Annotated in this window: 63 protein-coding genes, 1 tRNA gene and 2 rRNA genes (1 of these 66 running past the window's edge); 23 read left to right on the top strand and 43 right to left on the bottom strand. The window is 44.8% G+C overall.

Annotated elements, in window-relative coordinates; genetic code table 11:
* The 8 genes from OAG1_RS02335 to OAG1_RS02300 all read left to right on the top strand — a co-directional run bounded on the left by OAG1_RS02335 (position 1) and on the right by OAG1_RS02300 (position 9,571).
* Positions 1-177, top strand: a complete 177-nt coding sequence (locus OAG1_RS02335) for a DUF6435 family protein (RefSeq protein ID WP_016402081.1) — start codon at positions 1-3, stop codon at positions 175-177.
* A 128-nt stretch (positions 178-305) separates the two neighbouring features.
* The gene (locus OAG1_RS02330) at positions 306-2,069 is read left to right on the top strand and encodes a diguanylate cyclase (RefSeq protein ID WP_338623608.1); all 1,764 of its coding nucleotides are present in this window, start codon (positions 306-308) and stop codon (positions 2,067-2,069) included.
* 295 nt (positions 2,070-2,364) lie between these two features.
* The gene (purH, locus tag OAG1_RS02325) at positions 2,365-3,957 is read left to right on the top strand and encodes a bifunctional phosphoribosylaminoimidazolecarboxamide formyltransferase/IMP cyclohydrolase (RefSeq protein ID WP_338623606.1); all 1,593 of its coding nucleotides are present in this window, start codon (positions 2,365-2,367) and stop codon (positions 3,955-3,957) included.
* Positions 3,958-4,042: 85 nt separating this feature from the next.
* Positions 4,043-5,332, top strand: coding sequence for a phosphoribosylamine--glycine ligase (gene purD / locus OAG1_RS02320; protein ID WP_338623604.1), 1,290 nt, complete (start codon positions 4,043-4,045; stop codon positions 5,330-5,332).
* Positions 5,333-5,487: 155 nt separating this feature from the next.
* On the top strand, positions 5,488-6,084 hold the full coding sequence (locus OAG1_RS02315; RefSeq protein WP_338623602.1) for a YitT family protein: 597 nt from the start codon (positions 5,488-5,490) through the stop codon (positions 6,082-6,084).
* Between the two features lie 9 nt (positions 6,085-6,093).
* Complete coding sequence (locus OAG1_RS02310) at positions 6,094-7,290, top strand: methyltransferase (protein WP_338623600.1); 1,197 nt, start codon at positions 6,094-6,096, stop codon at positions 7,288-7,290.
* A 74-nt stretch (positions 7,291-7,364) separates the two neighbouring features.
* On the top strand, positions 7,365-8,990 hold the full coding sequence (locus OAG1_RS02305; RefSeq protein WP_338623598.1) for a succinylglutamate desuccinylase/aspartoacylase family protein: 1,626 nt from the start codon (positions 7,365-7,367) through the stop codon (positions 8,988-8,990).
* Entirely contained in the window at positions 8,990-9,571 is a 582-nt protein-coding gene (locus tag OAG1_RS02300; RefSeq protein ID WP_338623596.1) for a DNA-3-methyladenine glycosylase I, read from the top strand. The genes OAG1_RS02305 and OAG1_RS02300 overlap by 1 nt, the downstream gene beginning before the upstream one ends.
* 73 nt (positions 9,572-9,644) lie before the next feature.
* Here the strand turns inward: OAG1_RS02300 and OAG1_RS02295 are convergent, their stop codons facing one another.
* Positions 9,645-10,811 (bottom strand): acyltransferase, encoded by a 1,167-nt coding sequence (locus OAG1_RS02295; protein ID WP_338623594.1) that lies wholly within the window; start codon positions 10,809-10,811, stop codon positions 9,645-9,647.
* 11 nt (positions 10,812-10,822) lie between these two features.
* Entirely contained in the window at positions 10,823-11,263 is a 441-nt protein-coding gene (locus tag OAG1_RS02290; protein ID WP_338623591.1) for a hypothetical protein, read from the bottom strand.
* 1,025 nt (positions 11,264-12,288) lie between these two features.
* Between OAG1_RS02290 and OAG1_RS02285 the strand changes: the two genes are divergently transcribed.
* Positions 12,289-13,242, top strand: coding sequence for an NADPH:quinone reductase (locus OAG1_RS02285; RefSeq protein WP_338623589.1), 954 nt, complete (start codon positions 12,289-12,291; stop codon positions 13,240-13,242).
* A gap of 54 nt (positions 13,243-13,296) precedes the next feature.
* Here OAG1_RS02285 and OAG1_RS02280 read toward each other — a convergent pair whose 3' ends face one another.
* Positions 13,297-14,364, bottom strand: coding sequence for a TRAP transporter substrate-binding protein (locus OAG1_RS02280; protein ID WP_338623587.1), 1,068 nt, complete (start codon positions 14,362-14,364; stop codon positions 13,297-13,299).
* A gap of 200 nt (positions 14,365-14,564) precedes the next feature.
* Positions 14,565-15,263 (bottom strand): aquaporin Z, encoded by a 699-nt coding sequence (gene aqpZ / locus OAG1_RS02275; protein ID WP_016402094.1) that lies wholly within the window; start codon positions 15,261-15,263, stop codon positions 14,565-14,567.
* Positions 15,264-15,542: 279 nt separating this feature from the next.
* Between aqpZ and OAG1_RS02270 the strand changes: the two genes are divergently transcribed.
* Positions 15,543-16,082, top strand: a complete 540-nt coding sequence (locus OAG1_RS02270; RefSeq protein ID WP_016402095.1) for a YfaZ family outer membrane protein — start codon at positions 15,543-15,545, stop codon at positions 16,080-16,082.
* Between the two features lie 66 nt (positions 16,083-16,148).
* Here OAG1_RS02270 and OAG1_RS02265 read toward each other — a convergent pair whose 3' ends face one another.
* The 3 genes from OAG1_RS02265 to OAG1_RS02255 form a co-directional block, all read right to left on the bottom strand.
* The gene (locus OAG1_RS02265) at positions 16,149-17,378 is read right to left on the bottom strand and encodes an extracellular solute-binding protein (protein ID WP_016402096.1); all 1,230 of its coding nucleotides are present in this window, start codon (positions 17,376-17,378) and stop codon (positions 16,149-16,151) included.
* Positions 17,379-17,449: 71 nt separating this feature from the next.
* Positions 17,450-18,301, bottom strand: a complete 852-nt coding sequence (locus OAG1_RS02260; RefSeq protein WP_016402097.1) for a carbohydrate ABC transporter permease — start codon at positions 18,299-18,301, stop codon at positions 17,450-17,452.
* A complete protein-coding gene (locus OAG1_RS02255) occupies positions 18,301-19,233 on the bottom strand; it encodes a sugar ABC transporter permease (protein WP_016402098.1) in 933 nt (310 codons plus the stop codon). Before OAG1_RS02255 ends, OAG1_RS02260 begins: the two co-directional genes overlap by 1 nt.
* Positions 19,234-19,492: 259 nt before the next feature.
* On the opposite strand from OAG1_RS02255, the gene ugpC reads away from it, so the two are divergent.
* The gene (ugpC, locus tag OAG1_RS02250; protein WP_338623582.1) at positions 19,493-20,596 is read left to right on the top strand and encodes a sn-glycerol-3-phosphate ABC transporter ATP-binding protein UgpC; all 1,104 of its coding nucleotides are present in this window, start codon (positions 19,493-19,495) and stop codon (positions 20,594-20,596) included.
* 270 nt (positions 20,597-20,866) lie between these two features.
* Positions 20,867-22,546 (top strand): 2-isopropylmalate synthase, encoded by a 1,680-nt coding sequence (leuA, locus tag OAG1_RS02245; protein ID WP_338623580.1) that lies wholly within the window; start codon positions 20,867-20,869, stop codon positions 22,544-22,546.
* 38 nt (positions 22,547-22,584) lie between these two features.
* Here the strand turns inward: leuA and OAG1_RS02240 are convergent, their stop codons facing one another.
* On the bottom strand, positions 22,585-23,064 hold the full coding sequence (locus OAG1_RS02240; protein WP_220719202.1) for a peptidylprolyl isomerase: 480 nt from the start codon (positions 23,062-23,064) through the stop codon (positions 22,585-22,587).
* 557 nt (positions 23,065-23,621) lie between these two features.
* On the opposite strand from OAG1_RS02240, the gene OAG1_RS02235 reads away from it, so the two are divergent.
* On the top strand, positions 23,622-24,053 hold the full coding sequence (locus OAG1_RS02235; protein ID WP_016402102.1) for a hypothetical protein: 432 nt from the start codon (positions 23,622-23,624) through the stop codon (positions 24,051-24,053).
* Between the two features lie 140 nt (positions 24,054-24,193).
* Here OAG1_RS02235 and OAG1_RS02230 read toward each other — a convergent pair whose 3' ends face one another.
* The 3 genes from OAG1_RS02230 to OAG1_RS02220 form a co-directional block, all read right to left on the bottom strand.
* Positions 24,194-24,547, bottom strand: a complete 354-nt coding sequence (locus OAG1_RS02230; RefSeq protein WP_338623576.1) for a CbiX/SirB N-terminal domain-containing protein — start codon at positions 24,545-24,547, stop codon at positions 24,194-24,196.
* Between the two features lie 148 nt (positions 24,548-24,695).
* Positions 24,696-24,968, bottom strand: a complete 273-nt coding sequence (gene hupA / locus OAG1_RS02225) for a nucleoid-associated protein HU-alpha (RefSeq protein ID WP_016402104.1) — start codon at positions 24,966-24,968, stop codon at positions 24,696-24,698.
* Positions 24,969-25,133: 165 nt separating this feature from the next.
* Positions 25,134-25,721, bottom strand: coding sequence for a YjaG family protein (locus OAG1_RS02220; protein ID WP_016402105.1), 588 nt, complete (start codon positions 25,719-25,721; stop codon positions 25,134-25,136).
* Positions 25,722-25,836: 115 nt separating this feature from the next.
* Here OAG1_RS02220 and OAG1_RS02215 point away from each other — a divergent pair, with 115 nt between their 5' ends.
* Positions 25,837-26,769 carry a D-2-hydroxyacid dehydrogenase gene (locus OAG1_RS02215; RefSeq protein WP_338623573.1) on the top strand — a complete coding sequence of 311 codons (933 nt, stop codon included), beginning with the start codon at positions 25,837-25,839 and terminating at the stop codon, positions 26,767-26,769.
* 43 nt (positions 26,770-26,812) lie between these two features.
* Here OAG1_RS02215 and OAG1_RS02210 read toward each other — a convergent pair whose 3' ends face one another.
* Positions 26,813-27,049 (bottom strand): TIGR02922 family protein, encoded by a 237-nt coding sequence (locus OAG1_RS02210; protein WP_016402107.1) that lies wholly within the window; start codon positions 27,047-27,049, stop codon positions 26,813-26,815.
* A 255-nt stretch (positions 27,050-27,304) separates the two neighbouring features.
* Between OAG1_RS02210 and OAG1_RS02205 the strand changes: the two genes are divergently transcribed.
* The gene (locus tag OAG1_RS02205) at positions 27,305-27,517 is read left to right on the top strand and encodes a DUF4177 domain-containing protein (protein ID WP_016402108.1); all 213 of its coding nucleotides are present in this window, start codon (positions 27,305-27,307) and stop codon (positions 27,515-27,517) included.
* Between the two features lie 2 nt (positions 27,518-27,519).
* A complete protein-coding gene (locus tag OAG1_RS02200) occupies positions 27,520-27,903 on the top strand; it encodes a TM2 domain-containing protein (RefSeq protein ID WP_338623570.1) in 384 nt (127 codons plus the stop codon).
* Here OAG1_RS02200 and OAG1_RS02195 read toward each other — a convergent pair.
* From OAG1_RS02195 to nudC, 6 genes are all read right to left on the bottom strand, one after another.
* On the bottom strand, positions 27,900-28,067 hold the full coding sequence (locus tag OAG1_RS02195; RefSeq protein ID WP_016402110.1) for a PLDc N-terminal domain-containing protein: 168 nt from the start codon (positions 28,065-28,067) through the stop codon (positions 27,900-27,902). The genes OAG1_RS02200 and OAG1_RS02195 overlap by 4 nt on opposite strands.
* Before the next feature lie 24 nt (positions 28,068-28,091).
* Positions 28,092-28,412 carry a hypothetical protein gene (locus OAG1_RS02190; RefSeq protein WP_338623566.1) on the bottom strand — a complete coding sequence of 107 codons (321 nt, stop codon included), beginning with the start codon at positions 28,410-28,412 and terminating at the stop codon, positions 28,092-28,094.
* Between the two features lie 10 nt (positions 28,413-28,422).
* The gene (locus OAG1_RS02185; RefSeq protein WP_338623564.1) at positions 28,423-29,205 is read right to left on the bottom strand and encodes a sulfite exporter TauE/SafE family protein; all 783 of its coding nucleotides are present in this window, start codon (positions 29,203-29,205) and stop codon (positions 28,423-28,425) included.
* Positions 29,206-29,229: 24 nt separating this feature from the next.
* Complete coding sequence (locus OAG1_RS02180; protein ID WP_016402113.1) at positions 29,230-29,412, bottom strand: hypothetical protein; 183 nt, start codon at positions 29,410-29,412, stop codon at positions 29,230-29,232.
* A gap of 172 nt (positions 29,413-29,584) precedes the next feature.
* Positions 29,585-30,649, bottom strand: coding sequence for a uroporphyrinogen decarboxylase (gene hemE / locus OAG1_RS02175; protein ID WP_220719212.1), 1,065 nt, complete (start codon positions 30,647-30,649; stop codon positions 29,585-29,587).
* 104 nt (positions 30,650-30,753) lie between these two features.
* A complete protein-coding gene (gene nudC / locus OAG1_RS02170) occupies positions 30,754-31,548 on the bottom strand; it encodes an NAD(+) diphosphatase (protein ID WP_249483406.1) in 795 nt (264 codons plus the stop codon).
* Positions 31,549-31,732: 184 nt separating this feature from the next.
* Between nudC and rsd the strand changes: the two genes are divergently transcribed.
* Positions 31,733-32,212, top strand: a complete 480-nt coding sequence (rsd, locus tag OAG1_RS02165) for a sigma D regulator (protein ID WP_338623558.1) — start codon at positions 31,733-31,735, stop codon at positions 32,210-32,212.
* A gap of 97 nt (positions 32,213-32,309) precedes the next feature.
* On the opposite strand, the gene fkpA is transcribed toward rsd, so the two are convergent.
* Positions 32,310-33,077: an FKBP-type peptidyl-prolyl cis-trans isomerase gene (gene fkpA, locus OAG1_RS02160; RefSeq protein ID WP_016402117.1), complete on the bottom strand. Its 768-nt coding sequence runs from the start codon at positions 33,075-33,077 to the stop codon at positions 32,310-32,312.
* A 147-nt stretch (positions 33,078-33,224) separates the two neighbouring features.
* Here fkpA and OAG1_RS02155 point away from each other — a divergent pair, with 147 nt between their 5' ends.
* From OAG1_RS02155 to OAG1_RS02145, 3 genes are read left to right on the top strand one after another with little or no spacing between them, the layout of a single operon-like run.
* Positions 33,225-34,202, top strand: a complete 978-nt coding sequence (locus OAG1_RS02155; protein WP_016402118.1) for a hypothetical protein — start codon at positions 33,225-33,227, stop codon at positions 34,200-34,202.
* 1 nt (position 34,203) lies between these two features.
* Positions 34,204-34,425, top strand: coding sequence for a SlyX family protein (locus OAG1_RS02150; RefSeq protein WP_220719216.1), 222 nt, complete (start codon positions 34,204-34,206; stop codon positions 34,423-34,425).
* Between the two features lie 8 nt (positions 34,426-34,433).
* Positions 34,434-34,931, top strand: coding sequence for an N-acetyltransferase family protein (locus OAG1_RS02145; protein WP_338623553.1), 498 nt, complete (start codon positions 34,434-34,436; stop codon positions 34,929-34,931).
* Positions 34,932-35,049: 118 nt separating this feature from the next.
* On the opposite strand, the gene OAG1_RS02140 is transcribed toward OAG1_RS02145, so the two are convergent.
* Positions 35,050-35,247 carry a YheV family putative zinc ribbon protein gene (locus OAG1_RS02140; protein ID WP_016402121.1) on the bottom strand — a complete coding sequence of 66 codons (198 nt, stop codon included), beginning with the start codon at positions 35,245-35,247 and terminating at the stop codon, positions 35,050-35,052.
* 101 nt (positions 35,248-35,348) lie between these two features.
* Between OAG1_RS02140 and OAG1_RS02135 the strand changes: the two genes are divergently transcribed.
* Together OAG1_RS02135 and OAG1_RS02130 are read left to right on the top strand one after the other, a co-directional pair.
* Entirely contained in the window at positions 35,349-37,268 is a 1,920-nt protein-coding gene (locus OAG1_RS02135; RefSeq protein WP_338623550.1) for an ABC transporter ATP-binding protein, read from the top strand.
* Between the two features lie 73 nt (positions 37,269-37,341).
* The gene (locus tag OAG1_RS02130; RefSeq protein WP_016402123.1) at positions 37,342-37,689 is read left to right on the top strand and encodes a hypothetical protein; all 348 of its coding nucleotides are present in this window, start codon (positions 37,342-37,344) and stop codon (positions 37,687-37,689) included.
* A gap of 66 nt (positions 37,690-37,755) precedes the next feature.
* On the opposite strand, the gene mgtE is transcribed toward OAG1_RS02130, so the two are convergent.
* From mgtE to metA, 3 genes are all read right to left on the bottom strand, one after another.
* Positions 37,756-39,093 (bottom strand): magnesium transporter, encoded by a 1,338-nt coding sequence (gene mgtE / locus OAG1_RS02125; protein ID WP_016402124.1) that lies wholly within the window; start codon positions 39,091-39,093, stop codon positions 37,756-37,758.
* Between the two features lie 226 nt (positions 39,094-39,319).
* Positions 39,320-43,000, bottom strand: coding sequence for a methionine synthase (metH, locus tag OAG1_RS02120; protein WP_338623546.1), 3,681 nt, complete (start codon positions 42,998-43,000; stop codon positions 39,320-39,322).
* 89 nt (positions 43,001-43,089) lie between these two features.
* Positions 43,090-44,031, bottom strand: a complete 942-nt coding sequence (gene metA, locus OAG1_RS02115) for a homoserine O-succinyltransferase (RefSeq protein WP_016402126.1) — start codon at positions 44,029-44,031, stop codon at positions 43,090-43,092.
* A 158-nt stretch (positions 44,032-44,189) separates the two neighbouring features.
* On the opposite strand from metA, the gene OAG1_RS02110 reads away from it, so the two are divergent.
* Positions 44,190-45,452, top strand: a complete 1,263-nt coding sequence (locus OAG1_RS02110) for an HD-GYP domain-containing protein (RefSeq protein ID WP_016402127.1) — start codon at positions 44,190-44,192, stop codon at positions 45,450-45,452.
* Positions 45,453-45,540: 88 nt separating this feature from the next.
* Here OAG1_RS02110 and rplQ read toward each other — a convergent pair whose 3' ends face one another.
* From rplQ to OAG1_RS02010, 20 genes are all read right to left on the bottom strand, one after another.
* The gene (gene rplQ / locus OAG1_RS02105; protein ID WP_040307251.1) at positions 45,541-45,933 is read right to left on the bottom strand and encodes a 50S ribosomal protein L17; all 393 of its coding nucleotides are present in this window, start codon (positions 45,931-45,933) and stop codon (positions 45,541-45,543) included.
* Positions 45,934-45,971: 38 nt separating this feature from the next.
* Entirely contained in the window at positions 45,972-46,958 is a 987-nt protein-coding gene (gene rpoA, locus OAG1_RS02100) for a DNA-directed RNA polymerase subunit alpha (RefSeq protein WP_016402129.1), read from the bottom strand.
* Positions 46,959-46,981: 23 nt separating this feature from the next.
* Positions 46,982-47,602, bottom strand: coding sequence for a 30S ribosomal protein S4 (gene rpsD / locus OAG1_RS02095; RefSeq protein WP_016402130.1), 621 nt, complete (start codon positions 47,600-47,602; stop codon positions 46,982-46,984).
* Positions 47,603-47,628: 26 nt separating this feature from the next.
* Entirely contained in the window at positions 47,629-48,018 is a 390-nt protein-coding gene (gene rpsK / locus OAG1_RS02090) for a 30S ribosomal protein S11 (RefSeq protein ID WP_016402131.1), read from the bottom strand.
* 13 nt (positions 48,019-48,031) lie between these two features.
* Positions 48,032-48,388, bottom strand: a complete 357-nt coding sequence (rpsM, locus tag OAG1_RS02085) for a 30S ribosomal protein S13 (protein WP_016402132.1) — start codon at positions 48,386-48,388, stop codon at positions 48,032-48,034.
* A 107-nt stretch (positions 48,389-48,495) separates the two neighbouring features.
* On the bottom strand, positions 48,496-48,609 hold the full coding sequence (gene rpmJ / locus OAG1_RS02080) for a 50S ribosomal protein L36 (RefSeq protein ID WP_000868186.1): 114 nt from the start codon (positions 48,607-48,609) through the stop codon (positions 48,496-48,498).
* A gap of 41 nt (positions 48,610-48,650) precedes the next feature.
* Complete coding sequence (secY, locus tag OAG1_RS02075) at positions 48,651-49,976, bottom strand: preprotein translocase subunit SecY (RefSeq protein ID WP_016402133.1); 1,326 nt, start codon at positions 49,974-49,976, stop codon at positions 48,651-48,653.
* Positions 49,977-49,984: 8 nt separating this feature from the next.
* Positions 49,985-50,419, bottom strand: a complete 435-nt coding sequence (rplO, locus tag OAG1_RS02070; protein ID WP_016402134.1) for a 50S ribosomal protein L15 — start codon at positions 50,417-50,419, stop codon at positions 49,985-49,987.
* 2 nt (positions 50,420-50,421) lie between these two features.
* Positions 50,422-50,604 carry a 50S ribosomal protein L30 gene (rpmD, locus tag OAG1_RS02065; protein ID WP_016402135.1) on the bottom strand — a complete coding sequence of 61 codons (183 nt, stop codon included), beginning with the start codon at positions 50,602-50,604 and terminating at the stop codon, positions 50,422-50,424.
* Positions 50,605-50,610: 6 nt separating this feature from the next.
* Positions 50,611-51,114 carry a 30S ribosomal protein S5 gene (gene rpsE / locus OAG1_RS02060; RefSeq protein WP_016402136.1) on the bottom strand — a complete coding sequence of 168 codons (504 nt, stop codon included), beginning with the start codon at positions 51,112-51,114 and terminating at the stop codon, positions 50,611-50,613.
* Between the two features lie 10 nt (positions 51,115-51,124).
* Positions 51,125-51,475, bottom strand: a complete 351-nt coding sequence (rplR, locus tag OAG1_RS02055) for a 50S ribosomal protein L18 (RefSeq protein ID WP_016402137.1) — start codon at positions 51,473-51,475, stop codon at positions 51,125-51,127.
* Positions 51,476-51,484: 9 nt separating this feature from the next.
* On the bottom strand, positions 51,485-52,012 hold the full coding sequence (gene rplF, locus OAG1_RS02050) for a 50S ribosomal protein L6 (RefSeq protein ID WP_016402138.1): 528 nt from the start codon (positions 52,010-52,012) through the stop codon (positions 51,485-51,487).
* A gap of 15 nt (positions 52,013-52,027) precedes the next feature.
* Positions 52,028-52,420, bottom strand: coding sequence for a 30S ribosomal protein S8 (gene rpsH, locus OAG1_RS02045; protein WP_016402139.1), 393 nt, complete (start codon positions 52,418-52,420; stop codon positions 52,028-52,030).
* A 26-nt stretch (positions 52,421-52,446) separates the two neighbouring features.
* Positions 52,447-52,752, bottom strand: coding sequence for a 30S ribosomal protein S14 (gene rpsN, locus OAG1_RS02040; RefSeq protein WP_016402140.1), 306 nt, complete (start codon positions 52,750-52,752; stop codon positions 52,447-52,449).
* A 13-nt stretch (positions 52,753-52,765) separates the two neighbouring features.
* Positions 52,766-53,305, bottom strand: coding sequence for a 50S ribosomal protein L5 (gene rplE, locus OAG1_RS02035; protein WP_040307252.1), 540 nt, complete (start codon positions 53,303-53,305; stop codon positions 52,766-52,768).
* Between the two features lie 12 nt (positions 53,306-53,317).
* Positions 53,318-53,632, bottom strand: a complete 315-nt coding sequence (gene rplX, locus OAG1_RS02030; protein WP_016402142.1) for a 50S ribosomal protein L24 — start codon at positions 53,630-53,632, stop codon at positions 53,318-53,320.
* Between the two features lie 10 nt (positions 53,633-53,642).
* On the bottom strand, positions 53,643-54,011 hold the full coding sequence (rplN, locus tag OAG1_RS02025; RefSeq protein WP_016402143.1) for a 50S ribosomal protein L14: 369 nt from the start codon (positions 54,009-54,011) through the stop codon (positions 53,643-53,645).
* Between the two features lie 323 nt (positions 54,012-54,334).
* A tRNA-Thr gene (locus OAG1_RS02020) sits at positions 54,335-54,410 on the bottom strand.
* Between the two features lie 40 nt (positions 54,411-54,450).
* Positions 54,451-54,566, bottom strand: a 5S ribosomal RNA gene (gene rrf, locus OAG1_RS02015).
* A 111-nt stretch (positions 54,567-54,677) separates the two neighbouring features.
* Positions 54,678-55,142, bottom strand: a 23S ribosomal RNA gene (locus OAG1_RS02010); it runs 2,425 nt beyond the window's last position.

Below are 55,142 nucleotides of genomic sequence, written 5' to 3'. Positions count from 1 at the left end.
ATGTTTAGTTTTCTAAAACCTAACCCACTTAAGCGCAAGCGCCAAAAGTACGATGCATTGTTGGAGTCTGCAATGCTGGCTCAGCGGCGTGGCGACATTATGACTTACTCGATGTTAAGTGCCGATGCTGACGAACTATGGAAAGAAATAGAGCAACTTGAATCACAGCAAAAATAATTAACAAAAACCACAGCAACAGCTTCGCAAGTTGCTGATATAAAAGTTATTTTCTTCTATACAGTTGAGTCATTTCGCTAAGCCGTCCATACTGGTTAAAAATCAAGCAAACATAAACAACTAGTCAAATGGCCGACAGAAACACCGTTCCACCTCAGTTTAAGACAAAATACATTAAGCTCGGAACCGTTGTGGCAATGGTGTCTATATTCAGCTTGGCAATTTTGGCGATTGTCTTTACCGCGCTTGAAAACATTGAACAAGAAGTAGAACACAAGGTTAAAGAGTCGCTGCAAACGGTACTACGAGCAACTCAAGAAGCCCATCATATCTGGATTCAACATCGGCTTTTGGAATTGAGCAATGCTGCTCAGTCAGAATCTGTAGTGCGTTCTGCTAGCATAATTAGTCAGCCAGACAGCCCCTCAATCATGCGCGCCAACGCAGAAGCCAGCATTAAGCGAAGCTTTGGACTGATGATGGAGACCTATCAAGATAAAGCTTATTGGTTGAGTGACTTAAACGGGCAAGTGCTCTATTCCAATAGGTCTATTGACATCCACCAAACTCACCCCTTGTTTGAATTTAAAACCGGCAAAATGGAGCAAGTACTCACCGGCGAAACCTTGTTTATTACCGGCTTGCCACAACAAACTAAGCACAGTAACAACATGTACTTTAGTGCCCCGGTATTTAATGCAGATAAGCAGTTACAAGCGGTACTTATTGTGAGTGTTAACCAAAGTGACCATTTCAGTCGAATTACTCAATTGGGTCGAATTTGGGATTCTGGTGAAACGTACGCTTTTGATCGCAATGGCCTAATGCTTTCGGCTAGTCGCTTTAATGAACAGCTGCATCGCTTAGGCTTGCTTGAGCCAGGACAAGATGCCATCAACAATTTGCATATCAGTGACCCCAGCTCAGCCAACAACGAGAACAGTAAAACCCTCACCTTGATGGCCCAAAGCGCCATCCAAGGAATTACCAGTTACGACCTAAAGGGCTATCCCGACTATCGGGGGATACAGGTAGTGGGAGCCTGGACATGGCAACCCACTTATGATTTTGGTTTAACCACCGAGATAGACAAAGCCGAAGCTTTTCAAATTTATTATCGAACCCGCAACATCGTGCTGCTGGGTATCATCAGCTCTTTGCTAGTAGCGGTGAGCTTATTTTTATTACTCTACTTTAGCCAACGCAACGCCAAACAAGACTTGCGCCAAGCAAGAATGGTACTAGAAGATCGAGTAAAAGAGCGCACAGCAGATTTAGAAGCCTCGCAACAAGAACTACGCACCGCCTATCGCGAGCTAGAAAAACTGGCAGTTACCGACAGCCTTACCGGCATTCCTAACCGCCGCTGTGCTGATGAGTTTCTTGAACAAGAATGGCGACGCGCCCAGCGTGGTGGCTACCCCATTACTATTATGCTTATCGACATTGACCACTTTAAACAATACAACGACCACTATGGCCACCCAGCTGGCGACGTATGTTTAGAGAAAGTGGCTCAAACCTTAATTGCTACGGGTATTTGTAAACGACCAGGTGATCTTATCGCTCGCTACGGCGGTGAGGAGTTTATTGCGATTTTGAGCAATAGTGATTTCGACTATGCGGAATTCTCTGCCAAGCGACTAGTAAAGGCCATTAACAAGGCCGAAATTCCACACCAGTTTAGTTTGGTAGAAAAGCAAAATCACATCACTATTAGTGTGGGCGTATCCATTGCCGAAAGTGCTGATATAGGTTTAACAGAGATTATAGATTTGGCCGATAAAGCCCTCTACTTGAGCAAGCAAAACGGCCGCAATACCTTTCGTTTTCAACTGCCACCAGCTGACTCATCCACATTGCACATCGATTCAAGCTCAAAGGTAGATTGATAAGGCTCTAGTTGGTAAGGGTAAAAGTGAAAAACAGTCACTTAAGCTTATACTCCAGCTAAAGTCGTAGTTTTTGCTTACCAAGTGGTCAACTATCACTATTTAAGCGCTTGGCGTAACGGTCAATTTAAGCTTTTGTTTCGTTCTATTTGCCCTCCATACCAACATTTCTCAGTTAAAAACGGCGCATTCTTCACACTTTTGCTGTAAAATGCGCGCCTCAAACCTAAGTTGTTTATTTTTCGGGCAACTTGTACCGCTAGCGCATGTAACTGCTAATGAGGATAAAACCCCAATGGAAAACGCTCGACCGATTCGACGTGCACTGATTAGTGTTTCAGATAAAACAGGCATTATCGAATTCTCACGATCTTTAGCCCAACAAGGTGTAGAGATCTTATCTACTGGTGGCACCGCAAAATTACTGGCCGAAAACGGCATCGAAGTTATTGAAGTATCTAACTACACTGGCTTCCCAGAAATGATGGATGGACGTGTTAAAACTTTACATCCAAAAGTACACGGTGGCATTTTAGGTCGACGCGGTACCGATGATGAAGTGATGAACAACCACGGCATTAATGCTATCGATATGGTTGTTGTTAACCTTTATCCTTTTGCAGCAACAGTAGCCAACCCAGATTGTAGCCTTGAAGATGCAGTAGAAAACATCGACATCGGTGGCCCAACTATGGTGCGTAGTGCGGCTAAAAACCACAAAGACGTAACCATTGTGGTTAATGCATCAGACTACGATCGCGTACTCGCCGAAATGGCAGCCAACGATAAGTCGCTAACTCACGCTACTCGCTTTGATTTAGCCATTGCAGCATTTGAACATACTGCAGCTTACGACGGCATGATCGCCAACTACTTTGGCACTATGGTACCTAGCTACGGCGATAACAAAGAAGGCGACGAAGACAGCAAGTTCCCACGTACCTTCAACAGCCAGTTCATTAAAAAGCAAGACATGCGCTATGGCGAAAACAGCCACCAAGCAGCAGCTTTTTATGTTGAAAACAACATTGAAGAAGCTTCAGTATCTACTGCCACTCAACTTCAAGGTAAAGCCTTGTCGTTTAACAACATTGCCGATACTGATGCAGCACTAGAATGTGTGAAAGAATTCGACGAGCCTTGCTGTGTAATCGTAAAACACGCAAACCCTTGTGGCGTAGCGCTAGGTGGCGATATTCAAGAAGCTTACGAGCGCGCATACAAAACCGACCCAACTTCTGCCTTTGGCGGCATTATTGCCTTTAACCGCGAGTTAGATGCCGATACTGCTGAAGCCATTGTGTCTCGCCAGTTTGTAGAAGTAATCATTGCCCCTAAAATTTCTGAAGCCGCTGCACAAATTGTTGCTGCTAAGAAAAACGTACGTTTATTAGAGTGTGGCGAATGGTCAACTAAAACCACCGGTTTGCAGCTTAAGCGTGTAAACGGCGGTTTATTGGTTCAAGATCGCGACCAAGGCATGGTAACTCAAGACGAACTAAGTGTTGTGAGCAAGCGCCAGCCTAGCGAAGAAGAGTTGCGTGATGCACTATTCTGCTGGAAGGTAGCCAAGTATGTTAAGTCTAACGCCATTGTTTACGCAAAAGGCAACATGACTATTGGCGTGGGCGCGGGCCAAATGAGCCGCGTATATAGCGCTAAAATTGCTGGCATTAAAGCCGCCGACGAGAAGCTAGAAGTAGCAGGCAGCGTAATGGCATCGGATGCATTCTTCCCATTCCGCGATGGTATCGACGCAGCAGCCGAAGCTGGCATCACTTGTGTGATTCAGCCTGGTGGCTCAATGCGTGATGACGAAGTGATTGCAGCAGCCGATGAACATGGCATGGCCATGGTGTTCACTGGCATGCGCCACTTCTACCACTAAAAAACCACAGCCAGCCTCGCGCTGGCTGTTTTGTATTTCGGCTTGGTAAGCCAAGCCCCGTTTACTCAGTATTGGATAGACAAACATGAACGTACTTGTGATTGGCGGCGGTGGCCGCGAACATGCTCTAGCATGGAAGGCTGCGCAATCTCCTTTAGTTGAAAAAGTATTTGTTGCCCCAGGTAACGCCGGTTCTGCACTAGAGCCTAAGCTAGAAAACGTAGCCATTGGCGTAGAAGACATTGCTGCTTTACTTAGCTTTGCTCAGCAAAACCAGGTTGAACTCACCATTGTTGGCCCAGAAGCGCCATTGGTTATTGGTGTGGTTGATGCCTTTAGAGCCGCAGGCCTTAAAATCTTTGGCCCTACTGAAAAAGCTGCTCAACTAGAAGGCTCTAAGTCATTCACTAAAGACTTTTTAGCCCGTCACGACATTCCGACTGGTTACTACCAAACCTTTACTGAGGTTGCCCCAGCGATTGCCTACGTAAAAGAGCAAGGCGCACCTATTGTGGTTAAAGCCGATGGTTTAGCTGCAGGTAAAGGCGTAATTGTAGCCATGACCGAAGCCGAGGCAATTGCCGCTATTGAAGATATGCTTGCCGATAACGCCTTTGGCGAAGCCGGTTCTCGCGTAGTGATCGAAGAGTTCTTAGATGGCGAAGAAGCTAGCTTTATCGTAATGGTAGATGGCAGCAACGTATTGGCCATGGCCACCAGCCAAGACCACAAACGTGTTGGCGATGGCGATAGCGGCTTAAACACTGGCGGCATGGGTGCTTACTCGCCAGCTCCAGTGGTTACCCCAGAAATCCACCAGCGCATAATGGATGAAGTGATCATGCCTACGGTTAAAGGCATGGCCGCTGAAGACAATGAGTACACTGGCTTCCTATATGCTGGATTGATGATTATGGCCGACGGTTCGCCAAAAATCATCGAATACAACTGCCGCTTTGGCGACCCAGAAACCCAACCAATTATGATGCGTATGCAGTCTGACATTGTTGAACTGTGTTTAGCTGCTGTTGACCGTAAATTGGATACTAAAACTGCCGAGTTTGATCCTCGCGCAGCAATGGGCGTAGTGCTAGCTGCTGCTGGCTACCCTGGCTCTTACCCTAAAGGTGACGTAATCACATTGCCAAGCCTTAGCGAAGAAACCAATAGCGCTAAAGTGTTCCATGCAGGTACTAGCGAAAAAGACGGCAACATTGTAACTAACGGCGGCCGCGTATTGTGTGCTACCGCTCTAGGTAACAACGTTACCGAAGCCCAAGCAAATGCGTATGCGCTAGTGAAAAAAGTATCTTGGGATGGCATGTTCCACCGTAACGATATTGGTTACCGCGCAATCGCCCGCGAAAAAAGCTAAGTAAACCAAGCCGCTTGGCAACAAGCGATATATCAAGCCACTGTAAATAAAATTTGCAGTGGCTTTTTTTGTTTTATATCCCCCAGGCAGTTCTTTATCTCAATTATCAAACAGCGATGCTATTATTCACTTGTCGGTATTAACTAGAGATATTTATGGAACAGCATAATTGGCTAGAAGATATATTAGCCTTGCTTATTGGCACTACCATGGTGGCCTTAGGCGTATTCTTTTTTAAAGAAACCCAGCTTCTTACTGGCGGTACCGCCGGTTTAGCCTTACTTGCCAGCCAATTTATGAATTTGTCTTTTGGGCAAATGTTCCTGCTCATAAACCTGCCCTTTTTTGTACTAGGCTTTGCCAAAATGGGGGCAGCCTTTACTTTTAGAACCGTAGCTTGTGTACTTTTAGTGTCGGTGTTTACCGATTACATGCATCTAGTCATCGACATCGCCCAACTCAATAGGATTTATGCGGCACTGAGTGGTGGATTTTTAATCGGCACTGGCATGCTTATTCTAATTCGCCATAAAGGTAGTTTGGGCGGTGTGAACATCTTGGCCCTTTATCTACAAAAGCGTTTTGCGATTCGTGCTGGACATGTGCAAATGGGCTTAGATGTGGTGATAGTAACCGCCTCTTACTTCTTAGTGCCACTTAGTGTGTTAATGTGGTCTATTGCTGGTGCATTTGCCTTAAACATAGTAATTGCACTTAATCACAAAAGTGGTCGCTATCAAGGGTTGTCTTAATCTTTCGCTATGTTTAATCAATCACTCGAAGCGTTTTTTCTCCAGCACGACCAATTACTCCAAAGCTACCAGCAATACTGGCAGTTCAGCCCTTTTCAGCAACACAGTTTACCTTGGCAAAACCACGCGCTAGTGGACCAAGTAAAAAACTTAAACACAACGCAAATTCAACAACTTGAACAATCCCCAGAACAAGCGGTTGAGTTGTTTGCTAAGTACTTCCCCGAGCTAAAGCCATGTTTAGCACTATGGCAACCCCAAGCGGCAAAAAACGCCGATTTGGAGACCCCTTTTTGGTTTACAAATGGAATAAAGGGGCGAAAGGCAGCACAAATTCAAGCCTTTAGCGAACAGCTACAAGGTGAAAACTTACCAATACTGGAGTGGTGCGCCGGCAAAGGGCATTTAGGGCGTTTAATTAGCTTTCACCATCAATTGCCAATAACCAGTTTAGAGTGGCAAGCAAGTTTGTGTGACAGCGGCCAGCAACAAGCTAATCAACTTAAACTGCCGCAACAGTTTCATCACTGCGATGTACTTGAGCCAAGCGCCCAACAGCACCTCAAAAGTAATCAACATGCGGTAGCCTTGCATGCCTGTGGGGAGTTACATCTGCAGCTACTGCGCTTAGCCGCAAATCATAAACCACAAAAACTTAGTATTTGCCCCTGTTGTTATCATTTAATCAACAGCTCTCACTACCAGCCTTTATCAAAGCTGGCTAAGCAAAGTGCGCTTACCTTAAGCAAAACAGATTTGCGATTGGCGGTGGCTCAATCAGTCACCTCTGGGCAGCGAGTACAAACTCTACGTCAGCGCGAAATACACTGGCGACTCAGTTATCAAAGCTTACGCGAAGAGCTCACTAACACCGAACACTACCAAGCGCTGCCTTCTGTTGGTAAGCAGTGGTTCAGTCAAGATGCCCAGTTTGCAGACTTTGCGCGGTGGGCTTGTCAACAACATCAAATAGGCTTTCCCGATACTTTTGATCAACAGCTTTACCTGGAAAAAGGCCAACAACGCCACTTGTTAGTAAGGCAACTCGAGTTAGTACAACTGCTATTTCGTCCTATTATGGAGCGTTGGCTATTGTTAGACCGTTGTTTATTTCTTCAACAACAGGGCTATCAAGTTGGATTAATGGAACTTTTTCCCTTTAAAACCAGTCCACGTAATGTATTAATACAGGCGCAGCTCAGCTAACTCTGGTTTACACTTTTAATTGCTACACTCGCGGCTTGATAATTATTGTCGCTTGTTCAAACTTTGGAGACGCTATGTCACGCCGTTTAATTTTGGTTTTGTTATGTTTCTGTTTCAGTGCCGCTGCGACAGAACAAGAAAATCAATATGAAGAACTCTACGATCAAAAGCTTTCTGACATAGAAGAAACCACAACAGAGATTAGCCATCAGCAAGTAGAAGTAGACTCGAACTTAACAGAGCCAAACACAGAAGATGATTCAGTTGAAGCTGAAGCAGGCAGCGGTAGCGAACCGCAAGCAGAACTGGCTTTACCCGAACCACCTAAGCCAATCATTCCTATCGTAGCTGGTAAAACAGACCAAGCCAGCGCCAGCCAAACTACCGAAGAACCGCCACAGGAAGAAACTTGGGGGCCACTGTCTTTACTCAATACCGAGCTTAGTCCAAACAGTAGCGCCACCCTAGACTGGTACTCTGGCCACCTGCCAGGCGGCTTTGAGCTAGCCACCCCAGTGGTAGTTATACACGGTAAAGAGCCTGGTCCACGCGTTTGTATCACTGCGGCGGTACACGGTGATGAAGTAAACGGCGTAGAAATAGCGCGCCGGGTGGTTAAGCAGCTGGAACCTGAGCAACTAAAAGGTACGGTTATCTCTGTGCCAGTGGTAAATATTGATGGTCTGTTTCGCAAAGATCGCTATATGTCTGATCGTCGTGACCTAAACCGTGCATTCCCAGGTAGCCCAAACAGCTCAACCGCTTCGCGAGTCGCCTACAGCCTTTTCAATAGCATTATTCGACACTGCGACAGCTTGGTTGATTTGCATTCAGGATCGATGTTTCGCGAAAACCTCACTCAGCTTCGCGCAGATTTAACCATTCCAGAAGTCTCTGAGTTAGCCAACCAATTTGGTGCCATTCCGGTGCTACAAAGCATTGCCCCTTCGGGCAGCTTGCGCGGTGCAGCTACCGCAGCTGGCATTCCTACGGTAGTGATGGAAGTAGGTGGCCCCTACACTGTGGACGAGAAGCAAGTAGATACAGGAGTTAAAGCGGTGCAGAGTTATTTAAGCTCTGTGAACATGTTGCCACGCTCGTTCTTTTGGTCTTCACCGCAGCCGGTGTTTTATGCCTCGCAATGGTTACGAGCCCGTGATGGCGGCATCCTGTTAAACAGGGTCGAGTTGGGTGCTAGAGTTAACAAAGGCCAACTACTCGGCACTATCTCCAACCCCATTACTGATGATGTAGAAGAGGTCTTCTCGCCCTTTAATGCAGTGGTGATCGGCCGTGCTCAGAACCAGGTGGTGAGTGCTGGTTTTGCCATCTTCAACCTAGGTGAGCGTCGGACCATTGAAGACCTAGAACAAGAAGGCGAGCAGATTAAGAAACAAGTGGCCGCGCAAAATGCTGAACAATTAGGCATGGCTGAAGGCCAGGCAGAACAGCCTGCGATAGATAGCGAGCAGCAAATCGAGCAAACGCCAGCAGCAACTGAAGCCGCTGGACCGGAAACGACCACCGAGCCAAGTCAAAACAGCGCAAACCAAGAAGCAAGCGTTGAAGAGCCTGCAGCCACAAGCGAAGCGGCTCCAGCAGAGCCAGCAACAGCTGTTCAGCCGGCTACAGACCCCGCGCCTGTTCTCGAACCCATTCCGGAAGAGCGCATGCCGCAACCCGAAGATGAGGATGGATAATGAGCCAACAGCAACGCTGCCCATGGTGCGGGGATGACCCCTTCTATCAGCAATATCATGACCAAGTTTGGGGTCGTCCGGTCTACGACGCTAAGGACTTATTCGCCAAACTTTGCTTAGACGGGCAGCAAGCGGGCTTATCCTGGATTACCATCCTGCGTAAGCAGCAGACTTACTATCAAGCCTACGCGGATTTTGAGCCTAGCGAGATCGCTACGTTTGACCAAGCTAAAGTTGAAGAACTACTGCAAAACCCCGGCATTATTCGCAACAAGCTCAAGGTTAACTCAGTGATCCGCAACGCTAAGAGCTACTTGGCGATGCAAGAACAAGGCATCGACTTTAGTGAGTACCTGTGGAGTTTTGTTGGCGGGAAACCCATTCAGAATAGCTGGACCAGCATGGCCGACATCCCCACAGAAACTGCCGAATCACAAGCGATGTCGAAGGCGCTAAAAAAAGCGGGATTTAATTTTGTCGGCCCCACTATTTGTTATGCATTTATGCAAGCAGTCGGCATGGTGAATGATCACCTCGTTGATTGCCATGTATACCAAGATTGCCATGAGCTAGGCCGTTGATAATAACGGCCAACATAACAACTAAGCCATGGGAGCAGAGCATAATCACTACTAGAGATAGCGTTAACAGCCCCTAGGCGCTGCGATTCATCTTGTTTAAGCCACGAGCCCAGTTGAGTATCGGCTTTTCCAACAAGTAGAAACTTAAAGCGGCAATAGTCCAAGACAAACACACTACCAATGCCCCAATTTGCAAACCAAAGGCGATATCCTCCATGCCCATATAATGGTATTCCGGCACCCATAAAATACGAATTGTCTCCATAATCAAATAGTGCCAAAGGTAAATACCAAAAGATAAGGTTGCGATGTGGGAGAACAAGCGATTATCTAACAACCTACTGCAGTAACGGCTAAAATGCGCAGCCAGCAAAGCGACCGCACACAACATCGAAAACAATGGGGCCAAATACGCTTGGCCAAGGCTTTGGCTAGGCGCCCCAGGAACCAAATAATTTAAGCTCATCCAAGTAGCCAAACCAAAGGCACCGAGAAAAGCCAGATCAAAATAATAATGCCTCAACTGCTGTTGCTTTTCGTACCAAGCAATACCCGCAGCAGCGATAACACCACACAAAAACTGCCCCATAAAACTGGCAACATTCCAGTAAGGCAGCCACTGTTTTGCTCCGCCAATAATTCCGTACTGCCAACCTTTACCTTCTTGGTCGGTCATAAAAAGTAGAACAATTAAGTAATGCAATAACTGCATTACGATTAGCAACGCAACTCCCCAGGCTATTGCCACTTTCAGGCTTGCTGTTTTACGCCGCCACAGCGGCATTAATAAAAGCGGCAGCAATAAGTAACAACTCACCTCTAAACCTATTGACCATAACGGACCGTTTATATCGCTCGGGAAAAAACTAATGTAGTGATAAGGCGCAATGAAGCTTAAGCCAGCTAATAGACGTGGCAAGGCATAATCTTGAGGCGCAATTAGCATGTTTAATAAAACGCTAACAAGCAGCACCAAGTAATACGCAGGAATGATGCGAGCGGCTCTTCGTTTTACGTATTCTTTAATGCGTGGCAGAGTTTGAGCAGAAAAATGCGCTTGCCAAAATGGGTAAGCTAGCAAAGCCCCAGATAACACAAAAAATAAACTCACACCCAACTCACCAGCATGCAAGCCCTTAACTAACCAGTGATGAGAATCTAAGCGTTGTGCTAAGTGATGCGCAAGTACCGCTAAACAAGCTAGGGCTCTCATCCCATCGAAACCACGTAAGCTATGCATGTTCCCCCCGCTCAATTTGCTCGACTCATAACAGTGATAGCGTGCTGTTTACCCGTTAATTCAGCCCATAACTCGTTTCCTTTAAACCAATATCGAGTTTGGTAGTCAGTATCGCGATAAGACACTTCACCCTGTTTAAAATCAGCAATAAAGTGCCGAGGCTTGTCGTCTATACCCAAAGCAGCGTTGGCGACATGTTGCAGTACCACTTCAATCTGCTGCGCGTTAGGCTGGTGTTTAAAATCAATGGTAAATTCCACCACACCACTCCAACTGCCTTGCCACTTTCCTAAAAAGGCACTGGCATCCTGGCTTACCCGATCTTGCTCTACAACTTTAGGCCGGTCATTAAGCCACCACCGATATAAAGGCAATGCCAAGCTCATAACAAGACTAAGCAAGCATAAACGTCTTAAGTACGACCATGGGATAGTTTGTGTTGATTTCAACATAGGCTCGCCTCCTAGGTGTAGTTTTCCACAACTAGGTCAAGCTAAGCAGCCGGATTACTGGTTTTGCGAGCAAACAATATAATTTTTCTTAAATCGAAGAAAAATTCGTACCGCCATGAAAAAAAACTGTTTCGAATTGAGGCTTTTAAAGAGTATCTCGAGTTGGATAGCTAATCGGGATCTACGTTGTAACGTTCAAGTAATTAGTTGTGGGAAGATTCAAATCTAGTTGTTGATTGAAAAATACTACTAGGGATTGTATTTGCTTCCTCAGGGAGGTTGAGGAGAGCCGGTTCGCCTGATCGGCGATTACATCATTCTTACTGTAAAACTATTTCTATTTAACTATTTCGGTTTAGCGTTGTTCTGAAATTAACGGCTTAATTCAGCAATGCGTTGTTCTTCAGTTTTTTTGTTTTGTAGGTAGCTTAGTGCAACCCAACCCATAAAATCCATCATAATCATTCTCTCTATATTAGTGTTAAATTTAGCGGCTACGTTCTTGAAGTTTTTGTTCTTCAGTTTTGTTGTATCCAAAGTAGTTAAGGGCTACTAATCCAAATAAATCGTACATAATTTGTTTCCTATTGTTACTTGTTTAACTAGCGGCTACGTTGAGCTACTGTTTGTTCGTTGTTAACGTTTTTAGCGCGAAGAGCGTAATATAATCCGAATAATTCCATAATATGTTCACCTTTATGTTTAAGTTGATTCTGAAAGAAAATAACCTCTGGCAAATTTTTTTTGTTACTAACTTTCTCTTACGGTTTTAATTTTATGCGACACAACGCACATTTAGTATTATGAAATTTAATTTTTGAATTATTAAATTTAGTTTTTGGTAATAAAATTACCAAACCACCTCTTTGAAAACACTTTCATTACATTTTTCTTAGCACGCCATTCAAAAATTCTTTGCTAACTAACAGCAAAAAGATCATTAAGCTGTTACTTCTCTCAGCTTTTCCTGCAATTAATTGAGCTACGCTAGGAAAAAACAACGCCCCTAAATAAAAGGAGTAACAATGCAAGCTATCCAAGCTCAACATCATGGCGACACACTTAGCCTTAACCAAATTGACGACTTACAAGCAAATGCCGAGCAGATCCTCATAAAGGTTGAGGCCGCTGGCGTGAACCCTGTAGATACTTACATCGTTGCTGGTACTAACAATTACACCGCTACGTTTCCCCATACTCCGGGAAAAGACGCCGCAGGTACTATTGTCCAGTTGGGCGCTAAGGTAACAGGCTTCGAGTTAGGGCAACGCGTGTATTGTGCAGGCACCATAAGTGGCGCCAGTGCTGAATTATGTTTAGCTAGCCCACAGCAAGTTCACGCCCTTCCCGATGGCTTAAGCTTTGAACAAGGCGCTTGTTTGGGCACACCTTACGCAACAGCTTGGCGAGCTTTGTTTATTCGCGCCAAGGTTCAAGCAGCTGAAACAGTATTGATTCATGGCGCTAGTGGCGGAGTAGGTTTGGCGGCAATTCAATTAGCCAAAGCGGCAGGATGCAGAGTGTTTGCTACTGCAGGTAGTGACGCAGGTTTAGCCTTATTGAAACAACAAGGTGCAGACCTTGTGGCCAATCACCACCAAATAGAACATTACCAAGCAATACAACAAGCCGGAGCGGTTGATGTCATTTTGGAGATGCTGGCAAATCAAAACCTAGGCGATGACCTCCCCTTGCTTAATAAAGGTGGAAGAGTAGTAATAATAGGTAGTCGCGGCAGCGTAGAAATTAATCCGCGCGATTTAATGGCGCGAGACGCCTGCGTAATGGGTATGGCGCTAGCAAATGCCGATAGCAAACAGCTCACTCAAATACACTCGGCAATATATGCAGGTGCCACAGCCGGTTTTGTACGTCCAGTAATAAGCCAAAGCTTTAAGTTGGCCGACACCACTTTAGCCCATCAAGCAGTTATGCAAGCAGGTGCTACTGGTAACATTGTTATTCAAATTAACCAGTAACCAATATCAAGTACAAAAAAAGCGGCTTAAGCCGCTTTTTTTATTATCCGCTATTTACAAATCTTTAGTGCTCTCTAGGTAACCAAGATCAGAAATAAGTGTGTAAGCACGCGCTTTTTCAGTGAAGCTTTGCTGCGACTCGATAATCTCTTTAGCCAATGGATCACGAGCGGCGTGTTCCGCTAGCAACTCATCATTGGCTTTTTTCAATGCAGTGAGAACTTCTTTAGGAAAGGTGCGCACTTTAATGTCTGGGTATTCTTGCAACATGGTTGCCCAGTTATTGGTGCTCATTGCTGTGGCTTCTACATAAATATCGAAGGCTGTGGCGCGCATTGCCGTTTCTAAAATGGCCTGCAAATCTGCTGGTAGAGATTCAAACTTCTTTTTATTCATAAGAAACATGTTCTCTGAACCTGGCTCATGCCAACCAGTGTAGTAATAAGGGGCAATTTTGTGAAAACCCATGCGTAAGTCTAGCGAAGGCCCAACCCACTCAAGGGCGTCAATAGTATTGCGCTCAAGTGCGGTATATAACTCAGCTGGCGGAATGTTCACTGGCGTAGCGCCTAGTTTAGCCAGCACTTCACCAGCAAAACCTGGGATACGCATTTTCAGATTTTGTAGATCATCTACACTGTTAATTTCGTTGCGAAACCAGCCGCCCATTTGCACCCCAGTATTGCCACCTGGAAAGGTTAGCAAGTTATGAGGCTCATACACCTTCGCCATTAGTTCTTTGCCACCACCATAGCTATACCAAGCGTGTTGCTCCATCGCCGTCATACCAAAAGGCATGGTGGTAAAAAACATGGTGTTAGGCACTTTACCTTTGTAGTAGTAAGACGCCGAGTGGCCCATGTCGTACTGACCGCTTTTTACAAGATCAAAAATACCCAAAGGCGCTTTGTGCTTATTGGCAGAATCAACACGAATCACCAGCCGGCCATCCGACATCTGTTCGGCCATTTTGGCAAAACGTTGCACCCCAGTATCAAGCAACGGGAATTTAGTTGGCCAAGATTCAGCTAGCTTAAGCTTATAAACCTTGCCTTCTGCAATAGCATTAATAGAAAAACAGCTCGCCAATAACGCAGTAAAACAGAGCAATCCTTTTCTCATGATAAATCCTTATGTGTAGGTAGTACTTTAGTGATTATTATTATGTTGTGTCGCTGAAACCTAAAGTCATACTTTAGTTTCATTAACAGAATGATAACAGAGCCTTAGCCTGACTCATACTGCGTTTAAGCCCTAAACCGAGCGCAATAAAAAAGCCTTTCAAATAAGAAAGGCTTTAAAGTGTTGAACCGAATAAACAGCTAGTTTTTAGCCGACACTTGCTTGTACATAAGTGCAGCACACACAGCCCCAATAATAGGCGCTACCCAAAATAACCAAAGTTGCCCCAAGGCAATGCCACCCTCAATTAGCGCAGGGGCGGTGCTTCGTGCTGGGTTAACCGAGGTATTAGTAACCGGAATAGATATCAGATGAATAAGAGTTAAACCCAGGCCAATTGCGATAGGGGCGAACCCCGCTGGTGCGCGTTCATCGGTGGCACCTAAAATAATGAATAGAAACATAAAGGTCATCACTATCTCACATACCAATGCGGCCACTAATGTATAACCACCCGGTGAGTGCATGTCGTAGCCATTGCTGGCCAAACCATGACTTGCTAGGTCGTAATCACCGCTACCACTGGCAATTAAATACAAAATAATCGCCCCCACAAAGCCACCCAGTAACTGGGCACAAATGTAAGGAAACACATCTACTTTAGAAAAACGCCCAGCAACCGTTAAACCTATGGTAACGGCAGGGTTTAAGTGGCAACCGGAAATGTGGCCAATAGAGAAAGCCATAGTCAGCACGGTTAAACCAAAGGCTATCGAGACTCCTACTAAACCAATACCTACTTCGGGAAAGGCTGCGGCTAAAACAGCGCTACCACATCCACCTAATACCAACCAAAACGTGCCGATCCCTTCGGCAATTAATCGATTAAACAACGGCATGTTTGCTCTCCTTTTCAAACATTTAGTGACAAATGCAAGTCATCTTGCTGCAGCCTAACTATAGGCCACAATTAGCATCGTCACTGATTTTTGCTACAGATAAGTGATTTACTTTGTTTTAAAAGCTTAACGCAGCGCTTAAGCAGCTTGTTTAAATAACCGGAAGATTTAAGTTTGTTAGATTTTATATTCGATAAATGCAATGTAATCAGATAATAACTTAGATAAATGGTATGATCGCCGCGTTTTTGTCTGATTAGAGCTTATTGTAGGAGAATTATGTTTAAGCGTTCTTTGTTAGCGGCGAGTCTATTCGCTGTAAGTAGTACCGCAGCCTTGGCGAGTTCAATTAAGTTTGATCTCAATAACGACGTTTTTGAAACTGGTTTTGCAACGCAAATTGCACCTGGTGCAGAGATGTCAGCTAACTACATGTACTCTCGCCCAGAGGGTGATTTAGCAGATTTCGGCATAAAAGCGACTCACCAACAAGACATCCATAAATTTGCCATTGGCGCAAAATTTACCAAGCTGTGGGCTAACCACCGTGAAAACCCACATGCCTTTGCCATTGGAGGCGATTACAGCATTGCCGTTGCCCAAAACCTAAAAATATCGGGCAGCGCTTATTATGCTCCTTCGGTATTAACCAGCAGCGAGCTAAACCGTTACTACGATTTAGACGCCAAGATTGCTTACTCAATCATGCCGCAGGCAGATGTATACCTTGGCTATCGCGCCATTCAATTCCGTTACGCTAACGAACCCGATTTAGATTTTACTAAGGGCCTGTATATTGGTGCAGCCTTTAACTTCTAAACAAGAAAAGCCCTGTTAAACAGGGCTTTTTATTATGGATATGTAGTTAAGGAAGTTTATCTGGGATTACTTAAACGTACGCTGACGTGTTTTCTCAAGACCTTTTAAAATCTTATCTAAGCGATCTGGGTGTACCATAAACTCTTGGAAACCCTTCATACCGGCTTTAGCCATAGCAGGATCAGTATCACGGTCGTAAAATTGTGCCGTACCAGAAGCTGAACCCAACATTGCCACACCTTTATTTAAGAACTCATTGTCCTCAGCTTTAGCTTTTTTGTTAGGTGGAATTTGTAATAAGGCTTTGTTGATTTTGGTTTGATTCTCAGGACGCGCCATAAACGCTAGGTATTTTCTAGCATCTTCTTTGTTTTTGGCTTTAGCTGGAATATGTAAGGTATCCATCGGTGCATCTTCTGCTACACCTACCGTTGGGTCGATAATAGGGAACTGGAAGAAGCCCATTTTATCTTTCACTTCATCTGGGAAGTTAGGTGTAATGAAGTTACCAATTAAGTACATAGCCGCCTCACCGTTGTATAAGAACGGCTGTGCTTCCTGCCACGAGTAGGATGCGTGGTTCTCTAAGAAGTAACCAGGTTCAATCATCTCTTTCCATTTTTCCATGGTTTTCACAACACGAGGATCAGTGTAAGGCACTTTGCCATCCATCAATTCCATGTGGAAATCTAAACCATTTACGCGAAGGTTCATGTAATCAAACCAACCGGCGGCAGTCCAAAGGTACTTAGTACCAATAGCGATAGGCGCTACGCCATTCTCTTTAAGAATTTTAGACGCCTCAACTAACTCTTCCCATAGGTAGGGTTCTTCGATGTCATATTTTTCAAAAATGTCTTTACGGTAGTAAATGCCCCATTGGTAGTAGGTATAAGGAACACCCCATTGCTTACCATCAATAGTCATCGCAGGCGCAGCTGTTGCAAAATCTGCAGCCATGTCGTTTTGTTGCCAAAGGTCACTCACATCTTCAAACAAGCCCTTATCAACAAAGGCTTTCATACGGTTACCTGCATACCAATGCACAACATCTGGCGGCGAGGTTACTAGCCAGTTACGAATGGTAGTTTTGTAGGCTTCGTGATCGTACAAGTTGTACTTCACTTTAATGTCTGGGTACTCTTTTTCAAATTCAGCAATGATTTCTGCAAATGCGGCTTTAGGTGCAGGGTCAGAAGCGTCAGAGTTAATAATCAGTTCGCCAGCGTTAGCATAGCCACCAATTAAAGTAGCTAGCGCTAAGGCTTGACCACATTGTTTTAGTTTACTCATCATTTACATTCCTTTAGTTTTGTTGTCCTTGAGCAGGATTTATTTACTTCCCTCATTATTGCTTGAGGGTGTGTTTAGCCTTTAGTTGCCCCGAGGGTCAACCCAGCAATAAAATGACGTTGCATGGTAAAAAATAGTATGACCGGAGGTAAGGCCGCTACTACTGCACCAGCTGAGATCAACTGCCATGATGCCAACCACTGACCTTGCAACGCACTGAGACCGGCGGTAACTGGTCGCACTTCATCGCTTTGCACCAGTACTAAGGCCCAGAAAAAATCGTTCCAAATAAAGGTAAACACCAGTACCGCTAACGCTGCTGTAGCCGGTTTTACCAATGGCAATACAATGTGCCAAAAAATCTTAAATTCACTCACGCCTTCTACCCGCGCAGACTCAATCAACTCAGTAGGTAAGCCAACAATAAAGTTACGCATGAACAAGGTACAAAACCCTGTTTGAAAGGCCACATGGAATAAAATAAGCGCCCAGTGAGTATCGTATAAACCAAACTGAATGGTTAAATCGCGCACCGGAATCATCAAAATCTGAAACGGCACAAAGTTACCCGCAATAAAGGTGGCAAAGATCCAAATGTTGGCTTTAAAGTTGTATTTAGCCAGAGCAAACCCCGCCATGGTAGACAATGCTACACAACCGGCTACTGCTGGTAGAGTAATGATTAAGCTATTCATCAGGTACTGGAACATCGGCGTTGAAGTAAATACCTGAGTGTAGTTTTCAATTAACATCCACTCACTTGGCCAGCCCCAGTAATTACCTTGGTTAATATCGTTAAGCGAACGCACCGAGGTTGCCATTACTGCTAGCAATGGCAGCAGCCACAATACAATCGAAATGGGCAATGCCACACGGTAGCTAATGTTAGTGAAGGCAGACGCCTTTTCTATAGGACGTGGGTACATTATTTCTCACTCCTTATCATCCGCCACAAGAAGTAAGCGATATAGATATCCATAATTAAAAATAGCACTACAGCCACCGCTGCGCCGTAACCCATGCGATAGTTGAAAATTGATTCTTCATACATCATGTATGCTAATACTGTTGAGCTGCCCCACGGCCCACCCGCGGTCATAGTGGCCACTAAGTCGAATGAACGTAGCGCGCCAATCACGGTTACCACAATGGCAATAAACGTTGCTGGCCTTAATTGCGGTAACACGATGTACCACAGCATTTTCCAGCCCTTGGCGTTGTCTAAACGCGCAGCTTCAAGTTGCTCATGATTTAAGTTATTGAGGCCTGTGAGGTACAAAATCATGCAATAAGCGATTTGAGGCCAAAGCCCGGCGGCGATAATGCCGTAAGTCACCAAGTCTTCGTCGGCTAGAATAGAAACCGGATCGCCACCAAAGAAAGTGATCACACTATTCAAAACACCAAAGCTTGGGTCGTAGAACCAAGAGAACACCAAACCTACAACTACTTGCGAAATAACAAAGGGAAAAAAGAACAAAGCTTTTACCAGGCGAATTCCGTAAACCTGCTGGTTAAGAAATAGTGCAATAGCTAAGCCCATAGGCGGCGCCAACATAAACAACACCATCCACATAATGTTGTTAGTTAAGGCTGTCCAAAACTGATCGCTGTCGAACAATTCAATGTAGTTTCCAAACCCAATAAAGGTTTTTTCACCCAGGCCATCCCATTCAAAAAAGCTGAGCCAGATACTTTCTAAAACTGGAAACAACACATAAATGGAAAAAATAATTAATGCCGGACCTAAAAACATCCAAGGTGCGACATCACTAGCGCGTAATCGTTTACCCGCAACCAACTCAGAGGCTGAATTAACAGCATTTTCTGGAGATTTATTTGAAGAACTCGACGCCATTCCATGTTCCTTATTTGCCTGCAGGTATCAAACAATATAGCTATAAATAGCGGTTTACCCTTGATACACATCGCATTTCAGCAATTTTAACCACCCTTACGAGCAGTCAATTAACTATTGTTATAATCAAACTTAGATCAAAAATTGTGACAAGTAAACGTTTTCACAAGGAGAATGTTAAGGTAAAGTAAGATTTATGATCAACATCATACTTGTTCCGTTGCTAAGATTTAAAAGCAACCAAAGATAGGGATAGAAAATGGCAGATATAACACTTACCGGCTTAGTGAAACGCTACGCCAAAATTGAAACGATTCACGGCGTTGACCTAGATATTAAACACGGAGAGTTTGTAGTATTTGTTGGGCCCTCGGGCTGCGGTAAGTCTACCCTACTGCGTATGATTGCTGGTCTAGAAGACATTTCAGGCGGCCAGTTAAGCATTGACAATCAAGTAGTTAACAATGTTGACCCCGCAGAGCGCGGGGTTGCAATGGTATTCCAATCTTATGCCCTTTACCCACACATGACGGTTGCCGAGAACATGGGTTTTGGCATGAAGATGAACGGCGTAGAAAAAGCTGAAATCGATAAGCGAGTGAACATGGCTGCAAAAACTTTGCAGATGGAAAACTTGTTACAAAGAACCCCTAAAGAGCTATCTGGTGGTCAGCGTCAGCGGGTTGCGATTGGACGCGCGATCGTTCGTGATCCTCGTGTTTTCCTCTTTGATGAACCTCTTTCTAACCTAGATGCTGAATTGCGGGTTGAAATGCGTTTACAAATAGCCAAGCTACATAAAGAACTTCAAACCACGATGATTTATGTAACCCACGATCAGGTTGAAGCAATGACTCTAGCCGACAAAATAGTGGTGCTACGGGCCGGTAATATTGAACAAGTAGGCTCGCCACTTGAGCTCTACAACTACCCTGAGAATCTGTTTGTTGCTGGCTTTATTGGCTCACCAAAGATGAACTTTATGCCTTGTAAAGTTCATGCCTTGGAAGGCGACCAAGCTGATATCCAATTGGCAGATGGCCAACACATTACTATTACAGTTCGCGATAACAGCGTAACCGTTGGCGAAGAACTCAAGTTGGGCATACGTCCCGAGCACTTGCGTCTAGATGATACTGGAGCACTAAAACTTGGCTTCAAAAACGAAGTAAGTGAACGCCTAGGTAATGCTACCTACTTATTCGGTCAACTAGGTGATATTGATGGGATTAAAGTTCACGTAAATGGCGATCACCAAGTTGCTCGCTTTACCGACATTACGCTTAGCTGTGAACTGTCGGAGTGTTATTTATTTAACCACTCCGATGAAGCGGTTCGTGTTTACAACAAAACTGTTCAGTAATCTTCTCGACGCTACAATAAAGTCCCTATAGAGACAATTATTGCTTATCTTTGTTAAAAGGTAAGCAATAATTGCTCAAAATACTTCATACCCAACAATCTTAGCAAGCACTCTCCCTAGGTTATTCTTTACACTTTATCCATATTATTTTTCTGGGATAAACACTATGACTTTCACTCTGCGACTAAGCCACAGTCAGCGCATTAATTAGCCAAGCGCTGGCTGCAAACTGGCTTTTCTATTTTTCTTTCCAATATCAAGGATGTCGCAATGTCTCAGTTTAATCACAAAAAATACGCTTCGTTTAAACCGGTCGCGTTGACCAATCGCCAATGGCCAAACAACAGCATTAATCAAGCTCCACAATGGTGTAGTGTAGATTTGCGTGATGGCAACCAAGCCCTAATCGAGCCGATGTCGGTAGAGCAAAAACAGCGTTTGTTTGCTTTGCTAATAAAACTAGGCTTTAAAGAAATAGAAGTGGGCTTTCCAGCCGCCTCTACAACAGACTATGATTTTGTACGCTGGTTAATTGAAACAAATCAAATACCTGATGATGTCTCGATTCAAGTATTAACTCAAGCTCGTCCGGCCTTGATTAGCCGTACTTTTGAAGCCTTGAAGGGAGCAAAAAATGCCATAGTGCATTTGTACAACTCCACCTCCAAAGTGCAGCGTGACAAGGTATTTAAATTAGACAAAGCTGGCATCATTAATATTGCAGTGCAAGGCGCTAAAGAACTACAAAAACATGCCGACCAAAATCCACACACTAATTGGCAATTTCAGTACTCCCCCGAGAGCTTTACCGGCACTGAGCTAGACTTCGCCGTAGAGATTTGCAACGCGGTTGTGGCCCAGTGGCGCCCCAAAGCACAGCAGAAAATCATTCTTAATTTGCCCGCTACCGTTGAGATGTCTACTCCCAATGTGTATGCCGACCAGATCGAATGGTTTATTCAGCACATTGCCCATCGCGAAGACATTATTATTAGCCAGCATACTCACAACGACAGAGGTTGTGGCATTGCAGCAGCTGAGTTGGGCCAACTAGCCGGAGCTGACCGCGTTGAAGGGACTTTGTTAGGCAACGGCGAGCGCACTGGTAACATGGACATCGTAACCATGGCAATGAACCTTTATAGCCAAGGTATCGATCCTAAACTAGATCTAGCCGACATCGACGAAATAGTCCAAGTAGTGAAGTTTTGCACCCAATTGCCGGTTCACCCACGCCACCCTTATGTTGGCGAGCTGGTATTTACTGCCTTCTCGGGTAGCCATCAAGACGCAATTAAGAAATGTTTAGACATTCAACAAGCCGATCAACACTGGGATGTTGCCTACTTACCTATAGACCCAGCTGATTTGGGCCGCGATTACCAGGAAGTGATCCGCATTAATAGTCAATCGGGTAAAGGCGGCATTGCTTACATTTTAGATAAGGATTACGGCATTCAGTTACCTCGTTGGGCCTTAATTGAATTTAGCGCGATAGTGCAAGCCGATGCAGAAAAAAGTGGTGAAGAAATCAGTCCTGAGAAAATTTGGAGATTGTTTAACAATCACTATTTGGAGCAAGCGCAGGGCTACAAGTTAACTAATTATCAGGTTAACTACCAACAACAAGAGCAGATCCAAGTACTGATTGAGCGCAAGCAGCAGCGCTGTGATATTCAAGCCAGTGGTAACGGCGCTTTAGCTGCCTTTGTGAATGGATTAGCTGCCGAGATTAAGCAACAGATAGAAGTTCTAGACTACAACGAACATGCCTTGAGTAAAGGCGCTGAAGCAGAAGCAGTATGTTACATAGAAACCAAAATAGCGGGCAAACGCTACCTAGGTGTAGCAATTGATAAAGACATACTAACCGCCAGCCTTAAAGCCCTGTTGTGTGCATTCAATCAGCAACTAATCACTGAGGAACAACGCCAGCCACAACCCGCTTAAACTAACGCTCGCGCAGCATTGCTGCGCGAGTAGACCGTTTAGTGCTGATGACCACCAGCACCATGGGCGTGGCCATGAGAGATCTCTTCTTCACTGGCGGCTCGCACTTCAACTAACTTAATAGCAAAGTCTAGATGCTTGCCTGCATAGGGGTGGTTGGTGTCAATAGTCGCCATAAACTTGCCAACCTTAACTACCGTAACTTGACGTGGGCCTTGCTCTGTTTGCACCACAGCTGGCATACCGGCCTTCCAGTTTTTAGCGCCCTGTAAGTGCTTAACAGAAATTCGCTCCACGGCTTCTTCGTTGCGCACACCGTAGCCATTTTCTGGGGCTAAGCTCAAGGCAACTTCGGCACCGGCTTCTTTACCTTCTAAGCCCTCTTCAATGGCAGGAATCATCGACTTGTGCCCGTGTAAATAAGCTACAGCTTCGCCATTAGTGCTCTCTAATAGAGCACCATCGGTTTCATGTAAGGTATATTCAAAGCGAACCACTGTGTCTTTAGCAACTTTCATAACTATCTCTCAAAATAAACGTTGCCACACTACAACAAAACGCAGCCGCTTTGCCAAGTATTATCAGCAAACGTAGCCGCTACTTAGTTAGCAGACCTAGATCTCAGTCTAAGCACTGAACAATACAACTCTCGGAGACAGTGGAAAATGCTCTTTTATTAACTTGCTGATTGTCTCTAAGCTTAGTGGAAACGTTTACATCTAGATCCGATTTAGCCAGAGAATTTCTTCTATTGCGTCGTCTTCTTGTGGGTAATAATGACAACTCCATGTCTTTGGCTTGGTAGTCTTGCATTGTGTGCTCCCTGCAACTGGTGTTTCTAGTTATTTTAGAGATGATAAACAAACAGCCTAGACGAAGTTTATTACATCTACACCTCGACCTTAGTCTTATATACTTTTTCTTGTAAAAGTTTTCTTTGGTTTAATTAACTTATTCATTTTTTACATACCAGCAATAACCGTGATTTGCTTGATTGAGTTTTTGAAAGCGCTATCATTCACTCAATAACGCTGCAATATTAATCAACAAGGAGGTTGAAACTAGGAGATAGCCGATGAGTATCGACAACGTAGTTCCCTACCCGTCCAACCAAACCCCGTCTAATGCATCGCAAGCCTTAATGGAACATTTGTTCTCTCTGCGCAGCTTGCCACAGCAACATCACATTGATGAGTTAGCCGGCATAAGCCTAAGCATTCGCTCACTTGATCAGCTAAACCAACTGGCCGTACTAAGAGAAACAGCCGAGCGCCAGCAGCTTTTTGAGCATTTCGAATCGAGCTCTTGGTTTGTACAAGAGGGAGGAGACTACCTGTATCGCCCAGAGCTACTTAGATCGGCCCCGCTAACCAAAGTAGTGTTGCTGCTAAAAGAAACACTCACCTATCGCAATTGGAATGATTTACTGCGCTTGGCACACCCGCATTATTTATCTCAGTTGCTAGAGCGATTACGCGATTTTTCAGAGTCTAAGCATACGGCTTAAGTAAACCCAACTAGACAGGCCACATAAAGCTTTTGGTATAAAAGCTCGGCTAAGTTGCCACAGCGAACTTGAAGCTGTGGCTTACTGCTTTAAGCAAACTATAAGGCCAAGCCGAGCGAACTCAACTCAACCAATATCAACTAGAGCGCTTGGCTAATATACTCGGCCAAGCCATCAAAGCCGCCCAAATGTGGCAACAGCTCTATAGTTAGGCCTGGGTGCTCGTTAGTGGCTTGTTCGATAATGCGTGGCAGGTCATTCACCACATGTGTACCAGCGGCTAAAAAGTGCGGATACAAAGTTATTTGCTTAGCGCCAGCCTGGTAACAACGTTCTATCTGTTGTGGAATCGTGGGCTCAACCAATTCCAAAAAAGCCGCATGTACTTGAGAGTAATGACTTAGCTTTTCAGCCAACTGTTTTGCCAGCCCAACCACTTCTTGATTTGATTGAGGACGGCGGCTTCCGTGTGCCACGACCAATAAGGCTTTCATACACTTCCTAAGAGTTACAAGATTAATTCAATTTAGGCGCTAGCCAATTGAGTAGGTATTGCAGGTATCTTACTGAAAGTGTCTAGAGATGGGAAAGGAGATATTGAAGAAAACCAGCCCTCAGAGTTGAGGGCTGGTTTTAAAGAAACTATTTAACAGCGTCTTTTAATGCTTTACCAGCTACAAAGGCAGGTACATTGGCTGCTGCAATTTGAATCTCAGCGCCAGTCTGAGGATTGCGACCAGTGCGCGCTGCACGATGATTAACTTTGAATGTACCAAAGCCGATTAGCTGAACTTGGTCGCCTTCTTTAAGCGCGTCAGTTACTGCACCTAAAGTTGTTTCTAGTGCTAGTTTAGCTTGAGCTTTAGATAGGTCAGCTTTTTCAGCAATAGCATCAATTAGTTCAGTTTTGTTCATAATGTCTAAATCCTTTATGTTCGTTTTTAAATAATCCAGCTTCACTTTAAGAGAAAAAAAAACGCTGCGCAAAGAGTTTTTCTTCTTTAGAGCCTTGTTTGGCGGGGCTTTAACCAATTTATGCGTAAACAGTCACAAAAACACCGCTTAAAAGAGGATTATTCCTTAAGCATTGTCTTCTAAACAGATCCCTAAATTGCTCACACCTTGGTTAGCAGCCAGCGTTTTCAAGGCTTGCATAGACGCTTTGCCTAGTTCAAGTTGCTCAATTAGGTCAAGTAATTCACTTTGAAAAGCCAACTCTTGTATCACTAAATCTTGCGCCAAGATCTCTTGTTCTGTTTGTTCTCCAAATTGCAGCTCTAACAAGCTTAAAACACTAGCTAATGAGGTTTGACTAGCTTGTTCAGCTTCTTGACCAGTTGGTTCAAGTAAAGCATTAAATAGGCACTCCACCACCACACAACAATCTAAGGCAGGATAAACGCCATACATGTCGTAACTCTGTGGGTCTGGGATTAAGCTATCAAAGCGCTCACGCTGAGCAGAAAAGTTAATTTTGGTTTTAGGGTGAAGTGCGCTTTCCCAAAATAGACTGAGTAATTTGTTAAAGTCACTGTCGTGTTCCAGCTCTACAGCTTGGCAAAACAATAAGTAGTTTGGCGCCATGCGTTGGCATAAAGCTAAACAATAAAGTGATTGTTGCTTACTGCTTAACTGGGCTAAACGGTCGATATCACAAGGGGTAAGCATGGTTTGCTCCGCACTCAATAAAACGATTAAGATAATCAGGGCTAATTTGCTATGCAGCTTAACACCAGCACGCTTGCTTAGCGAAGTTTAGTCTTATTCAACCACAAGGTGCCCTATGCAAATTACCATTGTAACTCCTCAAGCTCAGCGGTATGTAGAGGCTTTAAGCCCGCGTTTCCCTCAATGCCAATGGTTTTACGCAGAACAAGCAAGCTTGTTGAACAAAGCGGCTTTGGCGAATGAAATCCTATTAGCTACGCCTAGCGAGGCAGCCAAGATCGTCACCCAAATGCCAAACTTGAAATGGTTACACTCTAGTTTTGCGGGTGTCGATGCGCTACTAAAAAAAGACCTACCTCAACACTACATACTTACCAATAGCCGCGGTGTATTTGGCCCCTTGATGAGCGAATATGTATTCTCTTACCTATTAGCCCACACTCAGCAGCATCAAACTTATCAATATCAACAACAGCAAGCGCTATGGAAATCCCAACCAGGCCTTAGTTTACAAGGTCTTACATTTTGCAGCGTTGGTAGTGGCAACATTAGCCAACACTTAGCAACCACCGCTAATCATTTTGGTATGCGCACGGTTGCTCTAAGCCATAGCGGCGCAGCCAAAGCACCGTTTACCCAAGTGGCCAACTTTGAACAACATAAACAAATATGTGCCACCGCTAAAGTAGTGGTTGCGGTGTTGCCTAATACTCCGCAAACCCTTGGTGTATTAAACGAGAAGTTTTTTTCCAGCTTGGCCGATGAGGTGGTGTTTTTTAATGTGGGTCGCGGAGACACACTAAATCAAGCGGCACTGCTCGCCTTTTTAAAAGCCAAGCCCAAAGCTACCGCTATTTTGGATGTGACTAGCCCAGAACCATTACCTAAAAACCACCCTTTATGGTCACAAAGCAACTGTATTATTACGCCCCATATTGCAGCGCCCAGCCGAGTGAGCGATATCATTGAGCTATTTGCTAGCAAGTTGGAGAACTATTTAGCAGGGGAAGAATTAACCGATAGAGTAGATTTTTCGAAGGGTTATTAGCTAGAAACGTTAGGCAGCGAAGGCTCGCTGCCTTTAGCTGTGTTTACGAGTCACCTTCAAAAGCAATTTGCTTTTCTAAGTCAAAAGCCGCAAACGCGCGATCTCCCAGAGAGTTAAGCACTTTTACCTCCCCATCAAGAATAGCGATAATAATTTTACCCACTTTATCGTCATTAGGAATAATCACCCGGCCTTTACTGCTTTGGTTTAGCCCCGACAATACCTGCTGTTGCAACAACAACGGGTTATCCTCATCGTAATAAAGCATGGTTACTTTCATAGTAGGTCCCTAAGGCTTAGCCATTTACGTAACAATAGCAACAAATAAACCAACAAATAGCAACTTTAGCCTAGCTAAAGCGCTTCTACCTATGTACTCAGTTCCGGACGCTGCCTAACAATCCCTTTAAAAACATATTGTTCAAAACAACATCCGTTAATTAACATTAGCATAGCTTTTGTTTAGTGGTTAATGATGGTTTTGCTTTTAAGCATAGCTTATAGTCGACGCTAAAGTTAAATGAAGAGAGAAATCATGGCGTTTAAAGAATACAAAGTTTTAGCAATTACCGAAGGCGCTCTTGGCACCCTGTTTTTAGGCGCATCGGGTATGCCTTTACAAAAAGTAGAAGCTACCTTAAATAAAGAAGCCGCTGATGGCTGGCAGTTGGTATTTCAGGTAATCGAAAATCGCCGTTTCTGGCTTTTTTGGAGCCGCGAAACGGTAATTGTCACTTTAGGTCGTTAAAGGTGTTGAATCGCGAGCAAGTCGAACAGCGGCAAGAGCAATTGCGGGAGCAAATTGCTCTGTTGCCCCAAAAGCAACGCAAGCATTTTTATCAGCGCTGGCAAAAACAAGTGAAAGATCCCGACAGTTACGCAGTGCTTAACTACCTGTTATTGGCTGGCTTGCATCATTTTTACTTGGGGAAATGGCTACGTGGTGCGGTTAACTTACTGATATCAGTAATTGCAATACTACTAGTAACTTTAGGCGCAGGGCTGCTTGGTTTAGGCTTATTAGTGGCAATTACAATAGTAGAACTGCCTGCTCTATTTCGCTCCGAATTAGTGGTGCTAGATTATAACAACCAACAAATGCAGCAATTATTAGAGCAGGTTAAATCGGCTTAATCTTTTGGCCCTTTAACTAACCACAGTAAAAAGCCAGCCAATGGCAGCAAGCAAATCAAAAATACCCACAAATACTTACGCCCTACTTCAGCGCTACTTTTTATGATTTTTACGATGGCAAATACATCACACACCAAAATGGTGATAGCTAACAGTAACGACATGCATACTCCTTGTTGAAATCGGGCTTATTCTAAATCAATTTGACGGCGTAAGTTGAAAAGAATTTGTTGGCGCGCTTTAGCTGCTTCATCGTCTGGCTGTAGGCTTATTTTTTGGGTCACCATTTGCAACTCAAAGTACAACCAACTTCTCACAAAAACGCTATAACGCGTGTCTAAACCAAAAGCGATTAAACGCGCATAATCTTGCTCGGGAGGATCTTGATAAAGGCCTTCTCGAGACTCCACCAGCACTTCGCCTAAATATTCTTGAGATACCTCATCGTTTGCATAAGCGCCATAAATACTACTCAAGGAAAACAATATGCCCAACATCAACTGCTTCATACATAAAACCTTATTCTATGAGTAACTTAATTGCCATTATTAGCAACAATAGTGCAAAGGCTTGTTTCAAGCGTCGCGCTGGCAAGCGATACGCCAAACGACTGCCCAAACGAGCAAAAATAGAACTGGTTAATACTATGCCACACCATGCCGGCAAATAAACATAACCCAAACTCCAGCTAGGTAGTTCGGCAATATGCCAACCGTTGTAGATATAAGATATCGTGCCTACCAGCGCAATGGGTAAGCCACATACCGCAGAAATTGCCACGGCTTTGGGAGCCGGCACACCAAACCAGCTAAGGCTAGGAAAGGTTATGGTACCGCCACCAATGCCAAACATTGCTGAAATACTTCCTACCAGTGTGCCTAACAGTCCTGTACCAAGCGGCCCAGGTAAACTTTTTTGTGCCTTAGGAGTGCGACCAAACGCCATGTAAGCAGCCATAAACAACAAAAAGCCGGCAAAATAAGCACTTAAGTGATTGGCGTGTAATTGCGTGGCAAGCCAAGCGCCAAACATTGAGCCAACAATTAAACCAATGCCCAAACGATTCACTACTTGCCAGTCGATCGAGCCTCGGCAGTAATGAGCATAGCTGGCACTACTTGCGGTAACAATAATCGACGCTAAAGAGGTACCAATTGCGAGATGAATGGCTGAATCACTGGCAAAGCCCATTGCGCCAAAGCTACCAATTAACACCGGTACAATAACTAGACCGCCGCCAATACCAAACAGTCCCGACATCAAGCCAGCAATGGCACCAATGAGCAGAAAGCTTAAAAACATCAAAACAATTACAGCGCTATTTGTTTAGTTAATGCGCTCAGTCTGCGTTAAGCGTAAAGGTTGCGCAAGATTTTCTGGTTCGCTTTTAGAAAAATGCGAAGAAATATAAGGATGTAGATTCGATTCACCAACACTTTTTAGTTTGTAGGTGACAACAACGATCAGCACTAATACAACAACAATGCTTATTTGCAGTGGGGATTTCATAACATCAAGCTCTCTGTTACGGGTATAAACGAACTTCATCCGTAAAGAGTTCTAAGACGCTCACTATAGCAAATTAACTTGCAATAGCGAGCGATTTTCAGTGTAACAACTAAGCGTACTGCTTATATGTGTTATTTAACTTTGTAATATGTGGGCGAAACCACACAAAAATCTATTTATGGTATTTGGCACTAAACTCATGCACAGCATCAATAAATGCCCCAGCATGCTCTGGGTTTACGTCTGGGTGAATACCGTGGCCTAAGTTAAACACATGGCCACTCCCCTCACCAAAGCCTGCCAGAATAGTTTGTACTTCTTCACGAATCCGTTCTACTGGCGCATACAACATTGATGGGTCCATATTACCTTGCAGGGCAACCTTGTCGCCTACGCGCTTTTTAGCATCAGCAATATTAATGGTCCAATCTAGGCCAACTGCATCACAACCAGTAGCAGCAATTTGCTCTAACCACTGACCGCCATTTTTAGTAAACAAAGTCACCGGCACAGCTTGGCCGTTTACATTGCGGGTTAAACCACTCACGATTTTGTGCATGTATTGCAAAGAGAACTCGTTGTAATCACGTGGCGACAACACCCCGCCCCATGTATCAAATACCATCACAGATTGCGCGCCAGCAGCGATTTGGGCGTTCAGATATAGAATTACCGAGTCAGCTAGTTTATCTAACAACATATGCAGGGTCTTTGGCTCACTAAAGGCCATTTTCTTAATACCTGCAAAAGATTTGGTTGTACCGCCTTCAACCATATACGTTGCCAAAGTCCAGGGACTACCAGAGAAGCCAATCAAAGGAACTTCACCTTTTAGCTCACGTTTAATGGTGCGAACTGCATTCATTACGTAACCCAGCTCTTGCTCAGGATCTGGCACACCTAAGGCCTCTACCTGCGCTTTGCTAGTAACAGGGCGTTCAAACTTAGGGCCTTCTCCAGTCGAGAAGTACAAACCTAAGCCCATAGCATCGGGAATGGTAAGTATGTCTGAAAATAAAATGGCGGCATCTAGATCAAAACGACGTAAAGGCTGCAAGGTCACTTCACAGGCTAAATCGGCGTCACGGCATACCGACATAAAATCACCGGCGCCAGCGCGAACCTCGCGATACTCTGGTAAGTAACGCCCAGCTTGACGCATCATCCAAACTGGTGTCACATCAACTGGCTGCTTTAACAGTGCGCGCAAATAGCGATCGTTTTTGAGTTCCGACATACCTTTCCCAATTATCTAAAATTTTAGCTAGAGCATTGTAACTAGCTGCCTTAACAACTCAAGCCTTTAGCACTAGCAATGGGTAATTCTGTACCGGATTATCACTAATTGTGGGTAACTTGCTCACTCCAATGGTCAATCATTTCGCGAGCAATGGTGCCAGGTGGTGGCAAATGTGGCAGTTGGCTTACATCAAACCACTGTGCGTCGGCTAATTCTCGACGGTCTATCTGTATTTCGCCTTCATCGTATTCAGCAAAGTAAGCGGCCATTAAAGAATGCGGGAATGCCCAAGGTTGGCTTTTCCAATAACGCAGATTTTTTATCCGTAAGCCTGTCTCTTCGCGTACCTCACGGTGAACAGTATGCTCAAGGGTTTCGCCCGCTTCCACGAAGCCAGCAATGGCTGTGTAAATCGGTTGTTCTTGTTTTTGATGACGCCGATGATTAGCCAACAGCACTTTATTACCATGGCTAATTAAAACAATAATGCTCGGCGAAATACGTGGGTAAGCGCGAAAGCCACACTGTTGGCATTGCATTGCCAGTTCCCAGTCCACTCGCTCTAAAGCCTCTCCACAACTGCCACAAAAACGATGCGTTTTAAGAAACAAGGCAAATTGTTGGGCTTTTCCCACTAAGTCAAACAGCTGGCTATTTAATACCGCCATGCTGGCACGTAGTTCTATCCACTCACCCATGCCTAAATCAATAGGCTCGGCAAGTTCAAGCCGTAAACATGCTTCCCCCTGATAATGGGAAAAACGTTCAACTTTGGAAAAATCCAAGTCAGGCAATGGTAAATCTTCAACATCGCCATAGGGGATCCGCTCCCCTTGAGGAATAACTAATATTTGGTTACCACAGGTGAAAAACCACCAGCCAAATTGCTTATTCACGGTTGATCCTTTTTATCGCGCGCTTGCTCAATTAGCGAATAATGACCAAGCTTACACTACATAACAAGCTTTTCCCGACTGACAAATGTTTAGCCAAGCCGCACTTAAACTAAATATCGGTTGACGAAAGCCGCGATTTTATTTAGTTATAGTTACATAAATTAGGGAACTAGGAGCAAGGGCGATGCTAAGCAAACTAGAACAAGCTCAAGCCAAATGGGGAGGCGCCAGTCAAGTTATTGATGCTTGGCTAGATGCCAGAAAACAATTGCTCATCGCTTATTGTGAATTAGCAGGGCTGCCACCTTACGACAGTGACGAACGCTCATTACCTGCACTGCCTCAAATTACCCAGTTTTGCCAACAGTTAGTTGACTACGCCTCCACTGGGCATTTTGAAATCTACGAGCAAATCGTTAGTGAATGTGCCAACGATGGCGATACTCTTCCAGGAGAAAAGCTGCTCCCTCAAATCACCGAAACAACCGACACTGCCCTAGCCTTTAATGATAAGTACGCTGAGGTTAACGAAGATTTAGAATTTGGTAGTTTTGATAAAGATTTATCACTACTGGGTCAAGAGATGGAAGTTCGCTTTGCTATCGAAGATGAGCTACTGGATCATCTTTACCAACATAGCCAGCAAAGCGCAGCCGCAGAATAATTTTAAGTAAAGGCCTATGACGGTCTTTTTTATTTTTGCTTAGCCATAAAAAAACGCAGCACCTAGTGCTGCGTTTTTTGTTTAGCTTAACGCTTAATTAGCTAGCTGGCGTTTCTTCAGCTGGAGCATCAGCTTTCTCGATGTCGATTAGCTCAACTTCGAATACCAAGATAGAGTTTGGTGGAATGCTACCAGCACCGTTTTCACCGTAACCTAACTCAGAAGGAATGAAGAATTTGTACTTCGCACCTTTAGACATCAGCTGAACGCCTTCTGTCCAACCAGGAATTACACGGTTAAGTGGGAATGTTGCTGGCTCGCCGCGATCGTAAGAACTATCAAAAGTAGAACCGTCAGTTAGGGTACCTTTGTAGTGAACAGTTACAGTATCTGCTGCACTCGGCTTATCGCCTTCTGCATCAGTTAGTACTTCAAATTGAAGACCTGAATCAGTAACCGTTACGCCTTCACGCGCAGCATTATCAGCTAGGTATTTATCGCTTTCTGCTTTAGCAGCTGCTGCATCTTCAGCAGCTTTTGCTTCAACTAAACCCGCTAGCTTTTCGTCTAGTGCTTTAAGAGAAGCTTGAATATCTTCTTCAGACATAGCAACTTCGCCGCTAAGTCCATCTTGCATACCTTTAAGAACCAATGCGTTGTCTAATTCAAGACCAAGCTCTTTTTGCTGTTCTAGAGTTGTCGCAATGTAGCGAGAAACAGACGCACCGATCGCGTATGCTTGCTGTTGGTCTACATTTTCTAAGGCAACTTGCGCTGCCGCTGGAGCTTCAGCTTTTTCTTCCTGACAGCCTGTTACGGCAAAAATCGAGGCGGCTAAAACCGACACGGCAAAATACTTTTTCATTCATTTATCTCCAATAGAGTCGCATTAAATCTGTGGCATTGCGTGCAAGATCATTATGAATAATTAAACACTTAGCCGACAAAGCCCTTATACTAACCCTATTAGTCAACACAACCTAGTGACAGTTCCGTAAAAAAACGTAAAAAAATGACATTTATTAAGTTGTTTGTGATTTATGGCATCGCTTTGCTGCTCAGCAGTTGTAGTGACGATGCTCCCCCGCTAAGTAGCTGGCAACAAGCTACCGACGGCGCTTATGCTGCCGATTTTTCGAGTGATGGTAGCTTGAGTTTAGTTTCTTCTATCCATCATGGTTTAAGCCTTTGGGATGTAAAGCAACAACGTCAGCTGTTTCAATGGGATCATCAAAACCAGCAAAATAACCAAGTATTTCTAGTTAAAATTGCCGAAGGCCAACAGTTTGCTATTAGCGCCAGTCGCGATGACTTTGTGGTGTGGGACATAAATAGTGGACAAGCCCTAGGCTATTGGAAACTCAGTGAATCAAGCATCCGTGATATCGCTTTATCGAGTAATGGTCAGCAGGTACTTATTGGCCTAGGTGACGGTAAAGTAATTCACCTTAACCTAGTATCTGGCCGCCGCTTAGAATTTTTAGGCCACAGTGAAAAAATCAACGCTGTTGCGCTGTCGGCCAACGGGCGCTATGCGCTCACCGGCGGCAACGACTACCAAGCTCTATTTTGGGATACCCAAACCGCGCAAGTTATTTTGCGTTTCCCTCATCAAGGACGCGTTTCATCGGTGGCTTTAGAGTCTGATGGAAAGTATGCCTTTACTTCTGACAACGGCAAACTTGCGCGAGTGTGGGCCTTACCTAGCGGCGAGCAAGTGAGTAAGCTCAAGCTCACGGCCAGGCAAAACATATTCTCTTATGTCAGCTTTACTAATAATGGCGAGTGGCTAATCACCGGCTCTGCGGCAAGAAAACTTAGCTTGTGGCATGTAGCAAGCGGCCAAGCCTTGCAAGATTGGTTGGTCACCCCTACCAAGAAAACCCGCCCCAAAAGCGCAGTTGTGTATAGTGCAGCGATGCTTGATAATGGCCAACTAGCGAGCGCAAGCTCCAGTGGATTGGTCGAAATTTGGCAGGTTAAAAAGTAGTATGAATCAGCAAGAATTAGAAAGTGTTATCGAGCGTTTAGAAACAAAATTAGCCTTTCAAGAGGACACTATCGAGCAACTAAACCTTGCATTGCAAAGCCAACAAAGCCAATTAGAGATCTTAGAGCACCAGTTTAAATTGATTCGCGCCAAACTGTTTGAAGGTGATGGCAGTGCAGCCGTTGCTCCGCAAGAGCAAGAAACGCCCCCTCCTCACTATTAAGCGCGGCCATGTCTCATTCATTTCGTTTAGCCCAGCAGGCCGATCTGCCCAGCATCGTTGAGATCTATAACTCTACTATTGCCTCACGCAAAGTAACAGCTGATACGGAGCCTCAAACTGTTGCGTCGCGCCAGGCTTGGTTTGAACAGCACCAAAATCCTAAGCGCCCCTTATATGTGCTAGAACAAACAGGAGAGGTGATTGCTTGGTTAAGCTTTAGTGATTTTTATGGTCGGCCAGCCTACCGACATAGCGCTGAGATAAGCTTGTATTTAGCAGCAAGCCAGCGTGGTAAAGGTTTAGGCGGTAAGTTGTTAATTGAGGCCGAAAGCTTAGCCCAAGGGCTAGGAATAGAAATCCTACTTGCCTTCATATTTAGTCACAATACCCCTAGCCTAGCCCTATTCGAAAAACTTGAATATCAACGTTGGGGTCAACTGCCTAATGTAGCCCGAATGGATCAGCAAGATTTCAGCTTAACAATACTGGGTAAATCTCTCACATAAAGTCAGATGAGCTAACTGGACTAAAATAAGCATTATGATCACTGCTTACCTAAATCAACGGGTATGCTATGCCTTAATAGGGCCGCAAATAGCTTAAGTCGATAAGGCTAAAACCTCATTAAGGCTTAAACAAACCAATGATATCTTGCTCGGCTTTTTCTGCAGCTTGCTTGGGACGCTCGGCGCGGTAGTCACAGCTTACGCACTCAATATGCTCGCGCTCTTCACCGTCGATTTGCTCAACGATTAAACGAATAGAATCTTGCTCACTACACTCTGGGCATACTGCGCCAGCAATAAAACGATGTCTTGCCATAGTTAACTCTAGTTTGCACTACCATGTTGCTATGCGGCATTCACCGCATCGGTTATCATAGCGGCATTATTGCATACTTTTAGCAGCACATAGCAACAACCATGATCGTAGCCAACAACATTAGCCTGCAGCGCGGCAGCAAATTTCTATTAGCAGAAACCAACCTCACTATTCACGCTGGTCAAAAAGTGGGTTTAGTCGGTCAAAATGGCTGCGGTAAGTCTTCGCTATTCGCCTTGCTTAAAAATCAGCTGCAAGTTGATGAAGGCGACCTAAAAGTACCGAGCAAGTGGGAAATTTCCAGCGTAGCCCAAGAAACACCAGAGCTACAACGCAGCGCTATTGATTACGTGCTTGACGGTGACCAAGAGTTTCGCCAATTGGAACAAGATATCGCCGCTGCTGAAGAATCAGACGAGGGCGAGCTTATCGCTACCTTGCACACCCAAATGGATACCATTGGCGGCTACCAGATAAAAACCAAAGCTGCCGAGCTACTGGCTGGTTTAGGTTTTAGCGAAGCCGGCCAACAACAAAGCGTGAGTGATTTTTCTGGTGGTTGGCGAATGCGCCTAAACTTAGCCCAAGCGCTGCTGGTTCGCTCTGATTTATTGTTACTGGATGAGCCAACCAACCACTTAGACTTAGACACCGTTGTATGGCTAGAGCAATGGCTAAAGCGCTATCCCGGAACATTAATCCTTATCTCGCACGACCGTGATTTCCTCGATAACATTGTTAATCGCATCGTGCATATTGAGCATCAAAAGCTAAACGAATATACCGGTGGTTACTCCGACTTTGAGCAAATGCGCGCGACGCAGTTAGCTCAACAACAAGCTATGTATGAAAAACAGCAACGCGAGCGCGCCCACATGCAAAGCTTTGTGGATCGTTTCCGTTATAAAGCCAGCAAAGCTAAGCAAGCGCAAAGCCGCTTAAAAGCGCTAGAGAAAATGGAAGTGATAAGCCAAGCACATGTCGACTCGCAGTTTAGCTTCCACTTTAGAGAACCCGACAACTTGCCACTTCCCTTGCTCACTATGGAAAAGGTGAGCGCCGGTTATGAAGACAAAACCATTTTAGAACAGGTTAAATTTAACTTAGTTCCCGGCAGCCGAATTGGCCTATTGGGGCGTAATGGTGCTGGTAAATCAACCTTTATTAAGCTGTTATCAGGCGAACTTAAAGCACTCGCTGGCAAGGTTGAAATAAACAAAATGGCAAAAGTGGGTTATTTTGCTCAGCACCAGCTTGAAACACTGCGCCCCGACGATACACCTATGCAGCATTTGCAACGCTTAGCACCAAACTCGACAGAGGCTGAACTACGCAAGTATTTAGGCAGCTTTGGTTTTCAAGGAGATAAAGCGCTCGAGCAAGTAGCCCCCTTTAGCGGTGGCGAAAAGGCCCGCTTAGTATTGGCCTTGGTAGTGTGGCAAAAGCCTAACTTGCTACTGCTGGATGAGCCAACCAACCACCTCGATTTAGAAATGCGACATGCGCTAACGCTGGCACTGCAAGAGTTTACCGGAGCAATGATTATTGTTTCGCACGACCGAGCCCTGCTGCGTGCTACCACCGATGAGTTTTACTTGGTAGATAGCCAACAGGTCTCTCCCTTTAACGGCGACTTGGATGATTACCAGCAGTGGCTTACCCAAGCCAATAGATTAGAGAACAGCAGTGCGAGTGCTGCAAATAGCGCTAACCCGGTAAACCAACGCAAAGAACAAAAACGTCGCGAAGCCGAGTTTCGTCAGCAAACTAAAGGCATTCGTAAAGAATTAGAAAGTTTAGAAAAGCGCAGTGCTAAAGCCCAAAAAACGCTTGATGGCATCGAGCAAAAAATGGCTGAACCAGAACTGTACGAAGCCGATAACAAAAATCAGCTACAAAAATTATTAAAACAACAAGCAGAACTTAAGAGCGAACTCGAAGAAACTGAGCTAAGCTGGTTTGACCTGCAAGAACAGCTAGAAGAGCAACAACACGCTTTTGGCATCGAGCAGGCTAATTAAGCCACTTGACCAATTTTGTTAGTACAGTAAGGTAACTAACAATAAAACTATTAATAAAGATTCAAGGATGTATATGAACACGGCGTTAGACCGCTCACGATTGATTATTGCCATTGTGCTTATTGTGGTGGGTATTGCAGTAATAGCCTATGTATTACCTCAAACCATCAGTTTAGTATCTCTGCCTCATGATGCCCCATTTATGCAAGGCTTCTTTGAATGGCTAATGGCAGATACCGACGCGATTAACGAGCAAGTAAGCGAAGAATTTTTCGAGATATTTCAAACCTTTATTAAGGTTATTGTATTAGTTGTATTCCTTTGGGTTTGTGTGAAGCTAGTCAGCGTAGGCCTAATGATTATTCGCGAAGGTGTTGGCTTAATAAAACCAGCTAATAGCAGCGAAAAGAAAGCTAAATAGCCCTTAATAAGGCAATAAAAAAGCGAGTGTTAGCACTCGCTTTTTTATTTCTTCGCTATGGCAGCTTTATAAACCTAGCACCATGCTGGCCAGCCCAAAATACACCAATACCCCAGATACATCAGCAATAGTTGCCACTAAAGGTCCCGATGCTGTGGCAGGGTCCATCTTCATCTTGTTGAGCAAGAATGGAAGACTCAAACCGACTAGTGAGCCTACTAGTACAATAATAATCATCGACATTGAAACGATCATGGCGACATCTGGTCCACCACGAAATACACCAACACTGTATACTGCCGCCGCCATAGTTAAGCCCAAGGCCAAACCAACCAGTAGCTCTCGCGCAAATAATTTGGACCAATCATTTTTGTCTACTTCACCGGTTGCTAATGCACGCACCATAAGCGCAGCTGCCTGCGAGCCAGCATTACCGCCACTGCCAATAAGCAAAGGTAAAAAGAACACTAAGGCGACATGGCTGGCAATAGTATCTTCAAAGTGAGCAATACCAGCCCCCGAGAACATTGCGCCAAACACCAGTAATACCAGCCACATGACCCGCTTACGATACAGCTCCCAAATGCTCACGCGATCAACGGTTTCATCTAACTTGCCTACCGAGGCACTTTTTTGCGCATCTTCGGTGGCTTCTTCAACGGCCGCATCCATCGCATCATCGTAAGTCACGATGCCCACTAACTTTTGCACCTCATCAACCACCGGTAAAGCCAGTAAGTCGTAATGACGAATTTGCTTAGCGGCCTGCTCTTGGCTCTCTTCAACGGTTACCGATACCACTTCGGTACGCATTAACTCACGTACTTGAGTATCTGGAGAGGCCAAGATCAACTCACGTAAAGACACAGTGCCGCGCAAACGGCGTTGGCCGTCAATCACGTAGGTTTGGTAAATGGTTTCTTTATCTGGCGCTTCTAAGCGCAGCTGCTTAAGTGCTCGGCTAACTAACCAATGCTCTTTTAAGGTAGCGTAGTCAGAGGTCATTATCGCCCCTGCTGTACCTTCTGCATAACTTGACAGCTTACGTAAATCTTCACGTTCGGCTTGCGCTAAACCCGGTAACACCATGGCGCGCTGCTCTTCGTCTAAATCATTGTATAAATCGGCCCGCTCATCGGCGTCCATACGTGAAAATAAGGCAGCCAATTTATGGCGCTTCATCAAACCGGCAACATCGGCTTGCAAGTAAGGCGGCAAATAAGAAAAAACCTTGGCGCGATCACCCAAGGAGAACATAGAGATTAGCGGCAACGCTTCTTTAGGTTCGAATTCTGCTAAAGCTTGGCCAATATCTGCAAAGTGATACTCATCAAGGGTAGAACGAAGAGTTGGTTTATCGAGATTAACTAGGGCTAGCTCTAGTTTTTGTTGAAGTTGTGCCATGTACTGCTCCAGCTATCGCATAGAGCCTGACATCAACGAGACGGACTACACGAAGGAAATTTTTTGTATAAGATTTAAAAAACAATAAAAGTTTCGACTGTCGGGGTCCGGGTTCATAGAAGATTCTCAGTGATAAAATCGGCGCAAATTGTAGGGGGGAATCGCCTTTAATTCAAGAAATTTCCGCTCCGAGAGCAGCGCCTCAGAGCAGAAATATGTAGTTGTTTTAGTTGTTGTAACCCAAGTTAGGCGCTAACCAACGCTCAGCGTCTTCCAAGGACATGTTTTTACGCTGGGCATAATCTTCAACCTGATCTTTTTGAATAGACGCTACTGCAAAGTAACGACTCTCTGGGTGCGAGAAATACCAGCCAGATACCGCTGCACCAGGCCACATTGCGTAGCTTTCGGTTAACTGCATACCAATGCGTTGTTCAACATCAAGTAGCTCCCAAATTAAGCCTTTTTCGGTATGCTCTGGGCATGCCGGATAACCAGGCGCAGGACGAATACCTTGATAGTTTTCACGAATCAGCTCTTCGTTGCTTAACGCTTCATCGGCAGCATAACCCCAATACTCTTTACGCACTTGTGCATGCAAATATTCAGCAAACCCTTCGGCTAAACGGTCGGCTACCGCCTTCACCATAATGGCGTTGTAATCATCGCCATCTTCTTTGTAGGCTTCAGCTAATTCGTCTTCACCAATTCCGCCGGTCACGGCAAATGCGCCAAAATAGTCTGCCTTGCCAGAAGACTTAGGCGCAATAAAGTCGGCCAAACAGTTGTTGGCTCCCTTTTTCTTTTCTGTTTGCTGGCGAAGCTGAGAGCTTACACCCAGCAATTCGCTGCGCGACTCATCGCGATAAATTTCGATGTCATCGCCCACGCTGTTAGCAGGGAATAGCCCAAATACACCAGACACTTTTATTTCGTCCTTGGCTTTAAAACGCTCTAACATCACCTTTGCATCAGCAAAGATACGTTTGGCTTCTTCACCTACCACTTCATCTTCTAATATACGTGGATATTTACCGGCCAAAGACCAGGTCATAAAGAATGGTGTCCAATCGATATAAGGTTCTATCTCGGCAATTGATACATTCTCAAATTGCTGAATGCCCAACTGCTTAGGCACGGGTGGCGTATAATTTTGCCAGTCAATGCTTACTGCATTAGCGCGTGCGGCTTCCAGAGTAACTGGTGGAGTACGAGGTCGCTTACGTGCATGCTGCTCGCGCACAATGTCGTAGTCTTTATCCAGTTTTTCAACAAAGGCTGGACGCAGCTCGTCTGATAACAAACTTTGGCACACACCTACTGCACGAGAGGCATTAGATACGTAAACAACTGGCTTCTCATAATTTTGTTCAATTTTTACTGCGGTGTGTGCTTTAGAAGTTGTCGCGCCACCAATTAGCAGTGGGATATCTAGGCCAGTACGTTGCATTTCTTTAGCAACGTGCACCATTTCATCCAGCGAAGGTGTAATCAAGCCAGATAGGCCAATCATGTCTACCTGTTCTTCTTTGGCTACTTTTAAGATTTTATCGCAAGGCACCATCACACCTAGGTCAATCACTTCAAAGTTATTACATTGCAGCACCACACCAACAATGTTTTTGCCAATATCGTGTACGTCACCTTTAACAGTGGCCATAACAATCTTGCCGTTAGAGCGTTGCCCTTCGCCTTTTTCTGCTTCGATATAAGGTTGCAGATAGGCCACTGCTCGCTTCATCACTCGCGCCGATTTAACCACTTGCGGAAGGAACATTTTACCGGCGCCAAATAAGTCGCCCACTACGTTCATACCATCCATCAATGGCCCTTCAATCACATGCAGCGGACGCTCTGCAGCTTGGCGAGCTAGTTCCGTATCCTCTTCGATGAATTCGGTAATACCTTTAACTAAAGCGTGCTCTAAGCGCTTGTTTACGTCCCACGTCCGCCACTCTAAATCTTGAGCACTTTCTTGCTGAGTTCCGTCACCACGGTACTTCTCGGCAATCTCTAACAGCTCTTCGGTTGCGTTGTCATGGGTATTTAGTACAACCGCTTCAACTTTGTCTTTAAGCTCTTTGGGAATGTCTTCGTAAATGGCTAGCTGGCCTGCATTTACAATACCCATGTCCATGCCATTTTTAATGGCGTAATACAGGAATACCGCGTGAATAGCTTCACGTACAGGGTTGTTTCCGCGGAATGAGAAACTTACATTTGAGACGCCGCCCGAGATCATTGCATGAGGCAAGTTATCTTTGATGTCTTTAACCGCTTCGATGAAATCAACCGCATAGTTGTTATGTTCGTCGATACCGGTAGCTACAGCAAAGATATTAGGATCGAAGATGATATCTTCTGGTGGGAAGCCTACTTGATTCACCAAAATATCGTAAGACTTGCTACAAATCTCGAACTTACGCTCTCGCGTATCAGCTTGCCCCACTTCATCAAAAGCCATCACAATCACGGCAGCGCCATAACGGCGAAGAATTTTGGCTTGCTCAATAAAAGGCTCCACCCCTTCTTTCATAGAGATGGAGTTAACTACAGGTTTACCTTGCACACACTGCAAACCCGCTTCAAGAATGTCCCACTTTGATGAGTCGATCATTACCGGCACTTTGGCAATGTCTGGCTCTGAAGCAACCATGTTTAAAAAGCGCACCATGGCAGCTTTAGAATCAAGCATGCCTTCATCCATGTTCACATCGATGATTTGCGCGCCGTTTTCTACCTGCTGCAAGGCAACCTCGATGGCTTTATCGTAGTTTTCTTCTTTAATTAAGCGCTTAAACATGGCCGAGCCAGTAACGTTGTTACGCTCACCCACATTTACAAACAAGGTTTCAGGGGTAATGGTTAGAGGCTCTAGTCCAGATAAACGACAGGCAATGTCTATTTCTGGCAATTGGCGCGGCGTAACTCCTTCTACCGCATCGGCCATCGCTTTAATGTGTTCTGGCGTTGTACCACAACAACCACCTACAAGGTTTAAGAAACCAGCGCGAGCCCATTCACCAATATGTTCAGCCATTTCTTGGGCTTCTAGATCATATTCACCAAAAGCATTGGGTAAACCTGCATTAGGGTGAGCCGACACATAGCTCTCGCTTACGCGGCTTAGCTCTTCTACATATTGGCGTAGCTCATCAGGACCAAGCGCACAGTTCAGACCCATGCTAATTGGCTCGGCGTGACGCAAGGAATTATAAAATGCCTCGGTTGTTTGGCCACTTAAGGTACGCCCTGACGCGTCGGTAATAGTACCGGAAATCATTATGGGTAAATCAATGCCCAATTCATCGTAAACTGATTTAACCGCAAACACTGCGGCTTTAGCATTTAAGGTATCGAAGATAGTTTCGATAAGAATCAGGTCGCTACCGCCTTCAATTAAAGCCTTAGTCGACTCTTCGTAAGCTTCTACTAACTCGTTAAAAGTAACGTTTCGGTAACCTGGGTCGTTCACATCAGGAGATATAGAACAGGTACGGTTAGTTGGCCCTAGCACCCCCGCTACAAAACGCGGGCGATCTGGGTTTAGCGCGGTAACTTCATCGGCCACCTCACGGGCTATTCTGGCTGCTTCTCGGTTTATCTCAGCAGAATAAGCTTCCATGTCATAATCGGCCATGGCGATAGTGGTGGCGTTAAAGGTATTGGTTTCGAGAATATCAGCGCCGGCAAGTAGATAATCGCGGTGGATATCGGCAATGATTTTAGGCTGAGAAAGGACCAACATATCGTTGTTACCTTTCACATCGGTATGCCAATCGGCAAAGCGTTCTCCGCGGTAATCAGCCTCTTCCAACTTGTAAGATTGAATCATGGTTCCCATGCCGCCATCAATAATCATGATGCGTTGAGAAAGTTGCTTTTCTAATTGAGGCCTTGCTGACACGGGAACATCCTATTTCTTTCGCTGGTATTTCGACACGGCAGTGTAGCACACTGCCTTTAAAGGCTTAGCTGCGATAAAGTTATATGAAATTATTTCAAGATATTATCGGATTTTGGTTTTAGCTCTGTTAAGTCGTACGGCGTGATTTGGTACACACAGTAATTTAGCCAATTGTTGTAAAGCAAATGACCATGACTGCGCCATGTAGCACAAGGTGAGTTGCCACAATCATCTTGCGGGTAGTAATTCTCTGGTAACTGAGGATTCAAACCTTCTTGGCTGTCACGCTGATATTCGTTATCTAAGGTGTCGGCGGCGTATTCTGGATGCCCAGTAATAAATACTTGACGGAAATCTTCACTGGCAAACAAATAACTACCGGCTTCGGGGTTATCGGCCAATACTGTTAAGTCAGTTTCTTCGGTGATCAAATTAGAATCGAAGTGAGCATAACGTGACAAAGGTGCTAAAAAGGCGTCGTCAAAACCGCGCACTAAGGGGTTATGCTTATGCTTAGTTTGATGCCAATACACCCCTGACAACTTCTTCTCACGCGTCTGTTTTTCTAATCCATATAAATGATACAAAGCAGCTTGCGCCGCCCAACATAAGTACAACGTTGAAGTTACGTGAGTTGTCGACCAATCGATGATTTCTTTTACTTGGTCCCAGTAATAAACGTCTTCGAATGCAACTTGACCAAGCGGTGCACCAGTAATAATTAGGCCGTCAAAATTGCGCTCTCGCAATTTCTCGAAATCTCGATAAAACTTATCAATATGCTCTTGCGGAGTATTTTTAGACACGCGGTGATTAATCCGTAATAGCTTTACGTTCACTTGCAGCGGCGAGTTAGAAAGCAAGCGAAGGATCTGATTCTCAGTCTCGATTTTCTTTGGCATCAAGTTAAGCAATACCACTTCCAAGGGACGAATATCCTGGTGAGCAGCACGGCTCTCTGGCATTACAAATATGTTTTCATTGCGCAATACTTCAGCAGCGGGTAACTGATCAGGAATACAAATTGGCATATAAAGGTTCCTTGCTAACAACAGGCAATGTATGTCTAGACATCTAGATACCTATTTTAGTTAGATTGTAGTGTATGTCTAGAACTTGTTAAAAGCAGCTGATTTTGTGTGCCAAATTCTTCATAATGCAGGCTAGACGGATGAAGTAGAAAGGAAAAATGGCAGAGTTAAAGCTAAATGTTGAACGCTTACAGATAGGAGTTTACGTAAAGCTTCCTGTTAAGTGGGGCGAGCACCCATTTATGTTCACCAGCTTCAAAATTAAAAGCCAAGACCAAATTGAGGTTATTCATAACCTAGGTTTAAAACATGTCATTGTTGTTCCAGAAAAGAGCGACAAACCACCGCTGCCCGTTGACCAAGAAAATGGCGATAGTAAAAAGGCCGACCCCAAAGCCCAAGAGAAAGCAGAAAAAGCCCTTTGGGAAGAGAAGCGCGCCCGTATCGAAGAACTTAAAAACTACCGCCGCAATCTGCAAAAAGTAGAAAAAGAGTTCGATCGCTCTATGGCGCAAGTGCGGGCGGTAATGTCTAAGCTTAAAAGCCGCCCGCTAAATGCGGTAGACGATGCAACTAGCCTAATTAACAACTTAGCCGATGACTTACTGTCCGGCGAAAACGTTGTACTTCATCTAATGAACGACAGCAAAGATGCTGATAGCTTTTATTACCATAGCCTCAACGTATCTATCCTTGCGATGATGCTGGCTAAAGCAGCCGGTTTTTCCGAGCGTGATATTAAGATTTTGGGTCTTTCGGGATTATTCCACGATGTGGGTAAAATGAAGATCCCAGATAAGATTTTACGTAAGCCGGGCAAGCTAACTGCTCAAGAAGCAAACTTACTTAAAATGCACACCAAGTACGGTGCTGATTTTCTAAAGCTCTCTGAAACGCTACCGGCCAAAGTTAAGTTAATTGCTGAGCAACACCACGAGTTTTTAGATGGAAGTGGTTATCCCAAAAAGCTTAAGGGTGAACAAATCGACCGTTTGTCTCAGCTTATTTCAGTGGTAAATGAATACGACAGCTTGTGTCATCCGCGAGATGTGAAGCAAACTCGCATTCCTTTCACTGTTATTTCATATCTTTATAAACAGCGTAAAGAACAACTAAATACAGCCGATTTAGGCATTCTGATCCGCTTGCTGGGCATTTACCCACCAGGCAGCGTAGTACAGCTTAGCTCAGGCCAAATTGGCTTGGTGATGTCGGTTAACTCTGAGCGTTTATTATTTCCAGCGGTACAAGTTTACGACGCTAATATTCCACGTACCGAAGCGCCAATTATCGATTTAGAAGCTGCTGGCTTAACCATAGAGAAAGCCTTAAAGCCAAGCGCATTGCCCGATGCAGTGTTTGAATACCTGAACCCTCGGGCACGTATTTCTTACTACTTCGACCACAATAAACGTTTGTAACTACCTCGTTTTCTTCCTTCAGCAATAGCAAATTTTAGACAAAAAAAAGCCGGACCTAAGTCCGGCTTTTTAAGCTTGGTGTCTGAGTTTACTCAGCAGCTTCTTCAACTACTTCTTCAACTTCAGGACGGTCCAATAATTCAATGTATGCCATAGGAGCATTGTCGCCAGCACGGAAACCACATTTTAAAATGCGAGTATAACCGCCTGCACGTTCTTTGAATCGTGGGCCGATTTCAGCAAATAGCTTACCAACAACTTCTGCATCGCGAGTACGAGCAAAAGCTAGACGACGGTTAGCTACACTGTCATTTTTAGCCAATGTAATTAATGGCTCAACAACACGGCGAAGCTCTTTGGCTTTAGGCAATGTTGTCTTGATAACTTCATGGCGAACCAATGAACTGGCCATATTCCGGAACATAGCCTGACGATGGCTGCTATTTCGGTTCAATTGACGACCACTCTGACGATGGCGCATGACCTTATCCTTCTATATTAAGACGTTAAAACCAGTGACTACTTATCAGCAATGCTAGCAGGTGGCCAGTTTTCTAGGCGCATACCTAGAGATAGACCACGTGATGCTAATACATCTTTGATTTCTGTAAGCGACTTCTTACCCAAGTTAGGGGTTTTAAGTAGCTCAACTTCGGTACGTTGTACCAAGTCACCAATGTAATGAATCGCTTCTGCCTTCAAACAGTTAGCAGAGCGTACTGTCAACTCTAGATCATCGACAGGACGAAGCAGGATTGGATCAAACTCTGGCTTCTCTTCTTTTTCTTCTGGCTCACTTACGTCACGTAAGTCAACGAAGGCATCCAACTGCTCTGCAAGAATTGTTGCACTGCGGCGGATAGCTTCCTCTGGATCAAGAGTACCATTGGTTTCCATATCGATAACCAATTTGTCCAAGTCAGTACGTTGCTCTACACGTGCAGCTTCAACAGTATAAGCTATACGCTCTACTGGGCTGTAAGCAGCATCTGTTAGCAAACGACCAATTGGACGCTCTTCATCTTCAGAGTGAACCCGAACTGAAGCTGGTACGTAACCACGACCACGTTCTACCTTAATGCGCATGCTGATTTCAGCGTTGCTGCTAAGGTGACAAATAACGTGCTCAGGGTTAGTGATTTCGACATCAGCGTCGTGCTGAATGTCGCCTGCAACCACAGGACCTGCTCCAGACTTGGTAAGACTTAAGGTTACTTCGTCTTTACCTTCTAACTTTACAGCAATACCTTTTAGGTTAAGCAAGATTTCCAAGATATCCTCTTGAACACCTTCCTTACTGCTGTACTCATGCAACACGCCATCGATTTCTACTTCAGTTACCGCACAACCTGGCATAGAAGATAAAAGAATACGACGAAGAGCGTTACCTAAAGTGTGGCCAAAACCACGCTCTAACGGCTCAAGCGTAACTTTTGCACGAGTTGGGCTAACTTGTTCGATCTCAACTAGCCTTGGTTTTAGAAACTCTGTTACAGAACCCTGCATTGTGTCCTCTCTATAATTCAACTTTACTTAGAGTAAAGTTCGACGATCAGCTGTTCGTTAATTTCCGCAGACAAGTCAGCGCGCTCAGGTAGGCGCTTGAAAGTGCCTTCCATCTTAGTTGCGTCTACTTCTACCCACGATGCCGCTTCACGTTGTCCAGCGATTTCTAAAGATGCAACGATACGCGCTTGCTTCTTAGATTTTTCGCGAACACTGATAACGTCTTCTGGTAGTACCTTGTAAGAAGGAATGTTTACCACTTTACCGTTTACTAGAATAGCTTTGTGGCTAACTAGCTGACGAGCTTCGGCGCGAGTTGCACCAAAACCTACACGGTAAACAACGTTATCCAAACGACTTTCTAACAATTGCAACAAGTTTTCACCGGTGTTGCCTTTAAGGCGAGCAGCAGCTTTATAGTAGTTGCGGAATTGCTTTTCAAGAATGCCGTATAAACGACGAACTTTTTGCTTCTCACGAAGCTGTAAACCGTAGTCTGAAAGACGCGCTTTACGTGCACCGTGTTGTCCAGGTGCTGTATCCAGCTTACACTTTGTGTCGATCGCACGTACGCCACTTTTCAAGAAAAGATCGGTACCTTCACGACGGCTAAGTTTAAGCTTTGGACCTAAATATCTTGCCATTTTTCTTTCTCCAATCTATCCAGAAACTACACGCGGCGTTTCTTAGGTGGACGACAGCCATTGTGTGGAATCGGAGTCACGTCGGTGATGTTAGTCACACGGAAACCCGCAGCATGTAATGCACGGATTGAAGACTCACGACCAGGACCTGGGCCGTTTACAAACACTTCTACGTTCTTAAGGCCGTAGTCTTTAGCTGCTTCAGCAGCACGTTCAGCAGCAACCTGTGCAGCGAACGGAGTAGACTTACGAGAACCACGGAAACCTGAACCACCTGCGGTAGCCCAAGAAAGCGCGTTGCCCTGACGATCAGTGATAGTCACGATAGTATTGTTGAAAGACGCATGGATATGAGCCATGCCATCAGCAACTTGTTTTTTTACGCGTTTACGAGCGCGAGTCGGAGTTTTAGCCATTATCACTCACCCCTTATTTCTTAATAGGTTTGCGAGGACCTTTACGGGTGCGCGCATTAGTTTTAGTGCGCTGACCGCGAAGGGGCAAACTGCGACGATGACGAAGTCCACGGTAACAACCGAGGTCCATCAGGCGCTTAATGTTCATAGATACTTCACGGCGTAGATCACCTTCAACGGTGAATTTAGCTACTTCGTCACGAAGTTTATCGATTTGTGTTTCGTCAAGTTCTCTGATCTTTACATCTTCAGCGATACCAGCTGCCGCACAGATTTTCTGTGAACGGGTTAAGCCAATGCCGAAGATTGCAGTTAAAGCAATAACTGCGTGCTTCTGATCAGGAATGTTAATGCCGGCTATACGGGCCATTGGCACACTCCTATTTTTCGTGTTAAACGAAGGCCATCTGTGAAAAGCCCGTAAGGATACTCAACAGATGACCACATTGCAAATAATATTGTCTTGAAATCTACTAACTAGCCTTGGCGCTGTTTATGCTTTGGCTCACTGCAAATTACACGCACAACACCGTTGCGCTTAATAACTTTACAGTTACGGCAGATTTTCTTAACGGATGCACGTACTTTCATTGCTATCTCCGCAAAAGTTAAAGTCCAATCTCAAGGGCGGCCTATCGGCCGTAACCTTTAAGATTAGCTTTTTTCAGAACCGAACCATATTGATGAGACATCAAATGGGTTTGGACCTGAGCCATAAAGTCCATGATAACCACCACTACAATAAGTAGCGAAGTACCACCGAAGTAGAACTGAACGTTCATTCCGATCATCATAAACTCAGGAATTAAACATACAAACGTGATGTACAAAGCACCAGCTAGGGTTAAACGAGTCATCACCTTGTCAATGTATCGCGAGGTTTGTTCACCAGGACGAATACCTGGAATGAACGCGCCACTCTTCTTCAAGTTGTCTGCTGTTTCGCGAGGGTTAAATACCAACGCAGTATAGAAGAAGCAGAAGAAGATAATGGCTGCTGCATACAAGAACACATATAACGGTTGCCCAGGTTGTAGCGTTAGCGATAAGTCAGATAAGAAAGACAAGCCTTCATTTTGACCAAACCACTGAGCTAATGTGCCAGGGAACAGAATAATACTTGAAGCAAAAATAGCTGGGATAACACCCGCCATGTTTACCTTAAGTGGTAAATGTGTGCTTTGCGCAGCAAACACTTTGCGACCTTGTTGGCGTTTTGCATAGTTAACAACGATACGACGTTGTCCACGTTCTACAAATACCACAAAGAAGGTCACCGCAAATACAAGAGCAACGATGAACAAGAGTAACAACAAATGTAACTCTCCTTGACGCGCCTGCTCAGCCGTCTGACCGATTGCAGAAGGCAATCCTGCCACAATACCAGCAAAAATCAGAATCGAGATCCCGTTGCCAATACCGCGTTCAGTAATTTGCTCACCTAACCACATTAGGAACATAGTTCCCGTTACCAAGCTAACCACAGCAGTGAAATAGAATGGTAGGCCTGGGTTAATTACCAGACCAGCCATCATATTTGGTAAGCCAGTAGCAATACCAATAGCTTGGAAGGTTGCTAGAACCAGTGTGCTATAACGCGTGTATTGACTAATTTTACGTCGACCCGACTCGCCTTCCTTTTTAAGTTCGGCAAGCGTTGGGTGAACAACAGTCAATAACTGGATGATAATCGATGCCGAAATATACGGCATGATACCTAACGCGAAAATAGACGCACGTGAAAGTGCACCACCTGAAAACATATTAAACATTTCCAGAATGGTACCCTTCTGCTGGTCAAACAACGCGGCCAGTACAGCGGCATCAATCCCAGGTAACGGCACAAAGGAGCCGGCTCGGAACACAATAATGGCTCCAAGCACAAATAATAAACGACTCTTAAGCTCGCTTAAGCCGCCTTGTGCACTTGCTGATGCTGTTCCTGGATTCTTAGCCATGTTTTGTACTATTCCTCGATTTTACCGCCAGCAGCTTCAATAGCTGCCAGTGCGCCTTTAGTTACACGCAGGCCACGTAAGGTAACTGGTGCTTTAACTTCGCCAGATAGTACTACTTTTGCAAACTTAATGTTGCGAGTAATAAGACCAGCCGCCTTCAAAGCGTCCAAATCTACCACGTCAGCAGTAACTTTAGCTAGCTCAGCAGTGCGAACTTCAGCAGTTACCATTGATTTACGTGAAGTAAAACCAAATTTAGGCAAACGTTGTTTCAATGGCATTTGACCGCCTTCGAAACCTGGACGAACACTACCGCCAGAACGAGACTTCTGACCTTTGTGACCACGACCACCGGTTTTACCTAAACCAGAACCAATACCACGACCTACACGCTTAGCATTTGGCTTAGAGCCAGCAGCTGGAGAAAGAGTATTCAAACGCATGATTATTCTCCCTCAACCTTAACCATGTAAGAAACTTTATTAATCATACCGCGAACACAAGGAGTATCCTCTAGTTCAACAGTGTGATTAATGCGACGAAGACCTAGACCTGTTAAAGTCGCACGGTGCTTAGGCAAACGCCCGATACCGCTTTTAGTCTGTGTTACTTTAATTTTGTTCGACATGGCTTATTACCCCAGAATTTCTTGGACGCTTAGGCCACGCTTCGCAGCAACGTCTTGTGGAGAATGCATATTCTCAAGAGCGTCGATAGTAGCGCGAACAATGTTAATTGGGTTAGTAGAACCGTATGCCTTAGACAATACGTTCTGCACACCCGCAACTTCTAGAACAGCACGCATCGCACCACCGGCAATAATACCAGTACCCTCTGATGCAGGTTGCATGTAAACACGCGACCCAGAGTGGCGACCCTTAATAGGATGCTGCAGTGTAGTGCCTCTCAGCTGTACACTAGTAAGGTTACGACGCGCTTTTTCCATTGCTTTTTGAATAGCAGCAGGAACTTCACGTGCTTTACCATAACCAAACCCTACGCGACCGTTACCGTCACCCACTACTGTTAGAGCAGTGAAACTGAAGATACGACCACCTTTAACTACTTTTGACACACGGTTTACAGCGATAAGCTTTTCGTTCAGATCACTACCGGCTTGTGCTTCAAATTTAGACATGACTCACTCCTTAGAACTGAAGACCAGCTTCACGTGCTGCTTCTGCAAGCGCAGCAACGCGGCCGTGGTACTTAAAGCCTGAACGGTCAAAAGCTACAGATGTAACGCCTTTTTCAGCAGCACGTTCAGCGATTGCTTTACCTACTGCAGTAGCGGCAGCTACATTACTTAAACTTTCAAGACCGTTAGCAACGGCTTTATCTACTGTTGATGCTGCGGCAATAACCTGTGCATCAGGTGCAATCACCTGCGCGTAAATATGGCGCGGAGTACGGTGAATCACCAGGCGGGTTTTACCCAACTCTTGCATAGCTTTGCGAGTGCGTGTTGCACGACGCAGACGAGCAATTTTCTTTTCCATAGTGTTAACCTACTTCTTCTTAGCCTCTTTACGGCGAACATTTTCGTCAGAGTAACGAACACCTTTACCTTTGTAAGGCTCTGGTGGACGGAACGCGCGAATGTCTGCTGCTACCTGACCAACAACTTGCTTATCAGCACCTTTCAGTACGATTTCAGTTTGTGATGGACACTCTGCTGTAACACCTTCTGGTAAGGTGTAATCTACAGGGTGAGAAAAACCTAAAGTTAGGTTAACTACCTTGCCTTTAACAGCGGCACGGTAACCAACACCTAATAGTGTCAGTTTTTTCTCAAACCCGTCTGTAACGCCAACAACCATGTTGTTGCTAAGAGCACGAGCTGTACCTGCTTGAGCTGAAGAACCACCTTCAACTACAGCAAATTTCAATTCGTTTTCTTCTTTCGTTACAACAACTGCGTCATTAAAAACGCGAGTCAATGTACCTTTGCTACCTTTAACCGTTAATTCTTGGCCGTTGATATTTACTTCAACGCCAGCAGGAATTGTAACGGGAGCCTTGGCTACGCGAGACATATTACCTACCTCCGGTTAAGCTACGTAACAGACGATTTCACCGCCCATGCCAGCTTTACGTGCTGCACGGTCAGTCATAACGCCTTTAGATGTAGAAACGATTGCAACGCCAAGGCCACCCATAACTTTAGGTAGGTCTTTAGCACCTTTATAAATGCGTAGGCCTGGACGGCTTACACGTTCAATCTTTTCAATAACTTTTTTACCTTCAAAGTACTTGAGGGTAACTTCTAATGACTTTTTCACGTCACCAGTCACAGCGTATCCTGTGATGTAACCTTCTTCTTGCAACAAGTTAGCAATTGCCACTTTTACTTTAGATGAAGGCATAACAACAGATACTTTATTTGCTGATTGACCGTTGCGAACGCGAGTCAACATATCTGCAATAGGATCTTGCATGCTCATAATCGTTTACTCCGTAATTAAGTGGATTACCAACTGGCTTTCTTAAGGCCAGGAACCTCACCGCGCATCATAGCTTCACGCAATTTAATACGGCTTAAGCCGAATTTGCGTAGGTAGCCATGTGGGCGGCCAGTTACGTTACAGCGGTTACGCTGACGAGACCGACTTGAATCACGAGGTAACGATTGCAATTTTAACACTGCGTCCCAACGCTCTTCATCAGAGCTGTTCACGCTGCTAATAATCGCTTTAAGCGCAGCGCGCTTTTCCGCGAAGCGAGCAACGGCTTTTTCACGTTTCACTTCACGAGCTTTCATTGATTGTTTAGCCATAACTAACTCTACCTTACTTACGGAATGGGAAGTTAAAGGCAGCCAGCAGAGCGCGGCCTTCCTCGTTGGTTTCGGCAGTAGTAGTGATAGTAATATCCATACCACGAACCTTATCAACTTTGTCATAATCGATTTCAGGGAAGATGATTTGCTCACGTACACCCATGCTGTAATTACCACGGCCATCGAATGACTTAGCATTCAAACCACGGAAATCTCGAACACGAGGAATAGCGATCGAAATCAAACGCTCTAAAAACTCCCACATACGCTCACCGCGTAGAGTCACTTTACAACCAATTGGGTATCCATCACGGATTTTGAAGCCTGCTACAGATTTACGAGCTTTGGTAGTAAGTGGTTTTTGACCTGAGATAGCCGCTAGATCAGCAATTGCGTGCTCTAGTACTTTCTTGTCATTAACCGCTTCACCCACACCCATGTTAAGGGTGATTTTCTCAATCCGAGGGACTTGCATGATGGATTTGTAACCGAACTCCTTTAAGAGTTCAGGCGTTACAGTTTCCTTATATAGGTCATGCAGTTTCGCCATCGTTAACTCCAGTTACTTTACAATTTCATTAGACGATTTGAATACACGAACTTTTTTGTCGTCTTCAAATCGGAAACCAACGCGATCAGCCTTGCCAGTGGCAGGGTTAAAAATCGCTACGTTTGATGCATCAAGGGCCGCTTCTTTCTCAACAATACCGCCAGCAACACCCAATTGTGGGTTTGGCTTTTGGTGCTTCTTGATTACATTCACGCCTTCAACGAATAGTTTTCCAGTAGGTAAAACTTTGGTTACGCTACCGCGTTTGCCTTTGTCTTTACCTGCAATAACTATTACTTCATCGCCTTTTTGGATTTTATTAGCCATTTTGGACTCCTTAAAGTACTTCTGGCGCTAGAGACACAATTTTCATGAACTGTTCATTTCGCAGTTCACGTGTCACAGGACCAAAGATACGAGTACCAATAGGCTGATTGTTTGCATTCAAGATAACCGCTGCATTGCGGTCAAAACGAATTACAGAACCATCAGGACGACGAACGCCTTTTCTAGTACGCACTACCACAGCATTCATAACGTCACCTTTCTTAACTTTACCGCGAGGAATTGCTTCCTTAACAGTAACTTTAATGATGTCGCCAATTCGTGCATAACGGCGGTGCGAACCACCTAGGACCTTAATACACTGTACAAGGCGCGCGCCGGAATTGTCCGCCACGTCCATAGTAGATTGCATTTGGATCATTTCAGTGCTCCGCTATATATTACAACTGACCCCAGCAATTAGCGCTGAGATCTCTGGCTGCCTAATTAAAGGGCGCGAAATTATAACACCCTAATTTTTTAATTGGTAGGATTGTCTAAATTTTGTTTAATTTAATTAAAAAAACAATAATAAACAAAGAGTTACCACGCAAGCTGCAAGTAAAAAACAGCTAAAAAGAGGCTAATTTCACGCTTGGGTCATTAGAGTTGAAGCTATTAGCCCCAACCTAATCAGATAAACCGACCAATAATTGGCCGATAAAAACAAAAAAGCCCAGCAATAGTGCCGGGCTTAATTGAATATGGTGCTGATAGGCAGATTCGAACTGCCGACCTCACCCTTACCAAGGGTGCGCTCTACCAACTGAGCTATATCAGCGAAATAAAAACCCAGCTATAAGCTGGGTTTCTAATTTGGCGCCTGGCGGTGACCTACTTTCACATGGGGAAGCCCCACACTATCATCGGCGCAGTTGCGTTTCACTTCTGAGTTCGGCATGGAGTCAGGTGGGTCCACAACGCTATTGCCACCAGGCAAAAACTGTTGTCTTTAACATTCGAAAAAGCTGAAACATCTCATGAGCACTAACAAGTATTCATGGTTTCTAAAATAAAGTATCTATAAGCAACACCCTTTAGGTGTTGTATGGTTAAGCCTCACGGGTAATTAGTACAAGTTAGCTCAATGCCTCACAGCACTTACACACCTTGCCTATCAACGTTGTAGTCTCCAACGGCCCTTCAGAGGACTTAAAGTCCTAGTGAGAATTAATCTCGAGGCCTGCTTCCCGCTTAGATGCTTTCAGCGGTTATCAGTTCCGAACGTAGCTACTGGGCAATGCTATTGGCATAACAACCCAAACACCAGCGGTTCGTCCACTCCGGTCCTCTCGTACTAGGAGCAGCTCCCCTCAATTCTCAAACGCCCACGGCAGATAGGGACCGAACTGTCTCACGACGTTCTAAACCCAGCTCGCGTACCACTTTAAATGGCGAACAGCCATACCCTTGGGACCGACTTCAGCCCCAGGATGTGATGAGCCGACATCGAGGTGCCAAACACCGCCGTCGATATGAACTCTTGGGCGGTATCAGCCTGTTATCCCCGGAG

Origin of the sequence: Agarivorans sp. OAG1, from assembly GCF_037076485.1 — a bacterium.
Taxonomy (GTDB): domain Bacteria; phylum Pseudomonadota; class Gammaproteobacteria; order Enterobacterales; family Celerinatantimonadaceae; genus Agarivorans; species Agarivorans albus.
Note: the sequence above shows the minus strand (reverse complement) of the source record. Positions and strands in the feature narration are given on the sequence as shown.

Excerpts from the sequence above, each read along its gene's own strand:
- OAG1_RS02335 (WP_016402081.1), top strand. The coding sequence starts at position 1 with ATGTTTAGTTTTCTAAAACCTAACCCACTTAAGCGCAAGCGCCAAAAG.
- OAG1_RS02330 (WP_338623608.1), top strand. The coding sequence starts at position 306 with ATGGCCGACAGAAACACCGTTCCACCTCAGTTTAAGACAAAATACATT.
- purH (WP_338623606.1), top strand. The coding sequence starts at position 2,365 with ATGGAAAACGCTCGACCGATTCGACGTGCACTGATTAGTGTTTCAGAT.
- purD (WP_338623604.1), top strand. The coding sequence starts at position 4,043 with ATGAACGTACTTGTGATTGGCGGCGGTGGCCGCGAACATGCTCTAGCA.
- OAG1_RS02315 (WP_338623602.1), top strand. The coding sequence starts at position 5,488 with ATGGAACAGCATAATTGGCTAGAAGATATATTAGCCTTGCTTATTGGC.
- OAG1_RS02310 (WP_338623600.1), top strand. The coding sequence starts at position 6,094 with ATGTTTAATCAATCACTCGAAGCGTTTTTTCTCCAGCACGACCAATTA.
- OAG1_RS02305 (WP_338623598.1), top strand. The coding sequence starts at position 7,365 with ATGTCACGCCGTTTAATTTTGGTTTTGTTATGTTTCTGTTTCAGTGCC.
- OAG1_RS02300 (WP_338623596.1), top strand. The coding sequence starts at position 8,990 with ATGAGCCAACAGCAACGCTGCCCATGGTGCGGGGATGACCCCTTCTAT.
- OAG1_RS02295 (WP_338623594.1), bottom strand. The coding sequence starts at position 10,811 with ATGCATAGCTTACGTGGTTTCGATGGGATGAGAGCCCTAGCTTGTTTA.
- OAG1_RS02290 (WP_338623591.1), bottom strand. The coding sequence starts at position 11,263 with ATGTTGAAATCAACACAAACTATCCCATGGTCGTACTTAAGACGTTTA.
- OAG1_RS02285 (WP_338623589.1), top strand. The coding sequence starts at position 12,289 with ATGCAAGCTATCCAAGCTCAACATCATGGCGACACACTTAGCCTTAAC.
- OAG1_RS02280 (WP_338623587.1), bottom strand. The coding sequence starts at position 14,364 with ATGAGAAAAGGATTGCTCTGTTTTACTGCGTTATTGGCGAGCTGTTTT.
- aqpZ (WP_016402094.1), bottom strand. The coding sequence starts at position 15,263 with ATGCCGTTGTTTAATCGATTAATTGCCGAAGGGATCGGCACGTTTTGG.
- OAG1_RS02270 (WP_016402095.1), top strand. The coding sequence starts at position 15,543 with ATGTTTAAGCGTTCTTTGTTAGCGGCGAGTCTATTCGCTGTAAGTAGT.
- OAG1_RS02265 (WP_016402096.1), bottom strand. The coding sequence starts at position 17,378 with ATGATGAGTAAACTAAAACAATGTGGTCAAGCCTTAGCGCTAGCTACT.
- OAG1_RS02260 (WP_016402097.1), bottom strand. The coding sequence starts at position 18,301 with ATGTACCCACGTCCTATAGAAAAGGCGTCTGCCTTCACTAACATTAGC.
- OAG1_RS02255 (WP_016402098.1), bottom strand. The coding sequence starts at position 19,233 with ATGGCGTCGAGTTCTTCAAATAAATCTCCAGAAAATGCTGTTAATTCA.
- ugpC (WP_338623582.1), top strand. The coding sequence starts at position 19,493 with ATGGCAGATATAACACTTACCGGCTTAGTGAAACGCTACGCCAAAATT.
- leuA (WP_338623580.1), top strand. The coding sequence starts at position 20,867 with ATGTCTCAGTTTAATCACAAAAAATACGCTTCGTTTAAACCGGTCGCG.
- OAG1_RS02240 (WP_220719202.1), bottom strand. The coding sequence starts at position 23,064 with ATGAAAGTTGCTAAAGACACAGTGGTTCGCTTTGAATATACCTTACAT.
- OAG1_RS02235 (WP_016402102.1), top strand. The coding sequence starts at position 23,622 with ATGAGTATCGACAACGTAGTTCCCTACCCGTCCAACCAAACCCCGTCT.
- OAG1_RS02230 (WP_338623576.1), bottom strand. The coding sequence starts at position 24,547 with ATGAAAGCCTTATTGGTCGTGGCACACGGAAGCCGCCGTCCTCAATCA.
- hupA (WP_016402104.1), bottom strand. The coding sequence starts at position 24,968 with ATGAACAAAACTGAACTAATTGATGCTATTGCTGAAAAAGCTGACCTA.
- OAG1_RS02220 (WP_016402105.1), bottom strand. The coding sequence starts at position 25,721 with ATGCTTACCCCTTGTGATATCGACCGTTTAGCCCAGTTAAGCAGTAAG.
- OAG1_RS02215 (WP_338623573.1), top strand. The coding sequence starts at position 25,837 with ATGCAAATTACCATTGTAACTCCTCAAGCTCAGCGGTATGTAGAGGCT.
- OAG1_RS02210 (WP_016402107.1), bottom strand. The coding sequence starts at position 27,049 with ATGAAAGTAACCATGCTTTATTACGATGAGGATAACCCGTTGTTGTTG.
- OAG1_RS02205 (WP_016402108.1), top strand. The coding sequence starts at position 27,305 with ATGGCGTTTAAAGAATACAAAGTTTTAGCAATTACCGAAGGCGCTCTT.
- OAG1_RS02195 (WP_016402110.1), bottom strand. The coding sequence starts at position 28,067 with ATGTCGTTACTGTTAGCTATCACCATTTTGGTGTGTGATGTATTTGCC.
- OAG1_RS02190 (WP_338623566.1), bottom strand. The coding sequence starts at position 28,412 with ATGAAGCAGTTGATGTTGGGCATATTGTTTTCCTTGAGTAGTATTTAT.
- OAG1_RS02185 (WP_338623564.1), bottom strand. The coding sequence starts at position 29,205 with ATGTTTTTAAGCTTTCTGCTCATTGGTGCCATTGCTGGCTTGATGTCG.
- OAG1_RS02180 (WP_016402113.1), bottom strand. The coding sequence starts at position 29,412 with ATGAAATCCCCACTGCAAATAAGCATTGTTGTTGTATTAGTGCTGATC.
- hemE (WP_220719212.1), bottom strand. The coding sequence starts at position 30,649 with ATGTCGGAACTCAAAAACGATCGCTATTTGCGCGCACTGTTAAAGCAG.
- rsd (WP_338623558.1), top strand. The coding sequence starts at position 31,733 with ATGCTAAGCAAACTAGAACAAGCTCAAGCCAAATGGGGAGGCGCCAGT.
- fkpA (WP_016402117.1), bottom strand. The coding sequence starts at position 33,077 with ATGAAAAAGTATTTTGCCGTGTCGGTTTTAGCCGCCTCGATTTTTGCC.
- OAG1_RS02155 (WP_016402118.1), top strand. The coding sequence starts at position 33,225 with ATGACATTTATTAAGTTGTTTGTGATTTATGGCATCGCTTTGCTGCTC.
- OAG1_RS02150 (WP_220719216.1), top strand. The coding sequence starts at position 34,204 with ATGAATCAGCAAGAATTAGAAAGTGTTATCGAGCGTTTAGAAACAAAA.
- OAG1_RS02145 (WP_338623553.1), top strand. The coding sequence starts at position 34,434 with ATGTCTCATTCATTTCGTTTAGCCCAGCAGGCCGATCTGCCCAGCATC.
- OAG1_RS02140 (WP_016402121.1), bottom strand. The coding sequence starts at position 35,247 with ATGGCAAGACATCGTTTTATTGCTGGCGCAGTATGCCCAGAGTGTAGT.
- OAG1_RS02135 (WP_338623550.1), top strand. The coding sequence starts at position 35,349 with ATGATCGTAGCCAACAACATTAGCCTGCAGCGCGGCAGCAAATTTCTA.
- OAG1_RS02130 (WP_016402123.1), top strand. The coding sequence starts at position 37,342 with ATGAACACGGCGTTAGACCGCTCACGATTGATTATTGCCATTGTGCTT.
- mgtE (WP_016402124.1), bottom strand. The coding sequence starts at position 39,093 with ATGGCACAACTTCAACAAAAACTAGAGCTAGCCCTAGTTAATCTCGAT.
- metA (WP_016402126.1), bottom strand. The coding sequence starts at position 44,031 with ATGCCAATTTGTATTCCTGATCAGTTACCCGCTGCTGAAGTATTGCGC.
- OAG1_RS02110 (WP_016402127.1), top strand. The coding sequence starts at position 44,190 with ATGGCAGAGTTAAAGCTAAATGTTGAACGCTTACAGATAGGAGTTTAC.
- rplQ (WP_040307251.1), bottom strand. The coding sequence starts at position 45,933 with ATGCGCCATCGTCAGAGTGGTCGTCAATTGAACCGAAATAGCAGCCAT.
- rpoA (WP_016402129.1), bottom strand. The coding sequence starts at position 46,958 with ATGCAGGGTTCTGTAACAGAGTTTCTAAAACCAAGGCTAGTTGAGATC.
- rpsD (WP_016402130.1), bottom strand. The coding sequence starts at position 47,602 with ATGGCAAGATATTTAGGTCCAAAGCTTAAACTTAGCCGTCGTGAAGGT.
- rpsK (WP_016402131.1), bottom strand. The coding sequence starts at position 48,018 with ATGGCTAAAACTCCGACTCGCGCTCGTAAACGCGTAAAAAAACAAGTT.
- rpsM (WP_016402132.1), bottom strand. The coding sequence starts at position 48,388 with ATGGCCCGTATAGCCGGCATTAACATTCCTGATCAGAAGCACGCAGTT.
- rpmJ (WP_000868186.1), bottom strand. The coding sequence starts at position 48,609 with ATGAAAGTACGTGCATCCGTTAAGAAAATCTGCCGTAACTGTAAAGTT.
- secY (WP_016402133.1), bottom strand. The coding sequence starts at position 49,976 with ATGGCTAAGAATCCAGGAACAGCATCAGCAAGTGCACAAGGCGGCTTA.
- rplO (WP_016402134.1), bottom strand. The coding sequence starts at position 50,419 with ATGCGTTTGAATACTCTTTCTCCAGCTGCTGGCTCTAAGCCAAATGCT.
- rpmD (WP_016402135.1), bottom strand. The coding sequence starts at position 50,604 with ATGTCGAACAAAATTAAAGTAACACAGACTAAAAGCGGTATCGGGCGT.
- rpsE (WP_016402136.1), bottom strand. The coding sequence starts at position 51,114 with ATGTCTAAATTTGAAGCACAAGCCGGTAGTGATCTGAACGAAAAGCTT.
- rplR (WP_016402137.1), bottom strand. The coding sequence starts at position 51,475 with ATGGAAAAGAAAATTGCTCGTCTGCGTCGTGCAACACGCACTCGCAAA.
- rplF (WP_016402138.1), bottom strand. The coding sequence starts at position 52,012 with ATGTCTCGCGTAGCCAAGGCTCCCGTTACAATTCCTGCTGGCGTTGAA.
- rpsH (WP_016402139.1), bottom strand. The coding sequence starts at position 52,420 with ATGAGCATGCAAGATCCTATTGCAGATATGTTGACTCGCGTTCGCAAC.
- rpsN (WP_016402140.1), bottom strand. The coding sequence starts at position 52,752 with ATGGCTAAACAATCAATGAAAGCTCGTGAAGTGAAACGTGAAAAAGCC.
- rplE (WP_040307252.1), bottom strand. The coding sequence starts at position 53,305 with ATGGCGAAACTGCATGACCTATATAAGGAAACTGTAACGCCTGAACTC.
- rplX (WP_016402142.1), bottom strand. The coding sequence starts at position 53,632 with ATGGCTAATAAAATCCAAAAAGGCGATGAAGTAATAGTTATTGCAGGT.
- rplN (WP_016402143.1), bottom strand. The coding sequence starts at position 54,011 with ATGATCCAAATGCAATCTACTATGGACGTGGCGGACAATTCCGGCGCG.